The organism is Actinomyces israelii DSM 43320, assembly GCF_000711965.1.
Taxonomy (GTDB): domain Bacteria; phylum Actinomycetota; class Actinomycetes; order Actinomycetales; family Actinomycetaceae; genus Actinomyces; species Actinomyces israelii.
The window spans coordinates 1-56,032 of the sequence record NZ_JONS01000009.1 but is presented as its reverse complement, the minus strand read 5'-3'; the positions used below and the strand labels follow the sequence as shown (position 1 = coordinate 56,032).

Annotated in this window: 55 protein-coding genes and 2 pseudogenes (1 of these 57 cut by a window edge); 43 read left to right on the top strand and 14 right to left on the bottom strand. The window is 72.2% G+C overall.

Annotated features, from left to right (window positions below; translation table 11 throughout):
• Positions 1-128, top strand: partial view of a response regulator transcription factor gene (locus O145_RS04875; protein ID WP_043560445.1) — the final stretch only. Its footprint begins 541 nt before the window's first position; the window shows 128 of its 669 coding nt (coding positions 542-669); its start codon lies beyond the left edge, outside the window; the stop codon is at positions 126-128.
• A gap of 50 nt (positions 129-178) precedes the next feature.
• Here the strand turns inward: O145_RS04875 and O145_RS04870 are convergent, their stop codons facing one another.
• Positions 179-403, bottom strand: a complete 225-nt coding sequence (locus O145_RS04870; protein WP_229118362.1) for a PIN domain-containing protein — start codon at positions 401-403, stop codon at positions 179-181.
• A complete protein-coding gene (locus O145_RS04865) occupies positions 400-639 on the bottom strand; it encodes an AbrB/MazE/SpoVT family DNA-binding domain-containing protein (protein ID WP_043560442.1) in 240 nt (79 codons plus the stop codon). The genes O145_RS04870 and O145_RS04865 overlap by 4 nt, the downstream gene beginning before the upstream one ends.
• 204 nt (positions 640-843) lie before the next feature.
• On the opposite strand from O145_RS04865, the gene O145_RS04860 reads away from it, so the two are divergent.
• The 4 genes from O145_RS04860 (at position 844) to O145_RS04845 (ending at position 4,056) form a co-directional block, all read left to right on the top strand.
• Positions 844-2,106, top strand: coding sequence for an ATP-binding protein (locus O145_RS04860; protein ID WP_229118361.1), 1,263 nt, complete (start codon positions 844-846; stop codon positions 2,104-2,106).
• A 205-nt stretch (positions 2,107-2,311) separates the two neighbouring features.
• Positions 2,312-3,331 carry an aldo/keto reductase gene (locus tag O145_RS04855; protein WP_043560440.1) on the top strand — a complete coding sequence of 340 codons (1,020 nt, stop codon included), beginning with the start codon at positions 2,312-2,314 and terminating at the stop codon, positions 3,329-3,331.
• A gap of 174 nt (positions 3,332-3,505) precedes the next feature.
• Positions 3,506-3,781 (top strand): type II toxin-antitoxin system RelB/DinJ family antitoxin, encoded by a 276-nt coding sequence (locus tag O145_RS04850; RefSeq protein ID WP_043560438.1) that lies wholly within the window; start codon positions 3,506-3,508, stop codon positions 3,779-3,781.
• On the top strand, positions 3,781-4,056 hold the full coding sequence (locus O145_RS04845; RefSeq protein WP_043560436.1) for a type II toxin-antitoxin system YafQ family toxin: 276 nt from the start codon (positions 3,781-3,783) through the stop codon (positions 4,054-4,056). The genes O145_RS04850 and O145_RS04845 overlap by 1 nt, the downstream gene beginning before the upstream one ends.
• A 379-nt stretch (positions 4,057-4,435) precedes the next feature.
• Here the strand turns inward: O145_RS04845 and O145_RS18940 are convergent, their stop codons facing one another.
• Both O145_RS18940 and O145_RS19815 read right to left on the bottom strand, forming a co-directional pair.
• A complete protein-coding gene (locus O145_RS18940; RefSeq protein WP_229118360.1) occupies positions 4,436-4,621 on the bottom strand; it encodes a hypothetical protein in 186 nt (61 codons plus the stop codon).
• Positions 4,622-4,695: 74 nt separating this feature from the next.
• Positions 4,696-4,860, bottom strand: a pseudogene (locus tag O145_RS19815) (aldo/keto reductase); the annotation flags it as partial.
• Positions 4,861-5,386: 526 nt separating this feature from the next.
• Between O145_RS19815 and O145_RS04835 the strand changes: the two are divergent.
• The 3 genes from O145_RS04835 (at position 5,387) to O145_RS18930 (ending at position 9,344) form a co-directional block, all read left to right on the top strand.
• Positions 5,387-6,346: an NAD-dependent epimerase/dehydratase family protein gene (locus tag O145_RS04835; protein ID WP_043560432.1), complete on the top strand. Its 960-nt coding sequence runs from the start codon at positions 5,387-5,389 to the stop codon at positions 6,344-6,346.
• 110 nt (positions 6,347-6,456) lie between these two features.
• Positions 6,457-7,902, top strand: coding sequence for a DHA2 family efflux MFS transporter permease subunit (locus O145_RS04830; RefSeq protein ID WP_229118359.1), 1,446 nt, complete (start codon positions 6,457-6,459; stop codon positions 7,900-7,902).
• Positions 7,903-8,516: 614 nt separating this feature from the next.
• Positions 8,517-9,344, top strand: coding sequence for a GNAT family N-acetyltransferase (locus O145_RS18930; RefSeq protein ID WP_229118358.1), 828 nt, complete (start codon positions 8,517-8,519; stop codon positions 9,342-9,344).
• 42 nt (positions 9,345-9,386) lie between these two features.
• Here the strand turns inward: O145_RS18930 and O145_RS04820 are convergent, their stop codons facing one another.
• The 4 genes from O145_RS04820 to O145_RS04805 all read right to left on the bottom strand — a co-directional run bounded on the left by O145_RS04820 (position 9,387) and on the right by O145_RS04805 (position 14,061).
• A complete protein-coding gene (locus O145_RS04820) occupies positions 9,387-10,229 on the bottom strand; it encodes an oxidoreductase (RefSeq protein ID WP_043560431.1) in 843 nt (280 codons plus the stop codon).
• Between the two features lie 177 nt (positions 10,230-10,406).
• Positions 10,407-11,495: a substrate-binding domain-containing protein gene (locus tag O145_RS04815; protein ID WP_052374696.1), complete on the bottom strand. Its 1,089-nt coding sequence runs from the start codon at positions 11,493-11,495 to the stop codon at positions 10,407-10,409.
• Positions 11,496-11,563: 68 nt separating this feature from the next.
• A complete protein-coding gene (locus O145_RS04810; RefSeq protein ID WP_043560428.1) occupies positions 11,564-12,556 on the bottom strand; it encodes an ABC transporter permease in 993 nt (330 codons plus the stop codon).
• Positions 12,553-14,061, bottom strand: a complete 1,509-nt coding sequence (locus tag O145_RS04805) for a sugar ABC transporter ATP-binding protein (protein ID WP_043560426.1) — start codon at positions 14,059-14,061, stop codon at positions 12,553-12,555. The genes O145_RS04810 and O145_RS04805 overlap by 4 nt, the downstream gene beginning before the upstream one ends.
• A 257-nt stretch (positions 14,062-14,318) precedes the next feature.
• Between O145_RS04805 and O145_RS04800 the strand changes: the two genes are divergently transcribed.
• The 6 genes from O145_RS04800 (at position 14,319) to O145_RS19535 (ending at position 21,680) form a co-directional block, all read left to right on the top strand.
• Positions 14,319-15,461 (top strand): LacI family DNA-binding transcriptional regulator, encoded by a 1,143-nt coding sequence (locus O145_RS04800; protein WP_229118357.1) that lies wholly within the window; start codon positions 14,319-14,321, stop codon positions 15,459-15,461.
• Complete coding sequence (locus tag O145_RS04795) at positions 15,458-16,276, top strand: nucleotidyltransferase domain-containing protein (protein ID WP_084682388.1); 819 nt, start codon at positions 15,458-15,460, stop codon at positions 16,274-16,276. Before O145_RS04800 ends, O145_RS04795 begins: the two co-directional genes overlap by 4 nt.
• Positions 16,277-16,468: 192 nt before the next feature.
• A complete protein-coding gene (locus tag O145_RS04790) occupies positions 16,469-18,862 on the top strand; it encodes a glycoside hydrolase family 3 N-terminal domain-containing protein (RefSeq protein ID WP_043560596.1) in 2,394 nt (797 codons plus the stop codon).
• A 215-nt stretch (positions 18,863-19,077) separates the two neighbouring features.
• Positions 19,078-19,854 carry an SDR family NAD(P)-dependent oxidoreductase gene (locus O145_RS04785; RefSeq protein WP_043560423.1) on the top strand — a complete coding sequence of 259 codons (777 nt, stop codon included), beginning with the start codon at positions 19,078-19,080 and terminating at the stop codon, positions 19,852-19,854.
• A gap of 76 nt (positions 19,855-19,930) precedes the next feature.
• A complete protein-coding gene (locus tag O145_RS04780; RefSeq protein WP_052374695.1) occupies positions 19,931-20,737 on the top strand; it encodes an alpha/beta hydrolase family protein in 807 nt (268 codons plus the stop codon).
• Positions 20,738-20,909: 172 nt separating this feature from the next.
• Positions 20,910-21,680: a carboxymuconolactone decarboxylase family protein gene (locus O145_RS19535; RefSeq protein WP_043560420.1), complete on the top strand. Its 771-nt coding sequence runs from the start codon at positions 20,910-20,912 to the stop codon at positions 21,678-21,680.
• A 57-nt stretch (positions 21,681-21,737) separates the two neighbouring features.
• Here O145_RS19535 and O145_RS04770 read toward each other — a convergent pair whose 3' ends face one another.
• Positions 21,738-22,304: an NAD(P)H-dependent oxidoreductase gene (locus O145_RS04770; RefSeq protein WP_043560418.1), complete on the bottom strand. Its 567-nt coding sequence runs from the start codon at positions 22,302-22,304 to the stop codon at positions 21,738-21,740.
• 147 nt (positions 22,305-22,451) lie between these two features.
• On the opposite strand from O145_RS04770, the gene O145_RS04765 reads away from it, so the two are divergent.
• The 5 genes from O145_RS04765 (at position 22,452) to O145_RS04745 (ending at position 27,797) form a co-directional block, all read left to right on the top strand.
• A complete protein-coding gene (locus tag O145_RS04765) occupies positions 22,452-23,297 on the top strand; it encodes a class I SAM-dependent methyltransferase (RefSeq protein ID WP_043560416.1) in 846 nt (281 codons plus the stop codon).
• Between the two features lie 55 nt (positions 23,298-23,352).
• A complete protein-coding gene (locus O145_RS04760; RefSeq protein ID WP_084682367.1) occupies positions 23,353-23,937 on the top strand; it encodes a methylated-DNA--[protein]-cysteine S-methyltransferase in 585 nt (194 codons plus the stop codon).
• A 686-nt stretch (positions 23,938-24,623) separates the two neighbouring features.
• Entirely contained in the window at positions 24,624-25,499 is an 876-nt protein-coding gene (locus tag O145_RS04755; RefSeq protein ID WP_052374694.1) for an alpha/beta hydrolase family protein, read from the top strand.
• A 62-nt stretch (positions 25,500-25,561) separates the two neighbouring features.
• A complete protein-coding gene (locus tag O145_RS04750; RefSeq protein ID WP_043560412.1) occupies positions 25,562-27,061 on the top strand; it encodes an alpha-amylase in 1,500 nt (499 codons plus the stop codon).
• Positions 27,062-27,212: 151 nt separating this feature from the next.
• On the top strand, positions 27,213-27,797 hold the full coding sequence (locus O145_RS04745; protein ID WP_043560409.1) for a DJ-1 family glyoxalase III: 585 nt from the start codon (positions 27,213-27,215) through the stop codon (positions 27,795-27,797).
• A gap of 86 nt (positions 27,798-27,883) precedes the next feature.
• On the opposite strand, the gene O145_RS04740 is transcribed toward O145_RS04745, so the two are convergent.
• Together O145_RS04740 and O145_RS04735 are read right to left on the bottom strand one after the other, a co-directional pair.
• Positions 27,884-28,249: a hypothetical protein gene (locus tag O145_RS04740; protein WP_052374692.1), complete on the bottom strand. Its 366-nt coding sequence runs from the start codon at positions 28,247-28,249 to the stop codon at positions 27,884-27,886.
• A gap of 23 nt (positions 28,250-28,272) precedes the next feature.
• Positions 28,273-30,369, bottom strand: a complete 2,097-nt coding sequence (locus tag O145_RS04735) for a PspC domain-containing protein (RefSeq protein ID WP_043560407.1) — start codon at positions 30,367-30,369, stop codon at positions 28,273-28,275.
• Positions 30,370-30,769: 400 nt separating this feature from the next.
• On the opposite strand from O145_RS04735, the gene O145_RS04730 reads away from it, so the two are divergent.
• From O145_RS04730 to O145_RS04665, 14 genes are all read left to right on the top strand, one after another.
• Entirely contained in the window at positions 30,770-31,951 is a 1,182-nt protein-coding gene (locus tag O145_RS04730; protein ID WP_411265946.1) for a sensor histidine kinase, read from the top strand.
• Positions 31,944-32,642 (top strand): response regulator, encoded by a 699-nt coding sequence (locus O145_RS04725; RefSeq protein ID WP_052374689.1) that lies wholly within the window; start codon positions 31,944-31,946, stop codon positions 32,640-32,642. Before O145_RS04730 ends, O145_RS04725 begins: the two co-directional genes overlap by 8 nt.
• Positions 32,643-32,751: 109 nt before the next feature.
• Positions 32,752-33,486 carry an L-threonylcarbamoyladenylate synthase gene (locus tag O145_RS04720; RefSeq protein ID WP_411265945.1) on the top strand — a complete coding sequence of 245 codons (735 nt, stop codon included), beginning with the start codon at positions 32,752-32,754 and terminating at the stop codon, positions 33,484-33,486.
• Complete coding sequence (locus tag O145_RS04715; RefSeq protein ID WP_043560402.1) at positions 33,483-34,619, top strand: MraY family glycosyltransferase; 1,137 nt, start codon at positions 33,483-33,485, stop codon at positions 34,617-34,619. Before O145_RS04720 ends, O145_RS04715 begins: the two co-directional genes overlap by 4 nt.
• A complete protein-coding gene (locus tag O145_RS04710; RefSeq protein WP_052374686.1) occupies positions 34,616-35,050 on the top strand; it encodes a hypothetical protein in 435 nt (144 codons plus the stop codon). The genes O145_RS04715 and O145_RS04710 overlap by 4 nt, the downstream gene beginning before the upstream one ends.
• An 86-nt stretch (positions 35,051-35,136) precedes the next feature.
• A complete protein-coding gene (atpB, locus tag O145_RS04705) occupies positions 35,137-35,955 on the top strand; it encodes a F0F1 ATP synthase subunit A (RefSeq protein ID WP_043560401.1) in 819 nt (272 codons plus the stop codon).
• Between the two features lie 60 nt (positions 35,956-36,015).
• On the top strand, positions 36,016-36,228 hold the full coding sequence (gene atpE, locus O145_RS04700; RefSeq protein WP_043560398.1) for an ATP synthase F0 subunit C: 213 nt from the start codon (positions 36,016-36,018) through the stop codon (positions 36,226-36,228).
• A gap of 16 nt (positions 36,229-36,244) precedes the next feature.
• Positions 36,245-36,853: a F0F1 ATP synthase subunit B gene (locus O145_RS04695; protein ID WP_043560397.1), complete on the top strand. Its 609-nt coding sequence runs from the start codon at positions 36,245-36,247 to the stop codon at positions 36,851-36,853.
• Complete coding sequence (locus O145_RS04690; RefSeq protein ID WP_043560395.1) at positions 36,850-37,695, top strand: F0F1 ATP synthase subunit delta; 846 nt, start codon at positions 36,850-36,852, stop codon at positions 37,693-37,695. Before O145_RS04695 ends, O145_RS04690 begins: the two co-directional genes overlap by 4 nt.
• A gap of 31 nt (positions 37,696-37,726) precedes the next feature.
• Positions 37,727-39,358, top strand: coding sequence for a F0F1 ATP synthase subunit alpha (atpA, locus tag O145_RS04685; protein WP_043560394.1), 1,632 nt, complete (start codon positions 37,727-37,729; stop codon positions 39,356-39,358).
• Position 39,359: 1 nt separating this feature from the next.
• Positions 39,360-40,304 carry a F0F1 ATP synthase subunit gamma gene (locus O145_RS04680; RefSeq protein WP_043560392.1) on the top strand — a complete coding sequence of 315 codons (945 nt, stop codon included), beginning with the start codon at positions 39,360-39,362 and terminating at the stop codon, positions 40,302-40,304.
• A gap of 50 nt (positions 40,305-40,354) precedes the next feature.
• Entirely contained in the window at positions 40,355-41,794 is a 1,440-nt protein-coding gene (atpD, locus tag O145_RS04675; RefSeq protein ID WP_043560390.1) for a F0F1 ATP synthase subunit beta, read from the top strand.
• A gap of 1 nt (position 41,795) precedes the next feature.
• Positions 41,796-42,134: a F0F1 ATP synthase subunit delta/epsilon gene (locus O145_RS04670; RefSeq protein WP_043560386.1), complete on the top strand. Its 339-nt coding sequence runs from the start codon at positions 41,796-41,798 to the stop codon at positions 42,132-42,134.
• Positions 42,135-42,145: 11 nt separating this feature from the next.
• The gene (locus O145_RS04665) at positions 42,146-42,553 is read left to right on the top strand and encodes a DUF2550 family protein (protein ID WP_043560385.1); all 408 of its coding nucleotides are present in this window, start codon (positions 42,146-42,148) and stop codon (positions 42,551-42,553) included.
• A 102-nt stretch (positions 42,554-42,655) separates the two neighbouring features.
• Here the strand turns inward: O145_RS04665 and O145_RS04660 are convergent, their stop codons facing one another.
• Together O145_RS04660 and O145_RS04655 are read right to left on the bottom strand one after the other, a co-directional pair.
• A complete protein-coding gene (locus O145_RS04660) occupies positions 42,656-43,900 on the bottom strand; it encodes a DUF418 domain-containing protein (protein WP_052374685.1) in 1,245 nt (414 codons plus the stop codon).
• 239 nt (positions 43,901-44,139) lie between these two features.
• Positions 44,140-44,907, bottom strand: coding sequence for a class I SAM-dependent methyltransferase (locus O145_RS04655; protein WP_052374683.1), 768 nt, complete (start codon positions 44,905-44,907; stop codon positions 44,140-44,142).
• A gap of 84 nt (positions 44,908-44,991) precedes the next feature.
• On the opposite strand from O145_RS04655, the gene nucS reads away from it, so the two are divergent.
• The 8 genes from nucS to O145_RS04615 all read left to right on the top strand — a co-directional run bounded on the left by nucS (position 44,992) and on the right by O145_RS04615 (position 53,780).
• The gene (gene nucS / locus O145_RS04650) at positions 44,992-45,687 is read left to right on the top strand and encodes an endonuclease NucS (RefSeq protein ID WP_043560382.1); all 696 of its coding nucleotides are present in this window, start codon (positions 44,992-44,994) and stop codon (positions 45,685-45,687) included.
• A 164-nt stretch (positions 45,688-45,851) separates the two neighbouring features.
• Positions 45,852-46,985, top strand: coding sequence for an ABC transporter substrate-binding protein (locus tag O145_RS04645; RefSeq protein WP_084682366.1), 1,134 nt, complete (start codon positions 45,852-45,854; stop codon positions 46,983-46,985).
• Entirely contained in the window at positions 46,969-48,072 is a 1,104-nt protein-coding gene (locus O145_RS04640; RefSeq protein ID WP_084682365.1) for a FecCD family ABC transporter permease, read from the top strand. Before O145_RS04645 ends, O145_RS04640 begins: the two co-directional genes overlap by 17 nt.
• A complete protein-coding gene (locus O145_RS04635; RefSeq protein ID WP_084682364.1) occupies positions 48,060-48,890 on the top strand; it encodes an ABC transporter ATP-binding protein in 831 nt (276 codons plus the stop codon). The genes O145_RS04640 and O145_RS04635 overlap by 13 nt, the downstream gene beginning before the upstream one ends.
• Before the next feature lie 61 nt (positions 48,891-48,951).
• Entirely contained in the window at positions 48,952-50,196 is a 1,245-nt protein-coding gene (locus O145_RS04630; protein ID WP_043560380.1) for a DNA glycosylase AlkZ-like family protein, read from the top strand.
• A 329-nt stretch (positions 50,197-50,525) separates the two neighbouring features.
• Entirely contained in the window at positions 50,526-51,572 is a 1,047-nt protein-coding gene (locus tag O145_RS04625; RefSeq protein WP_084682385.1) for an ABC transporter ATP-binding protein, read from the top strand.
• 8 nt (positions 51,573-51,580) lie between these two features.
• Positions 51,581-52,384, top strand: coding sequence for an ABC transporter permease (locus O145_RS04620; RefSeq protein ID WP_043560378.1), 804 nt, complete (start codon positions 51,581-51,583; stop codon positions 52,382-52,384).
• A gap of 154 nt (positions 52,385-52,538) precedes the next feature.
• A complete protein-coding gene (locus O145_RS04615) occupies positions 52,539-53,780 on the top strand; it encodes an N-acetylglucosamine-6-phosphate deacetylase (RefSeq protein WP_043560377.1) in 1,242 nt (413 codons plus the stop codon).
• A gap of 650 nt (positions 53,781-54,430) precedes the next feature.
• Here O145_RS04615 and O145_RS04610 read toward each other — a convergent pair.
• Positions 54,431-54,988, bottom strand: a complete 558-nt coding sequence (locus O145_RS04610; RefSeq protein WP_043560375.1) for a mycothiol transferase — start codon at positions 54,986-54,988, stop codon at positions 54,431-54,433.
• 346 nt (positions 54,989-55,334) lie between these two features.
• Between O145_RS04610 and O145_RS04605 the strand changes: the two genes are divergently transcribed.
• Both O145_RS04605 and O145_RS04600 read left to right on the top strand, forming a co-directional pair.
• Positions 55,335-55,682 carry a helix-turn-helix domain-containing protein gene (locus O145_RS04605; RefSeq protein ID WP_043560373.1) on the top strand — a complete coding sequence of 116 codons (348 nt, stop codon included), beginning with the start codon at positions 55,335-55,337 and terminating at the stop codon, positions 55,680-55,682.
• 102 nt (positions 55,683-55,784) lie between these two features.
• Positions 55,785-56,032: pseudogene (locus O145_RS04600) on the top strand (IS630 family transposase); the annotation flags it as partial.

Genomic DNA, 56,032 nt, shown 5'->3' with positions numbered 1-56,032 from the left:
ACGCGGAGGTGGCGGACCGGCTCTTCATGAGCGTGGGGACGGTGCGCAACCACATCAGCTCCATCCTGGCCAAGCTGGGGCTGAGGAACCGCACCCAGGTCGCGGTGCTGTACTACCGCTCCGCATAGGCCGCCCAGGCCGGCTGACTGAGCGGGGATTCTTCGGTCGGTCGGAGGAGTCAGCGGAGGATCTCGGTGCCGACGCGAGCCGCATCCGCGGGACTCACACGTGCGTCGCCGGGCAGCCGGGTCAGCACCGCGTAGGTCTCCGCCAGCGCGTGCCCGCTGAGGCCGAGCTCGCGTCCTCTCGCCCAGGAGTGCACGGCCCCATGGGCCTGGTGGGAGGCGACGAGCAGAGGGACCGCGACGCTCGTGTCGACCGCGAGCCGAGGCCGATCCGTCATCGGCGCCCGGTGTCCATGAGCGCGAGCACCATATCGTCGGTGACGACGGTGTGCGACCTGGCTACGAGATGCCCGTCCTCGTCCGCCTCCAGCCGAGCGGTGCGTCCCCCCGGGGTCACCTGCACGCCGTTGCCGTAGAGCGAGATATCCGCCTTCGTGCCGGGCAGAAGCCCCAGGGAGTCCCGCAGGCTCTTCGGAAGAAGGATCCGCCCTCCGGAATCGATCGTGACCTGCATGGGAACAGGGTACCAGCCATTTCCCATCCGACTGCGTCCCGCACCTGCTCTCGGGCTCGCCGAGGCCGCAGCGGAGACGGTGGACAATGCGGCGGGCCCCGCTCCTGGCAAGGGGGCGCGGCGCCCAGGAGATGCCACATGACCGGTTGGGGCGACGCCACATGCCGGGTTGACATTGCGCGGCAAGGGTGCGGGGAGGGAACCGTGGAGCAGGAGGGCTATCTGCCGAGAGTCGTGGATCGGCTTGTTGACGACATCCTCGGTTACTCGGGGGGTGTCCTCATCGAGGGCGTCCGCGCCTGCGGCAAGACCATGACCGGACGCCGACACGCCTCCTCCGAGATCGCGCTGGACTCCGGGCTGCCGCAGCTGCGGGCCGCCCTGGACGTCGATCCCTCGCTCCTCCTGGCCGGCGACGTGCCGCGTCTTCTTGACGAGTGGCAGATCGAGCCCTCACTGTGGAACCTCGTGCGCAGGGAGATCGACTCCCGTCGCCACCCGGGACAGTTCATCCTCACGGGATCATCCGTCCCCGCCGAGGATGCCGCGCGGCACTCCGGAGCACACCGGATCTCACGGATCCGAATGCGGCCCATGACCCTGTTCGAGCGCGGTCGCGGGGATGGCAGCGTCTCCTTGGCGGGCTTGTTCAACGGCGAGGCGCCGGCGCCGGTGCTTAACTCCGGCGCCGGTGTACGCGAGGCCCTGGACGACCTGGTGCACGGAGGGTGGCCGGGGGACCTCGACCTGACGACCCCTCAGGCGCAGCGCCGCCTGCGCGACTACGTCGAGGACATTGTCAGTATCGACGTCGGTCGCCTGGACGGTGAACCGCGGCGGGATCCTGTGCGCCTGCGCGCCCTCATGCGCTCTCTCGCCCGGCATGTCGCGACAGAGGCGTCTTTCCGCGCCATCGCCAGGGACGCGGCCGGGCAGTCCCTGAGCGCGGAGACTGCCATCGCCTACGTGGGCGCCCTCAGGCGCCTCTTCGTCATCGAGGAGCAGCCGGCCTGGGCGCCGCACCTGCGGTCCCGTTACGCGGTGCGCACGTCGTCGAAGCTGCACTTCGTCGACCCTGCGCTCGCCGCGGCGGTGACGGCGACATCCTCGGAGCGCCTCCTACAGGACCTGGAGACCGCCGGGCTCTGGTTTAAGTCCCAGGCGGTGCAGCACCTGCGGATCTTCTCCGAGATGTGCGGCGGACGCCTCTACCACTACCGGGACAAGGCGGGGAAGGAGGCGGACGCCATTGTGGAACTGGATGACGGGCGCTGGGCCGCCTTCGAGGTCAAGCTGGGGCAGCGCCAGATCCCGGCGGCGCAGACCTCGCTCGCTGCCTTCGTGGCCGATATCGACACCGCACGGACCCCTCCTCCGGCGTACACCGCCGTCATTACCGCCGACGGACCCGTGATGACGCTCCCTGACGGCGTCGTCACCTTCCCGCTCAAGGCGCTGGGGCCGTGAGCGGGCCGAGACGGCCGCCTGGTCCCAGGTCGTGGCGCGGGCCGGCGGAGGCTCAGGGCGCGGGCCCGGCCGGGCGGTGCGCCTCCTCGCGGCGAAAGGGAGCCGCTGAGGCTGGGCGCCGGCGTCGGACCGCACGCTGGGCGGCCTCCAGGGTGGTTCTGGCAGGGCCTGCCCGGGGGCGGCGCCGGGCACCCATACTGGCGCCATGCAGTACACGACGCTCGGCACCACAGGCATTACGATCCCGCGGCTGTGCATTGGAGGCATGAGCTTCGGCCAGGTCTTCCCGGACTTCCACCAGTGGGTCATCGACCAGCCCTCCACCCAGGCCGTCATCGCCCGCGCGCTCGAGCTCGGCGTCACCTTCATCGACACCGCCAACGTCTACGCCCACGGCACCAGCGAGGAGTACATCGGGCAGTCCCTGAGGAACCTCGGCGTCGCGCGCCAGGACGTGGTGCTGGCCTCCAAGGTCTACTTCAACGAGGGCCATCTGGGCGCCGAGGCCATTGAGCGGGAGATCGCGGGCACGCTCCGGCGCCTGGGCACCGACTACCTCGACCTGTACATTATCCACCGCTTCGACTACTCCACCCCCGTGGAGGAGACCATGGAGGCCCTGGACCGCCTCGTGCGCGACGGCCGCGTGCGGGCCCTGGGCGCCTCCGCCATGTACGCCTACCAGCTGCACAACCTGCAGGTGGTGGCGGACGCCCACGGCTGGACCCGCTTCGCCAGCATGCAGAACCACTACAACCTCCTCTACCGCGAGGACGAGCGGGAGATGATCCCCGTGGTCGAGCAGTACGGCATGTCCCTGACCCCCTACAGCCCGCTCGCCTCCGGGCACCTGACCCGCCCCACCTGGGACTCGCCGTCGGTGCGCTCGACGACGGACGGCACCATGCGCGCCAAGTACGACCGCGACCGCGAGATCGACATGCCCGTCATCGCGCGCGTCGCCGAGGTCGCGGCCAGGCACGAGGTGCCCATGGCCGACGTCGCGCTGGCCTGGCACTGGGCCAGGGGCGTGGCCGCCCCCATCGTCGGCTGCTCGCGGCCGAGCCGCGTCGACGATGCCGTGCGCGCCCTGGAGCTGACCCTCACCGCCGAGGACGTCGCCTACCTGGAGGAGCCCTACGCGCCCCACGAGCTCGTCGGCCCGCTCGCCCGCCCCGGGGAGAAGGCCCTTGCCGGGACGACGGTGCGCACGACGTCCCAGTGAGAGGGCCGGCGGGGCGCCGCTTCACCCCCCAGGACCTGGTCCAGGGCCGCTGACGTCCTGGTGAGGCGGCGTCCCGGGCCGGGCGGTGCCGGGCCCCACGAGCCCGTACCACATCGTGTTACACCATGATACGATGAGCATGCTGATGCAGTGAGGTGTGGGGCGGGAGACCTGATGGCGACTAAGACCCTCAATGTCAAGATCGACGACGACGACAAGCGTTTATTTGTTGAGCTCACTCATCAGATGGGGACGACCCCGTCAAATGCGGTGCGCATGTTCGTGCGCGCGTTCAATGAGTTCAAGGGCTTCCCCTTCGACACGTCCCGTCCATATGTCATGAGTGCCGAGGCCCGGCAGGCCTACGACGAGATTGACGCAGAGATCTCAGCGGGCACCGCCAGACGCTACGGGAGCGTCGCAGACTTGCGCGATGACCTGGACCTGTAGTGCTCGACATCGTCATCTCGAGTAAATGCAGGAAGGACCTCAAGCGGGCTAGAAGACGCGGCCTCGACATGGATGCCTTCTTCGCGGTGGTTGAGATGCTTCGACGTCGCGAGACGCTGCCTGTCCGTTATCGGGATCATGCGCTCACGGTCGACCGGGCTGGAGTGAGGGACTGCCACATCCGGCCCGACTGGGTGCTGATCTACCAGATCAGGGAGACGGAGCTGGTCCTGGTCCTGGTGGAGACTGGAAGTCACGCCGACCTGGGCCTGTGATCGCGCCGGGGTGCGGCGCTCGCCGGGCGGGGCGTGCGGCCCAACGTGAACGTACCTTTCTCCCATCCTTCTGGGGGTAAAGCTCAGAAGGATGGGAGAAAGGTACGTTGGTGTTGGGAAGGTACGTTGACGTTCCGGCTCGACACCGGTCGGCAGGACCCGGCAGCCGCGGCCTGCTGGAACGGCACCCGATTATCCCGATGACTGGCTCCGGGGTGGGAGAAGTGATCATCCCACGCACTTTTAAGCCGGCCAACAGCCCCGGACACGGTGAGAATCGGCGTGATTCCGCGGTTCTGCGGCGCGGGCCGGGCGGCGTGGAGGGCTAAAGGTGCGTGGGGTGATCACTTTGCGGGGCGCGGCGGCGCCCGGCGGGCCGTCAGGCCGGCGTCTCGGGCCGGACCGGACCGCCCAGGGCCCCGGGGACGGCGTCGGGACTGCGAGGCGCCGAGTGGCCTGGCACGCCGACGGACTGGGCATCGCTGCCGCGCCCCTTGGAATCACTCGTCCAGGGGCGTGCGAGCTCCTCGTAAAGGATCGGCCCGTAGCCGTGGGGCGGGCCCATGCGGCCCAGTCGAGGATCTCGCGGACCAGAGTGGCGGAGAAGCTGGACAGGCCGATCGAGCGGACCCTGCCCGCCTCGACCGCCTCCCCCATAGCCCTCCGGCCGGAGACGTACTCGCCGTAGGGCTGGTGGAGGAGCAGCAGGTCGACGTAGTCCGTGCCCAGGCACTCCAGGGTGGCGTCGATGTCCTTGCCGTACTGGGCGTAGGGGGAGCTCTGCAGGAAGAGCTTGGAGGTGATGAAGAGATCCTCGCGCGTGACCTGGCTGTCGGCGACGACCCGGCCGACGGCGACCTCCCGGGCACGCGCTCGCGGGCCGGCCGAGCGTGAGCGCGGCTAAGCTCGACGGTGAGACCTTCCTTCTCCTGAAGGGCATCGGGTTCTGGCGCGAGCTGTGGGACCGGCACTTCCCGCGCTCACAGTTCCTCGTCCAGGAGGACCGCGCGGTCCTTCGAGCAGCTGGCGAGCTCGTCGCTGCCCTACTTCGTCACCGACGCGCCCTCCCACGCGGCGCCGGCGCCCGACCGCACCGTGGTGCCCATCCGCGACGCCATGGCCCACGCGACCTTCCACCTGCTGGCCCGAGCCGACGGCCGCCCGGAGGCAGCCGACGTCTTCGAGTGGGTGCGCGCTCGATGAACGGCGCGGGCCCAGGGGCTTACCCGGATCGCCGCCATTGCTAGCATGGATCCCGAAGGCGGCTCCGCAGCGCGGCGGCAGCGGCGCCGGGCGGGAGCAGCCAGCGCGTTGAGAAGGGACCACAGTCATGAAGGCAGTCGTCATCGGGGCCACCGGGCACATCGGCACCTACCTCGTCCCCCAGCTCGCCGAGGCCGGCTACGAGGTCACCGCCGTCACCCGTGGCGCCTCCCGGCCCTACGAGCACCACCCGGCCTGGGAGGCCGCGCAGCGCCTCTTCGTGGACCGCTCCCAGGCCGGCTTCGCCCGCGCCATCGCCGACGTCGGCGCCGATGTCGTCATCGACCTCGTCGCCTTCACCCCCGAGCAGGTGCGCGCCATGGTCGACGCCCTCGCCGGCGGGCCGCTGCGGCACTACCTCGTCGCCTCCTCCATCTGGGCGGACGGCCGCACCGAGGTCAACCCCGTCACCGAGGACCACCCCCGCCGCGCCCTCGACCAGTACGGCCGCGACAAGACCGCCATCGAGGAGCTCCTCCGCCGGGCCTGGCAGCGCGACGCCCTCCCCGCCACCGTCGTCATGCCCGGCCAGATCTCCGGCCCCGGCTGGGACATCATCAGCCCCCTGGGCAACACCGACCACCGCGTCTTTCAGACGATCGCCGACGGCGGCGAGGTCGTCCTGCCGAACTTCGGTCAGGAGATCCTCCACCACGTCCACGGCTACGACGTCGCCCAGGTCTTCCGGGACGCCGTCGTCCATCGCGAGGCGGCCCTGGGGGAGTGCTTCCACGCCGTCGCCGACGAGGGGCTGACCACCTACGGCTGCGCGCTGGCGGTCGCCCGGGTGCTCGGCGCCGAGCCCCGGATCGGCTTCCTCGGCTGGGAGCGGTGGGCAGGCGAGTGCGGCCTGGGCGAGGACGCCGTTAAGTCCACCTACCTCCACCTGGCCCGCTCCGGCCACTTCTCCAACGAGAAGGCCAGGCGGCTCCTGGGCTACCGGCCCCGCTACACGACCGTCGAGACCGTCGAGGCGGCCGTGCGCAGCTATGTCGAGCGGGGGATCGTCGTCCTCCCGCGGCGCTGAGACCGGGAGCGCATCCGCAGCGGGAGACCGCTGACGGGGCGCCGCGACGGTGCGGGTCCTGCCTGAGACGTCACACGCCGGAGAATTAATCGCCTCATACAATCAGTCTCGTGCCCACCTTCGAACGCAGGCTCGACGCCCGCCTCGTCCTCGCCGTTGTCGCCATCGGCATCATGTCCTTCGCCGGCGTCGTCGTCGAGACCGCCATGAACATCGCCTTCCCGGCCCTCATGGAGGAGTTCGGCGTCTCCACCTCCACCGTCCAGTGGATCACCACCGGCTACCTCCTGGTCCTGGCGGCGATCATGCCGATCTCCTCCTTCCTCAACCGGCGCTTCCGCACCAGGGCCCTCTTCGCCCTCGCTATGGCGGCCTTCCTGGCCGGCACGGTCATGTGCGCCGCGGCCCCGCACTTCACCGTGCTCATCCTCGGCCGCCTCATCCAGGGCGTCGGCACCGGCATCGCCCTGCCCCTGATGTTCAACATGGTCCTCGAACAGGTCCCCTTCGAGAGGCTGGGCACCATGATGGGCGTCGCCACCCTCATCACCGCCATCGCGCCCGCCGTCGGGCCCTCACTCGGCGGCTACCTCATCGGCGCCTTCGGCTGGCGGTCGATCTTCCTCGTCCTGCTGCCCTTCCTCCTCGTCGCCGGCGTCCTGGGCGTCCTCGCCATCCGGCAGGCCACCCGGCCGCAGGCCGACGCCACCTTCAGCCCCCTGCAGTTCCTCGTCATGGCCTCCGGCTTCACCGCCCTCGTCCTGGCCACGAACGCGGCCGGCGAGACGGGGTGGACCAGTCCCCGGGTCCTGGGGCTGCTCGCCCTCGCGCTCGTCCTCATCGCGGCATTCTGCGTCCTGTCGTCCCGCTCCGAGCGCCCTCTCGTCCGCATCCGCATCTTCACCGACCGCACCTACGCCCTCAGCGTCACCTACGTCGTCCTCATCCAGGCGATCGTGCTCGCCCTGGGCTACCTCATCCCCTACTATGCGCAGGTCAGCGCCTCCATGGGCTCATTCGCCGCCGGCTGCCTCCTGCTGCCCGGCTGCATCCTGGGCGCGTGCCTGACCCCCTTCGGCGGCCGCGTCCTCGACCTCCTGGGCCCGGCCCGCCCCATCCTGGTCGGCGCCGCCTGCGGCGTGCTCGCCATGGCCCTGTTCGCCGCCGTCGGCGTGACCGTCCCCGCCGCCTGGCTCGCCCTCATCTACGTCATCATGCCGATCTGCCAGGGGCTGTCGGTCTCCAACTCGATGACCAACGGCCTGCGCGGCTTGCCCGACCGCCTCCAGGCCGACGGCAACGCCGCCTTCAACACCATTCAGCAGCTCGGCGGCGCCGTCGGGACGGCCGTGGCCACCACCGTCGTCAACGCCGCCCAGAGCGCGGACCCCGACGACCTTGTCGCCGCGACCCGCGCCGGCACGCGCACGGGCTTCGTCGTGCTCCTCGCCCTGTCCGTCATCGCCCTCGCCGCCGCGGTGAGCGTCTTCGTCGGCCGTCGCCCGGCGGCGGGCGGCGGCGCCGGGGCGGGCGGCGGCGCCGGGGCGGGCGGCTGACAGGGGCGGGTTCCTCGCCCGGTCCTCGCAGCCCCACTGCCTTCTTCGTCGAGATGCGAGCGCCCGTCGCCGGGCCACCACCAGCCCTCCGGGGCTCTCCGGGGCCCCAGGAGGCCGACCTCGACGGGAAAAAGGTGGCTCCTACGCACTTTTAACACCGGCGCTCGCCCCGCCTTCGCTGCAGAACCGCGGAATCACGCCGATCTCCGCCGCGCTCAAGGCTGCCGAACACCTTAAAAGTGCGTAGGAGCCACCTTTTTGATAGGGCCGCAGCGCATGGCGGGCGTCAGGCCCCGGGCGTCAGGCCTGGGAATCACTCATCTAAGTCATCCACTAGGTCATCCACGCCGATGGGGAGGGTGCGCTCCGGTATCGGCCGCGTCGCAGACTGGTCATGCGCTGGGCGCCCGTTGAGATCGAGCTCGGCAGTCGGCAGATCGAGGCGGCCTCGTCCTTCCCCCGACCTTGCCTGGGGCCGTGACTGCGATCCACCCGCCCCTTGCTGCTGCGGGTCCTGTCCGGCGTGGTTCCCCTGGTGCTCGTCCAGGTGGGCCGCAGCGCCATGATCCTCGCCCACGACGTCTACGGGTAGGCCGGCCACGAACGGCCAGCAGGTGCTGGTCATCGGGCTCATCACCTTGGCGGTGAGCGCCGAGATCATTGTCGATGAGCCCCGTGAGCCGCTCACGGCGACGGCCGCCGCCCTGCTGGCCGGCGGGATTATGATCTGCCTGGTGGCCTCCTGGGGCTTCCTGGCGCTCCTGACCGGGCGCCGCCGCTGGCCGTGGGGCTGGCGCCGTCGTCGCCTGCTGGGCGACCGCCCTGCCCGGCGTGCTCGCCGTGGTGGCCACGGCCGTCTGCCTGGCAGGTATCGGCATGTGGTACACGCGCGATGCGGCTGGCGCCATACGCACAATGGGCGCATGAGAATCCGCCCGAGAATCCGCACGGCCTCGCCCGCCGACCTCGACGCCGTCGCCGAGCTGGAGGCCCTCTGCTTCCCGCCCGCCGAGGCCGCCGACCGCGAGACGATCGCCGCGCGCCTGGCCGCCTACCCCGACCACGTCTGGCTCGCCGTCGAGGACAGCCCCGACACCGACGGCCCCGAGCGGCTGGTCGCCTGCGTCAACGGCATGTGCACCGACCTGCCCGACCTGGCCGACGAGATGTTCTCCCGCGCCGAGCTGCACGAGCCCGACGGCGCCTGGCAGATGATCTTCAGCGTTGCAACCGCTCCCGACCGCCGGGGCCGGGGCCTGGCCGGCGCGCTTGTGCGGCACGCTGTCGAGGACGCCCGCTCCAGCGGCCGCCGCGGGGTCGTGCTCACCGCCAAGGCCGCCCTCGTCGGCTTCTACGCCCACCTCGGCTTCCGCGACGAGGGCGTCTCGCGGGAGTCCACCCACGGCGGCGCCGTCTGGCGCCAGATGCGGCTGATCCTGTAGGTCCGGTAGGCCCGTGAGCCGCGGCGGGAGCCACGCGGCCCCTCAGCCCGCCGCCGCGCCCCGCATGATCCGGTCGAACAGGCGGGCGGGCAGCAGCGCGTGGGCGGCCACGAGCGGCTTGGCCCCCAGGCCGACGAGGTAGCGGGACCGGGGGCGCCTGGCCTCGACGGCCCCGCGGATGGCCCGCACCACCACCTGCGGGTCGCTCATCCGCCTGCTCGCGTACAGCCTGCGCATGTTCGCAGCCACCCTGCCGGCCGCCTTCTCATAGGCGCCGCCCCGGGCGGAGCTCTCCAGGTGGTCGGCGGCAATGGTGCCCCAGTCGGTCCTGATGCCACCGGGCTCGATGAGGACCACGTCGATGCCGAAGTCCGCGACCTCCATGCGCAGGGCGTCGGACAGGGCCTCGACGGCGTACTTCGTGGCGTGGTACCAGCCGCCCATGAAGGTCACGAGACGGCCGCCCATGGAGCTCATGTTGATGATCGTGCCCGAGCGGCGGGCGCGCATGTGCGGCAGGACCGCCCTGGTCAGGGCGGCCAGACCCAGGACGTTGACCTCGATCTGGCGGCGCGCCTCGGTCAGGTCCACGTCCTCGACCGCCCCGAAGGAGCCGTAGCCGGCGTTGTTGACCAGGACGTCGATGCGCCCCTGCTCGGCCATGATCGTCTCGACGACGCCGGTGCAGGCGTCCTGGTCGGTGACGTCGAGCGCGACGGGGGCGACGCCCAGGGCCCGCAGCGGCCGCATCCGCTCCACGCGCCGCGCCCCGGCGTAGACCGTGTGCCCGGCCCTGGCCAGGTCCCTGGCCGCCTGGAAGCCGATGCCGCTGCTCGCGCCGGTGATGAGGACGACCCTGCCCGTCCTTCCCGTTCTCCCAGCCATGGGATCCTCCGTGTCCTGCTCGTGCTCGTGTGCTCGTTCGAGCAGCACGGTAGCCGCTGCGCCCTGCCGCGGGCGGGAGCAGCGCCGGGGGCGCGGGCACGCCGGGCGCATAGGGTGCGCCCACGGCCGACCCGCAAGCCGGCCGCGGGCGCACCCGGCCGCCCGACGCCGCCCCGCTCAGTCGTAGAGCAGGATCGACAGGTCGGCGTCGTCGATGTTGCTCGCGTCGTACCAGTGCGAGCCGGTGTCCACGTCCCCGACCGTCTCGCCGGCGGCTGCCCTCGCGGCGATCTGCACCGCCTGGTAGCCCATCTGGTAGGGGTCCTGGGTGACCGACCCGAGGAAGGCGCCGGAGCGCACCGCATCCTTCTGGGACTTGCCGGCGTCGAAGCCGACGACGAGGAGGTCCTTGTACTCGCCGGTCTCGCGGTCCAGCGCGGTCGCGTCGCTGGTGGCGGAGATGACTCCGTTGACGGTGTCCTGGTTGCCGGCGAACAGGGCGACCAGGCCCTGGGCGCCGAGGATCGAGGCCGCCGCCGACTGGATGTCGGCCTGGCTCGTGGTGGGCGGGACCGTGACGACGATCTTCACCCTGGCGGGCTTGTCCGAGGCCCGGGTCCAGTGCTGCTGACCCGAGACGTCGATGGCGCCCGCGAGCCCGTCGAGCTTGCCCAGCTCGTTCACCAGCGTGTCGATGAAGCCGTCGACCCGCTGGATGATCGAGCCCGAGGTGGAGTCCTGGGCCAGGACGCCGACGACGGCGGGGGAGGCGGCGGTGCCCGCGGCGACGGCCCTGCGGAAGGCCTCGCTGGCCGCGAGGTTGCTGGCCACGTTCCCTCCCGCCAGGGCGTTGTCGGTGGTCGCGGTCGCCAGGACGGCCCCCGAGGCGTCGTCTGGAATGCCGGAGTCGAAGCCGATCACGGGGGTGCCCTGCCGCTTGGCGGCCACGAGGGCGTCCTGGACGGCGTCGGGCTGGCAGGCCGCCAGGGCGATGGCCGAGGGGCGCTGGTTGACGGCGGCGGCGAGCTGCTCGACCTGCTGGGACACGTTGCTCTCCGCGTCGGGCCCGTTGGTCACGAGCTTGACGCCGAGGGACTCCGCGGCCTCCCGGGCGCCCTTGAAGGCCGCCTGGTAGAACTGGTTCTGATAGCTCTTGGAGATGATGATGACGGTCGTGGCGTCGTCGCCCGCGCACGCGGACAGCAGCGTCACAGAGCATGCGGCGCCCAGGGTGGCGAGCGCCGTTCTGCGGGTGATGGGGGCCATGGGCTGGAGATCCTTTCGAGATCCACGGGTGGGGTGGGAGGGGGCGCGGGCCGGCCCCGTCCGGACGGTCATGAGCGGCGGGCCCGCCTGCTGCGGATGACGTCGAGCAGGACCGCGAGGATGACGACGGTCCCGATGAGGAACTGCTGCCACTGGACCGGCAGGCCCATGGAGAGCAGGCCGGTCTTCAGGACGCTGATGACGAAGACGCCGATGATCGTCCCCCACAGGGAGCCGACGCCTCCGGCCAGCGACGTCCCGCCGATGACGCAGGCGGCGATCGCGTACATCTCCTGGCCGTTGCCGGTCTGCGGGGTGATCGCTGAGAAGGTCGCCGCGTAGATGGCCCCGGCGAGCCCGCAGAAGAACCCGTTGAGGACGTAGACCCAGAACTTCCAGCGGGAGACGATGACCCCGGACAGCTCGACGGCCTCCTCGTTGGAGCCCATGGCGTAGGCGTACCGGCCGAGCTTGGTGCGGTTGAGGATGAACCAGGCGATGGCGAAGAACCCGGCGAGCCAGAGCGCCCCGACGGGGAAGGTGCCGGCCTTGTACAGGACGGTCTTGAACCACCCGTCGGAGGAGGTCAGGCTCGGGTAGGTCTGGGTCTGGACCTTCGCGGCGACGGCGCACAGGCCCAGGGAGATGAACTGCATGCCCAGGGTGGCGATGAACGGGGGCAGCCGGAAGAAGCCGACGAGGACTCCGTTGCCGACCCCGAACAGGAGGCCGGTCCCCACGACGACCAGCAGGCAGACGAGGATCGGCAGGTGCCACACGTTGTAGGCGATGCCGCCGACCAGCGCCGCGCCGACCATGACGGTTCCGGCGGACAGGTCGATGCCGGAGGTGATGATGACGAAGGTCATCCCGATGGCGAGGTAGCCGATGTAGTAGGAGGAGTCGAGGATCGACACGAAGGTGCCGGGGGACAGGAAGCGGGTGCCGAAGATGGCGAAGTACACGTAGAGGATGACCAGGGCGGCCAGGGCCATCAGCTGCTGGGTGGCCTGGGGGGAGAGCTTCTTGCCGAGGGGATTCTTCAGGAGGTTGGTCTTCATGCTGCTTCACGTGCTTCCTGAGCTGTCGCCAGCTCCATGATCTTGATCTGTGTGGCCTGCGAGATGTCGAGCTCGCCGGTCTTACGTCCTTCGCACATGACGACGACGCGGTCGGACAGGTGGAGGACCTCGTCCAGGTCGGAGGACACGAGGATGATCGACTTGCCCTCGGCCACCAGGCTGCGCATGAGCCCGTAGATCTCCGAGCGCGCCCCGATGTCGATCCCGCGCGTGGGCTCGTCGAAGATGAAGATGTCGACGTCGTGCAGCAGCCACTTGGCGAGCACGACCTTCTGCTGGTTGCCCCCGGACAGGTTGCGGACGAGCTGGCGGATCGAGGGCGTCTTGATGCGCAGCCTGTCCACGTAGCGCCTGGTGGCCTCGGCCACCTGCCTGCCGAGGACGACCGGCCCCCAGCTGAGCCGGTCGTAGGAGGGCAGGGCCGTGTTGTCGGCGACCGACAGGCCGACGGCGAGCCCGTAGCGCTTGCGGTCCTCGGACAGGTAGGCGATGCCGGCCCTGACGGCGTCCCGCGGGTGGTGGAAGGCGACCCGCTCGCCCTTGACGGTGATGCGCCCGCCCGTCGCCGGGTCGGCGCCGGCGAGGATCCGCATGGTCTCGGTGCGCCCGGCGCCCACGAGCCCTGCGAATCCGAGGATCTCCCCGGCGCGCAGCTCGAAGGAGACGTCGGTGACGTCGGCCGAGCTCAGGCGGTCGGCCTCCAGGACGACGGCGGCGTCGGCGGGAACGGCCGAGGCGCTCTTGGGGGCGTTGACGACCTGCCGCCCGACCATGAGCTCGATGATCTCGTCCATGGTGGTCGAGGCCGTCTCCAGCGTGCCCACGTGGGTTCCGTCCCGCAGCACGGTGATCCGGTCGGAGACGTCCATGATCTCGTGCATGCGGTGGGAGACGTAGACGATGGACACGCCCCGCTCCCGCAGGCCGCGCACGCGCTCGAGGAGCTCGGCGCTCTCGGCCTCCGACAGGGCCGCGGTCGGCTCGTCGAGGATGAGCACCTTGGTCTCCCGGAAGGACAGCGCCCGGGCGATCTCCACGATCTGGGCCTTGCTGACCGTCAGGTCCCGCAGGGGCGTGCGCGGGTCGACGCCGATCTCGTAGTCGTCGATGAGCGCCTGGGCGCGGCGGTTCAGGTCGCGGTCGGAGATCCTCAGCGAGGGGGACTCCCGGCCTATGAAGATGTTCTGCGCGACCGTCAGATCGGCCATCATGTTGAGCTCCTGATGGACGATCGAGATGCCCGCCTCCTGGGCGTCGCGGATGGAACGGAACCGTGCGGGCGCGCCCTCGTACTCGTAGACGCCGGAGAAGGTGGGGTGGATGCCGGTGATGATCTTGACCAGCGTCGACTTCCCGGCGCCGTTCTCGCCGACGAGGGCGTGGACCTCCCCTGGTCGGAGGTCCAGGGAGACTCCTTTGAGAGCCTGCACGCCTGGGAAGGACTTGGCGATGTCCTCCATGTGCAGGCGCGGTTGAACTGTCATGTCTGCTCCATTGCATGGAATTGCCGGAATTGCCGGAATTGCGCGGACCCGTCACGGGGGGCGGGTCCGGGTGGGATATGGGGCCGTCGGGCGGGCTTGCGGCGCCGGGCCCGACGGCGGGGGTGCGGCACGCTCCTCTCCGTTGAAGAACCGCTGAATCACAAGGGTGACAACGATGTCATCGTTGGCGGTGATGAAAACGATAGAATCGATCGCTGCTAGAGTCAAGGGTCTGAACGAGATCCGAGGGGGCCGAGATGGCAGCGACGCCGCTGACGCCACTGACGCCGCCGACGCCGCGGGCTGATGAGCCGAGGCGCCGTCCGACGATGAAGGAGGTCGCGGCGCTGGCGGGCGTGGGCACCAAGACGGTCTCGCGCGTCGTCAACGGCGAGCCGCTGGTCTCCGAGAGCACCTCGCAGCGGGTGTGGGCGGCGGTCCGCGAGCTGGACTACCACGTCGACCTGCGGGCGGGCAGCCTGCGGCGCCCCGGAGGCGCGACGCACACGATCGCGCTGCTGGTCAGCAGCGTCGCCAACCCCTTCGCCGGCGAGGTGCACCGCGGTGTCGAGGACGTGGCCCGGGAGCGCGACGTGGCGGTGATCGCCTCCAGCCTCGACGAGGACCCCGAGCGGGAGGCCCGGGCGATCAGGGACTCCATGAGGCGTCACGTGGACGGGATCATTGTGGACACGGTGTCCTCCGGCGGGAGCGCCCTCGGCTCGATCCTCGACCTCGGCGTGCCGGTCGTCTTCGTGGACCGCGTGCCGCGGGGCGTGGAGGCTGACTGCGTCACGAGCGACACCCGGGAGGCGGCTGCGCGCGCGACCCGGCACATGCTCGCCCACGGCCACCGGCGCCTCGCCCTGCTCACCGAGCCGCTCACGGTGCCCACGGCGGCCGAGCGTCGCCGGGGGTTCCTCGACGCGCTGGGCGAGGGCGGGCTGTCCCGGGACGACGTTGTCTCGGCGACGGGGCTCACCGGCGCGGCCGCCGCCGAGGAGGCCCTGAGCCTCATGCTCCGCTCCGCCGATCCTCCCACGGCGGTCTTCAGCGCTCAGAACCTCGTCACCGAGGGGGCCCTGCACGCGCTGTGGCGGGCCGGGGTCCAGCACGCAGTGGCCCACGTCGGCTTCGACGACATCCCCCTGGCCGACCTCCTCGACCCGGCCCTGACGGTCGTGCGCCAGGACCCGCGCCGGATGGGCCGGCTCGCCGCCGAGCGGCTCTTCCGCAGGCTCCAGGGCTCGCTCGCCCCCGAGCGCCTCGTCGTGCCGACCGAGCTTGTCGTGCGCGGAAGCGGGGAAATCCGGTGGCCGGCCCGGGAGCCGGCCCGGGGCGGGAGCGGGCCGACGGCGCGCGCATCCGCCGGTCCGGACCCGACCCGGTCAGAACCATGAGGCGCCCCGTGCCGTCCACCGACCCGCGGCCCGTCGACCTGCGCGCCGCCGGTGCCGCCGTCGTCGCCCGTGCCGTCTCCCACGAGCTGCGCCGCCTCGAGGAGGCCGAGGGGGTGCGCGTCCTGCTCGCCGTGGAGTCCGGCAGCCGGGCCTGGGGGTTCGAGTCGCCCGACTCCGACTTCGACGTCCGCTTCGTCTACGTCCGCCCCCTCGAGCACTACCTGCGTCTGGAGGGCGCGCGCGACGTCCTGGAGTGGCGGCTCGACGAGGTCCTCGACATCAGCGGCTGGGACCTCGACAAGTCCCTGCGCCTGGTGCGCGGCGCCAACCCGTCGTTCTTCGAGTGGCTCGCCTCCCCGATCGTCTACGCCGAGGACCCCGCCTTCACCGCCGTGAGGGACCTGGCCGCCGACTGCTTCTCGCCGGTCGCCTCCGCCCGCCACTACCTGAGCATGGCCAGGGGGCAGGTGGCCGCGTGCACCGCGGGCACGATCCGCCTCAAGAAGTACCTGTACATCATGCGCGCGCTCCTGGCCGCCCGCTGGGTCGTGGCTGAGCGCGCCCCCGCTCCCATGCTCTTCGGCGACCTGGTGGGCGCCGAGCTCGAGGACTCCATGAGCGGTCTCGTCGAGGAGCTCCTGGCGGCCAAGACCGCCTCGGGCGAGAGCGACGAGCGCCCGCGCGTCCCGGCCTTCGACGCCTGGGTCGCGGGCGCCCTCGCCGAGCTGGAGGACGCCGTCGGCGCCCTCGCGCCCGGGCCCAAGGTGCCCTGGGGGCGCCTCAACGAGGTCTTTCTCGCTATCGTGCGGGGATGATCGCGATATTGACCGGGCGGAAAAATTACGCGATGCTTGGGGCGTCGGCAGATCCACGCGGCCCAGGCGGTCGCGACAACCCGCTGCTGCCCACGACAATCCGCAGCAAGCACAGCAAAGGAGCTCCACGTGCCGCTCAACCAGTATGAGATCGACCACCTCGCCACCGTGCGCGCCAGCGCACCCGAGTCCATGGTGCTGCTCCGCTCCGACGGCTCCTTCCCCCTGCCCGGGGCGGGCCGGCTCGCCCTCTACGGCTCCGGCGCCCGCCGCACCGTCAAGGGCGGCACCGGGTCCGGCGACGTCAACTCCCGCCACGTCGTCACCATCGAGGAGGGCCTGGAGAAGGCCGGCTTCACCCTGACCACCAAGGCGTGGCTGGACGCCTACGACGCTGTCCGCGAGCGCGCCCACGCCGACTTCATCGCCGACATCAAGGCCCGCGCCAGTGCCGCCGGCGTGCCCGCCCTCGTCTACGGCATGGGCGCCGTCATGCCCGAGCCCGAGCACGACCTGCCGCTCGACGCCGAGGGCGTCGGGGGCGAGACCGCCGCCGTCTACGTGCTCGCCCGCGTCTCCGGGGAGGGCAACGACCGGCGCCCCGAGCATGGCGACGTGCTCCTGACCGACGCCGAGGTCCGCGACATCCTCGCCCTGGACGAGCGCTACGAGCGGTTCCTCCTGGTCCTCAACGTCGGCGGCGTGGTGGACCTGACACCGGTGAAGGACGTGAGGAACATCCTCCTGCTCTCCCAGCTGGGCGCCGCCGTCGGCGACTCCTTCGCCGACGTCCTGCTTGGGGCGGCCTACCCCTCCGGCCGGCTGTCCACCACCTGGGCCGCCTGGGGGGACTACCCCGCGGTCGGCGACTTCGGCGACCCCGACGACACCCACTACCGGGAGGGCGTCTACGTCGGCTACCGCTACTTCGACTCCACCGGGACGGCCCCGCTGTTCCCCTTCGGCTTCGGCCTGGGCTACACGGGCTTCGCGCTCGGCGAGCCGGCCGTCGACCTGGACGGCTCCCGGGCGAGCGTGCGGGTCCGGGTGACCAACACCGGCGAGCGCGCGGGCAGGGAGGTCGTCCAGGTCTACGTCTCCGTCCCGCCCGGCGGCCTCGACCAGCCCTACCAGGCGCTCGCGGGCTTCAGCAAGTCCGCCGAGCTCGCCCCCGGCGAGCACCAGGACGTCGTCGTCTCCTTCGACCTGGCCGACCTGGCCTCCTACGACGAGGCGCGCGCCGCCACCGTCCTGGAGGCCGGCGACTACGTGGTGCGCGTGGGCGTCTCCAGCCGCGACACCGCCCCCGCCGCCGTCATCGGCCTGGCCCGCACTACCGTCGTGCGCGAGCTGCACGACGTCCTGGGCGAGGCGGGCTTCACCGACTGGAGGCCGGCCGACCCCGCCGCCGTCGAGGTGCCGGGCGGCGTCCCGCGCCTGGCGGTCGAGCCCGCCGCCCTGCGCCGGGCCGACCGCTGCGAGCCGGTCGACCTGGCCGAGGCCCTGGGCTTCGTCGAGGGGCTGTCCGACGACGAGCTGTCCTACGTGGTGCTCGGCGACTACCGGGACGGGGCCGAGTCCCAGTCCATTATCGGGGCGGCCGCCCAGACCCTGGTGGGCGCCGCCGGGCAGACCACCACCCGCCTCGAGGGCCTGCCCAGCCTCGTCATGTCCGACGGCCCGGCGGGCCTGCGCATCGCGCCGCGGGTCGGCGTCGACGACGAGGGCGCCTTCGCGCTGGACTCCGCCCTGCCGGCGGACTTCGCCGAGCTCATGGACGACGAGTCGCAGAAGATGCTCGGGGCCATGATGGGGACTCCCGATCGGCCGCGCACGCCCGAGCGCACCATTGAGCAGTACGCCACCGCCATCCCCATCGGCACCGCTGTCGCCCAGTCCTGGAACCCCGACCTGGCCGAGGCCCTCGGCGACCTCGTGGGCGCGGAGATGGACCGCTTCGGAGCGCACCTGTGGCTCGCCCCGGCCTTCAACCTGCAGCGCTCCATCCTGTGCGGGCGCAATTTCGAGTACCTCTCGGAGGACCCGCTGCTGGCCGGGCGCGTGGCCGCCGGCATCACCCGTGGCGTCCAGAGGCACCCGGGGCGCGGGGTGACCGTCAAGCACTTCGCCCTCAACAACCAGGAGACGAACCGCCTGAACTCGTGCAGCCACGTCTCCAAGCGGGCCGCCCGCGACCTGTACCTGCGCAGCTTCGAGATCGTGGTCCGTCAGGCCCGGCCCCACGCCGTCATGACCTCCTACAACCTCCTCAACGGCGTGCACACCTCCGAGTCGGCCGAGCTGCTGGAGACCGTCCTGCGCCGGGAGTGGGGCTTCGAGGGCCTGGTCATGACCGACTGGGTCGTGGACGGCATGGCCCGCACGGACCTGAAGCACCCGCGCGCCACGGCCGCCGCCACCGTCAAGGCCGGCAACGAGCTGTTCATGCCCGGCTGCGAGGCCGACCGCCAGGACGTCCTGGCGGCCCTGGCCGGTGAGAACGCGCGGGTCTCACTGACCCGCTCCGAGCTGGAGGAGCAGGCCGCGCGCGTGGTGCGCATGGTCTGGGCGCTCGCCGGGCGCTGAGCCGGGGCCGGACGACGATGCCCCGCCGGGCGCTGGGCGGGCGATCCCGCCGCGAGGGGAGGTTCTTGGTCCCTTGAGAAGCCCCGGCGGGCCCGGCATGGTTCTCGTGGGCCCGCGCGGGGCGGCGCACGCCGGCGCGGCCCCGCGCAGGACGCGCGGCGAACGTGCGAAGGGCAAGTGAAGAGCTCCCAGAGGGCTTCAGAGAGGACACCGTCATGAGCAGCAGTTTTGACCTCAGCGGAAAGGTCGCCGTCGTCGTCGGGGCGAGCTCGGGGCTCGGCGCCGACGCCGCCCGCGCCTACGCCGAGCACGGCGCCGACGTCGCGCTGCTCGCCCGGCGCCAGGAGCGCCTGGAGGCCCTGAAGGAGGAGATCGAGGCCACCGGGCGCCGCGCCGTCGCCGTGCGCTGCGACGTCACCGACGAGGACAGCTGCCGGGCCGCCGTCCAGGAGGTCATTGACGCCTACGGGCGCATCGACATCCTCCTGAACAACGCGGGGGTGGCCGTGCGCGGCGGCGTCGACACGCTCACCGACGCCGAGTGGGACCGCTCCTTCGACACCAACGTCAAGGGCGTCTTCCACGTCAGCAAGTACGTCGTGCCCCGCATGCGCGAGCGCGGCTACGGCAAGATCGTCAACATCGCCTCGGTCAACGCCGTGATCGCCGACAAGCAGGACGTGTTCATCCGCCACGCCTACAACGCCTCCAAGGCCGCGGTCCTGGGACTGACCCGGGGCATGGCCTGCTCCTACGCCCGCTACGGCATCACCGTCAACGCCATCGGCCCGGGCCTGTTCGAGTCCGAGATGACCGCGGACACCCTGTTCAAGAGCGAGGAGTTCCTGGCCGCCTACAACGCCCTGAACCCGGCCGGCCGCCCGGGCGGGCGGGGCGAGCTCAACGGGACGATCCTCTACCTCTCCTCCGACGCCTCCAGCTACGTCCAGGGACAGCTCATCCTCGTCGACGGCGGAGCGACCCTCGTGTGAGGCCCGCGCGGCAGCAGGGCCGCCACGCCGGTGCGCCGGCGGCGCCCTGCCGTCGCGCGTGGGTGACACTGAGCACATGACATCTCGCGCACGCAGCCACAGGCTCCAGGTCCTGGACGCGGGGGAGCCGCTGGACGGAGTCCTCGGCCTTCCCTCCGGCCCTCCCCCGGATCCGCCCGCGGGCCACGCAGACGGGCGGGTGCCCCTGGCCATCTGCTGCGACGGCGTCGCCGCCTCCCTGGCCGCCACCAACGACGTCGCCGACCATCTCAACCAGGTGGGCCTGGCAACCTTCCGCTTCACCTTCCGCGGCCGCTGGCCGGGCGGGGACATGACCGGCGTGTCCCTCCTGACCGAGGTCGCCGATCTCGACGCCGTCGTCGACGCGGCCCGGGCCGGGGCGGCCTCGGGGCAGGGGCCATGGGCCGCCATCGACGCCGAGCGCCTCGTCCTGCTCGGCCAGTCCCAGGGCGGCGCCGTCGCCCTGCTCACCGCGGCGCGGCGCCCCAGGCTGTTCGCCGCCGTCGTCGCCTGGCACCCGGCCCTGAGCATCGTCGACGACCTGCACCGCGGGCTCGGCTCCCTCGACAAGGTCGGCGAGACCTTCTCCTGGATGGGGCAGACGCTCGGGCGCCGCTATGCCGCCGACGTGTGGGACCTCGACATCTACGCCGAGCTCGCGGGCTACACGGGTCCCGCCCTCATCGTCCACGGCACCGCCGACAGCCTCGTCCCGGTCTCCTACGGGCGCCGCGCCGCGCAGGTCCTCCCGCACGCGCGCTTCGCGCCCATCCCCGGCGCCGGCCACGGCTTCCAGCGGGAGGAGCTGGAGGCGGCGCTCGCGGTCACCGACGACCACCTGCGCCGGGTCGGCGTGCTGTGAGCCCCGGCGGCCCGTGAGCCCCGGTGAGTCCGGCGCTCCAGCCAGGCTCTCCCAGGGCCTGTCGGGGGCGCGGCACGGGTGCCATGCTTTGTGACAGCTCGGGAGAGCCGGCCGGAAGGCTCCGCGGCTCCCCGTGAGTCCAGTGAGCCCAGAACCTGAGGAGAGATCCACCATGGCCCTGACCCCCGAGGCGCGCCAGACCTTCGCCCGACTGTTCGGCGCCGAGCCGGAGCCCCACCCCACTGACCCCGAGCTCTACGAGATCCTCCAGAACCAGATCTTCGGCGAGGTCTTCGCCACCGGGGTCCTCACCGACGGCGAGCGCGAGCTGCTCACCGTGACCGTGCTGGCCGCCATGCAGACGCTCCCGCAGCTCGCCGCGCACGTGAGGGCGGCCCTGAACGTCGGCGTCGCGCCGCTGGAGGTGCGCGAGGCGATCTACCAGTGCGCGCCCTACATCGGCTACCCCAAGGCCCTCAACGCCGCCGCCACCGCCAACGAGGTCCTCACGGCCGCGGGCGTGGGCCTGCCCCTGCCCGACGCCGCCACCGTCGCCCACGAGCAGCGGGAGGCCGCGGGCGCCGCCATCCAGGCCCCGCTGTACGGCGACGAGGTCAAGGCGGTCTTCTCGGCGCTGCCCGAGCCCTTCGACAGGGTCGTCCCGCACCTGCTGACCTCGGGCGCCTTCGGCGACATGGAGACCCGCGACGGCCTGGACGTCGCTACGCGCGAGCTCGTCAGCCTGGTCGCTGTCGCCGCCCTCGGGGCGGCCGCCCAGCTGCGGCCCCATGTCGCGGGGGCCATCAGGGCCGGCAACACCAGGCAGAAGGTCGCCGCGGCGCTGGTGCAGGTCCTGCCCTACATCGGCGGCCCCTACGCCCTGTCGGGCCTGGTCCTCGTGGCGGGCTACGACGAGAGCGCCTCCTCGGAGGCCTACCGCTGAGGCCGCTGAGGCCCCGCGCCCGGGCCTCGGTCTCGCCGCCCGGGCCCGCCGCTCTGCTTACTCGAAGGCGCCGAGCCGCGGGTGGTCGGGGGCGGCGAGCCAGGCGGCGTAGTCCTGCGCCCGCTCGGCGAGCTCCTCATCGGTCAGGCTCATTGCGCCGGGGGTGAGGAAGGGCACGGCGAAGCGGGTGCCGATCAGGTCGCTCGTCGCCTGGAAGGGGCGCAGCAGCTCGTGCAGCTCGTAGTGGACCGAGCCGGTGTGCGTGTAGCCGGCGGCCGGCCCGCCGGGGGAGACCGCCAGCGCCAGCTCCTTGCCGTGCAGGGCGGTGCCCGCCGGCCCGTAGGCCCAGCCGTAGGTGAGGACGTCGTCCTCCCACTGCTTGACCAGGGCCGGCGAGGAGTACCAGTACATGGGGAACTGCAGGACGATGCGGTCGGAGCCCTCCATCGCAGAGTGCTCGGCGGCAATGTCGATGCGGAAGTCCGGGTAGAGCGCGTACAGGTCGCGCACCTGGACCGGGCGCTCGGGCGTCCCGGCGCCGCGGGCCGCCTGCGCGAGGCGGGCATTGACCCGGGAGGCGTCCAGGTGGGGGTGGAACAGGAAGACGGTGGTGGTGCGGGCCATGCGAGATCTCCTTCACGTCGGGTCTGCGAACAGCCCCGAGGCTAAGGGCCGCCGGCGCCCGCGGAACAGGCCCTGGCAGAACCAGGCTCGGTCGGGCTCGTGCTGACGGCCCTGGCGGCCCCGCCGCGGGCGCACCATCATGACCCCATGACTGCTGTGAGTGCATTGGCGGCGGGCGCGCGCGAGCGGGTGGACCTGGCCGGCGCCAGCCAGACCCTGCTGCTGCCCCTCCACGCCAGGGCCGAGCACACCCTCTCCTCCCGCCCGCGCTTCGAGGACTGGGCCGCCGTCGACCTCGTCTCCCGGCTCGACTACGACTTCTCGGAGGCGGCACGCGACCGCCTCATGTCCGACGGCGTGATCCTGCGCACCCTCACGCTCGATCCCCTCGTCTCGGGGTTCATCTCCACCCACCCCGACGCCGTCGTCGTCAATGTCGCCTGTGGCCTGGACACCCGATTCCACCGTCTCGACAACGGACGCATCACCTGGTTCGACCTCGACCTGCCGGACGTCATCGCCCTGCGCCGGCAGCTGCTGGGGGAGGGCGAGCGCCGGCACCTGATCGCCGCCTCCGCCCTCGATCCGGACTGGCCCGAGCAGGTGGAGGCGGCCGGTGACGTCCTGGTGGTCGTCGAGGGCCTGACCATGTACCTCACCGAGGACCAGGTGCGCGGGCTCATGGGCATTATCGCCGGGAGCCTCCCCGGGGCGACGGTCCTGGTCGAGGTCATGCCGCGCCTGTTCCAGAGATACGGCCGGGAGCGCTCGGTCGTCGCCACCGGCGCGCGCTTCACCTACGGGTGCTCGGGCGCCGAGGAGTTCCGCCGGACGGTCGCCCCCGGGTTCGCGCTGCTCCACGACGTCCTCCTCACCGATGTCATCGGGCGCATGCACCCCTGGCTGACGCCGCTGCTGGGGCTGGCGCCGGCGCGCCGCCTCTCCCAGCGCATCCTGGTCCTGCGGGCCGCGCCCGCCACGCGCCGCCGGTGAGAGGCCGCCGCGGCGCAGGGCCCTTGAGAGAGGGCCTTTCTGAGAGACTGCCCTCATGCGTCATGTCCGCCATACCGCCATGCTCGCCTACGACTCGCCGCTGGGGCCCATGACCCTGGCCGCCGAGCTCGGCGAGGGCCTGCCCGACGACGGGGCGCTCGTCGGGGCCTGGTTCGACGGCCAGCGCCACGACCGGGCCGGGCTGGACGGCGCCGGTGCCGCCGTCGATCCAGGAGGCGGCGAGCCGGCGGTCCTCGGGCGGACCCGGGCCTGGCTCGACCGGTACTTCGCCGGGGAGGACCCGGGGGAGCCGCCCGCGCTCGCCCCCCGGGGCACCGGCTTCCAGCAGCGCGTGTGGGTCCGCCTGCGCGCCATCCCGCGCGGGGAGACCCGCACCTACGGGCAGATCGCCGACGCCGTCGAGGCCGAGATCGGCCACCGCTGCTCGGCCCGCGCCGTCGGGGGAGCCGTGGGGCGCAACCCGATCAGCGTCATCGTCCCCTGCCACCGAGTGGTGGGCGCCGACGGGTCCCTGACCGGCTACGCGGGCGGCACCGACCGCAAGATGCGGATGCTGCGCCTGGAGGGCGCCCGCCTGCCCGACCTCGGCGCCCCGCAGGACGGCCTGCCCGGGCTGTGAGCCCGCGCGCGGCGTGCGCGTGCCGAGCGGGCTGCGGCGCGCAGCGGTTCCGGCGGTCTCGGCCCTGGCGCGATCGGGTTGTGACCGATACTTCTGCTCCGGGTGCACCGGCCCCGCCGACCCGCCCGACCGGCTCTCGGCGGCACTGACGATCGCGACGAGGCGGCAGGCGTCCGGCGGGCCGTCGGGGACCTGACCCCGTGGTCATTGACCCGAGTGACATCTGGATGTTCGGTCCCCGGGGCGCGCGGGTCTGCGGAGGGGGTTGCACATGGGAGAGGAGGGCTCTGCCGGAATGGGTGCCGGTTTTCCGCATGATTCCGCGGTTCTTCGCCATCCGTCAAGACGAGTTGACACGCTCCCACGTGCAGGCAGGGGGGTCTGTGCACATGGGAGCGTGTCAACTCGTCTTGACGATCCAGGCAGAATCCCGGAATTTCAACGAAAGCCGATGCCCTTCTCGTCCGGTCGCCCCGCTCCCATGTGCGCCCCTCCGGGACTGGGCCGTTGGGCACCCGACTGGGCGCGCCTGCGTGATGGACAGGGCCGTTATCCCGGCCCGCACCGGTCCGGTTCCGACGGTATGCGCGTTATGCACGTACCGAGCGGGCCGCGGCGCCCTCCCGTAGGCTGTTGCGGTCCGTCGACGGCCTGCTGCCGTCGTCGGGCGCAGAAGGGAGCAGCGCATGTACAGGGACGCGGGCGGCGTCGAGCGGGACGGGGCCGCGACGATGAGCGACGTCCTTACGCGCGAGCTCAGCACGCCGGTGGCCGGCGGCGCCAATGCGGGCGGCATGGACTCAGCGGACTCGCCCGGCCCGCTGGTTCACTCACTGGTCTACGTGCCCCGCGCGGCCGCCGCCGGGAGGGTGCGCGCGCCGCTGGTGGTGTGCTGCCACGGCCTGGGGGAGTCCGGGCTGCGCGTGGCCGGCATCGCCCAGCGGTTCGCGGCCGCCGGGGCGGTGGCCGTCGTCCCCTCCTTCCGCGGCGGCGGGGCGCCCACCGCCGGGCCCACGACCGGCATGTCGGTGCTCACCGAGATCGCCGACCTGGAGGCGGTGCTGGACGCGGCGGGCGCCTGGCCCTTCGTCGACACCGGCCGGACGGGACTGTTCGGACGCAGCCAGGGCGGGCTCGTCGCGGCGCTGACGGCCTCCCGGCGGCCGACGCAGGTCGGCGCCCTCGTCCTGTGGTACCCGGCGCTGCGCCTGCCGGAGTCGATGCGCGCCCGCTTCGGCCCCGCCTCCGCCGCGCCGCGGACCTTCACCCACCGCGTTGAGGGGCGCGACATCGCCCTCGGGAGCCGCTACGCCGCCGACGCCCGGGGTCTGGACGTCGACGCCGAGCTGGTGCGGCTGCGCATCCCGGTGCTGCTGGTCCACGGCGAGCGGGACGCCGACGTGCCCATCTCGGTCTCCGAGGACGCGGCGCGCCTGCTGCCGGACGCCCGCCTCGTGCGGGTGCCCGGCGCAGCCCACGGCTTCGGCGACGAGCGGCTGGCCGACGCCGTCGCGCGCACCGAGTCCTTCCTGACCTGGTGCGAGATTCTGGAGGGCGCCTGAGCCCGCGGCGGTCCCGCCGGCTCCCAGGCGGCTCCCGGGCTCGCCTGGCACCGTGGCTGCACGTGAGCGACGAACCGATCAACCCCCTGCTGCTCCAGGCCTTCGCCTGGGACCTGCCCGCCGACTGCGCCCACTGGAGGCTCCTGGCCGACAACGCCTCCCTGCTGGCCGACTGCGGCGTCACCTCCGCCTGGCTCCCGCCCGCCTACAAGGGCCGGGCCGGGGCCGAGGACGTCGGCTACGGCGTCTACGACACCTACGACCTGGGCGAGTTCGACCAGAAGGGCTCCGTGGCCACCAAGTACGGCACGAAGGACGACTACCTCGCCGCCGTCGGGGCTCTCCACGCCGCCGGCATCGCGGTCGTGGCCGACATCGTCCTCAACCACCGCATGGGGGCCGACTCCACCGAGGTCGTGCGCGCCACCCCCATGGACCCCGCGGACCGGCGCCGCCCCATCGGGCCGGCCGAGGAGATCACCGCCTGGACCCGCTTCACCTTCCCCGGGCGCGCCGAGGCACACTCGGACTTCACCTGGGACTGGACCTGCTTCCACGGCACCGACTGGGACGAGTCCCGCCGCCTGGCCGGGGTGTGGCTCTTCGAGGGCAAGCAGTGGAACGACCACGTCACCGACGAGCTCGGCAACTACGACTACCTCATGGGCGCCGACGTCCACGCCACCGACCCCCGGGTCGCCGCCGAGCTGGACCGGTGGGGCCGGTGGTACGTGGAGGCCACCGGCGTGGACGGGCTGCGCCTGGACGCCCTCAAGCACGTGGGCGCGGACTTCTTCGCCCGGTGGCTGCCCGGGCTGCGCCGGGCCACCGGACGCGACCTGCCCGCCGTCGGCGAGTACTGGTCGCGCGACGTCGCCGAGCTGGAGCGCTACCTGGAGGCCGTCCCCTCCACGAGCCTGTTCGACGTGCCCCTCCACTTCCGCCTCCACGCGGCCTCGACCTCCAACGGCGACATGGACCTGTCCCGCCTCTTCGAGGGCACCCTGGTGGGGGCCGACCCCGCCCGTGCCGTCACCTTCGTGGAGAACCACGACACCCAGCCCGGCCAGTCGCTGGCCTCCACCGTCCTGCCGTGGTTCAAGCCCTCCGCCTACGCACTGATCCTCCTGCGCGAGGCGGGAACCCCCTGCGTCTTCTGGGGCGACCTGTTCGGCACCCCCGAGACAGGCGACCTGCCGGCCGTCACCGAGCTGCCGCTGCTGATGACCATGCGCCGCGCGCTCGCGCACGGCCCCCAGCACGACGCCCTCGACGAGCCGGACGTCGTCGGCTTCGCGCGCGAGGGGGATGCCGCCCACCCCGGCTCGGGCCTGGCGGTGGTGCTGTCCGACCGCCGGGCGGGCTCCAAGCGGCTCGACGTCGGCGCCCGCCATGCGGGACGGCGGTGGGTCTGCGTCCTGGGCGGCCACGAGCCGGTCACCGTCGGCGAGGACGGGGCGGTGGAGCTGGCCGTGTCCGACGGCGGGCTGAGCGTGTACGCCCCCGAGTCGGCCCGGCCGCTTCTCGACGACGCCGAGTACCGCCTGCTGAGGCAGCGCTGAGGGCGGCCCCGGGGCGGCCGGGGATGCTGGCGCCGGGCCTTCCCGATCGCCTCCGGCCGGGACTATGGTCGGGGACGAGCGGCGTGCCCGCCGTGCACATGATCGTCCACCGCTACTCATCGCCATCCGTCATCCGCATTGAGGAGGAACCGTGCCCACACCGGACAAGCTGGCCACCGACGCCAGGGTCGCTGTGCTCATCGCCAACGGGCTGGAGGAGGTCGAGGCCCTGGCCGTCGTCGACGTGCTCTACCGCGCCGGGATCGCCGTCGACATGCTCGCCGTGGGAGACGACCTGTCGGTCACCAGCTCCCACCGCGTCACCTTCCGCTGCGACGCCCTCCTGGCCGACGTCGACCTGACCGACTACGCCCTCGTCTTCCTGCCCGGCGGCGTCCCCGGCACCCCCAACCTCAAGAGCACCCGGGCCGTGACCGACGAGGTGACCCGCCGCCTGGAGGCCGGCCTGCCCCTGGCCGCCATCTGCGCCGCCCCCTCCATCCCCGCCGAGCTGGGACTGCTGGCCGGCCGCCGCGCCACAGCCAACCCGGCCTTCCTCCGCGTCCTGGAGGACAACGGCGCCGAGACCAGCGAGGACAGTGTCGTGATCGACGGCAACCTGCTCACCAGCCGCGGCATGGGCACCGCCATCGACCTGGGCCTGAAGATCGTCCGCCTCCTGCTCGACGACGCCGCCGTCGAGGCGGTCAGGAAGGGTATCGTCTACCGGCGCTGAGTGCGGCCCGAACCGGCGCTGGGCGCAGCGTCAGGGGCCGGACCCGCCAGCGGGTCCGGCCCCTGTCCTGCTCGCCCCCGCCGGGCTCAAGAGCGCGTGGAGCGGCCTCGCGAGTGGGGGAGCAGCGCCGCCACCAGGACGAGGACGCCGGTGCCGGCCAGCAGCACGATCCCCGTGGTGACCAGATCGATGTGCAGACCCACTCCGAAGGCGATGAGCAGCCCGCCCAGCGCCGTCAGGATCAGGCCCCAGGTCAGCGTGCTCCTGCGGATCGGCCTGCGCTTGTCGTGCGGCTGCGGTTCGCGCCCCAGGGAGCCGGCCGTCCAGACCGCGTCCGGGTCGGACGGCGCCTCGGGGGATCGGTCGGCGAGGCCCGCGGGGGCCCTGTCAGGGCTGCCAGGGCTGTTCAGGCTGCTCGCGCCCTCGGTGCTGTTGATGCTGTCGGTGCTCATGGTTCTCTCCTTCAGATGGCGGGTCAGTGCGTCGGGGTGGGTGAGGGCGCATCGGTGGGCCGGGCCGACGTCGTGGGGGACGGCGTCGCTGTGGGCGCCGAGCCGCGGGCCCTCTCCTCCCGGTCCCACGCGGTGGTCAGGCAGCCCTCGTAGGCGGAGCGCTGCCGGCCGGACAGCTCCGAGAGGTCTCGCCAGCTCGCCCAAGGGCGGTCGTCATCGTCGTCATCGTCGTTATTGTCAAGAACCTGGTCGAGGCAGCTGTCGGCGGTGTCCGAGCTGACGGCCGGGTGAGTCATGCCGGCCACAGGCAGCTCGTCGTGGTAGCCGTTGTCGTCGGTCCAGGAGTCCACGACCCAGGTGGCGGTCTCCGTCGAGCCGCTCCAGCGCGTCTGGGAGGAGGACTCCTCGATCTGGATCGCGCCGGTGCCGATCTCGGCGTCGACGTCGATCCGCCCGCGGCCGTCCTGGGCGGCCGGCGAGGTGACTCCGGCGCGCTCGTCGCTCAGGCGCCACCACGAACGGGACGAGGACAGCTCCTCCCCGGTGACCGTGTAGCCCCTGTCGGGGCCGGGCCGCCAGTGGCGGGGCCCGGCGTTCCAGCGGTCGGCGTCCGCGGCGGTGCCGTCCGCGTCCCACGTCGAGGCCAGATCGGTCGTGAGCACTCCGAGACCGGCCCGTCCGTCCACGTGGACCGGCTGGCCCTCGCGGGTCTTGACCAGGACGCGCCCGGCGCCGACGGTCAGGTGCACGGCGGCGGTCCTGTCACTGCTCGCCTCCTGCGTGACCTGACGCAGGTCGAGGGTCACCGAGCCGGCCGCGTAGGCGCCCAGGTCGATGGTGCCGTCGGAGGCGACCGGGTAGGCCGTCGTACCGGGATTGAGATCGGCGTCGGTGAGCGCAATGGTGACGGGGTGCTTGGGAGTGGGGCCGTTCATGGCCTGCGGGGGCATGAGGGACCCGAGGAAGACCAGGGGCAGGGTCGCGAAGAGGGCCGGCCAGCCGATACCGGTCATCCAGCCGCCGCGCCGGCCCCGCAGCGCCGAGACCACGACGCCGCCGCCCAGCAGCGCGATCAGGCCGCCGCTCGTGAAGAAGACCGCCTGGAAGGCGCTGATGGTGTCGGTCGTGCGTCCCAGGCCCGCGAGCGCCAGGCCGATGAGGGCCAGCCCGATCACCAGGAGGCTCACCGTCCGGCCGGGGCCGGGGACGGGCGGGCGCGGCGGCGGCACGGGCCGGGGAGGCGTCCCCGGCCCCATTCCCGCAGGGGGCGCTCCCGCAGGCGTGGTGTGCGCTGCCCGTGCAGCGTGCGCCCCCTCCGCCCACGCGGCCTGCTGCCGGCCCGGATGCGCCGGGCCGGGTCCGGCCGCGGGGCCCGGTCGGCCGAGCCGGCCGGGATGCGGCTGCGGGCCGTACGTCGGCCGCGAGCGCAGCGACCGGACGAGCCAGATGATCGCCCCGACGAACAGGCCGGTCCAGAACAGCGGCCAGAGGACGACCCCGATGATCGGCGCGGGCCCGAAGAAGTAGTGCCAGCCGCCCGGGAACCAGAAGAGGGCCGAGCCGTGGTCCACGGAGGCCAGGCCGGCCAGGAAGACGACGACTGACCCGGCCAGGCCGGCGCTCATGTCGCCCGCCAGGGCCTGCTGGAGGTGGACCCGCCCGTCGGACTCCTCCGGCAGGAGCGCCCAGGCCAGGCCGTAGAGAACCAGGCCGAGGCCGGTGAAGACCGACAGGACGAACCAGATGCAGCGCACGAGCGTGACGTCCACGCCGAGGCGCCGCGCCACCCCGCCCGCGACTCCGCCGAGCCACCGCTGATCGGTGCGCACCAGGCCGGAGCGCCGGATGGAGTCGAAGAAGCCGGAGGCCGCCCCGCGCCGCGGCGGCGGGTAGGCCCACTGGCCGGCGCCCGCGGCGTAGCCGCCGGGAGGAGCCCCGGCAGGGCCCGCTCCGCCCTCGGGGGTGCCGCCGGGTGTCGGGTCTTGTGCGGGCCGGGGAGTCGGGCCGCCGGTGCCGGGCGCGGCGGGAGCCGCGGGAGTCGACTGGGACGGATCGTTCTCGGGCGGTGCCGTCCCGGAGTCGTCATGAGGGTCGTCAGGGGGGATGTCGGAGTTGCTCATGGCTCCATGGTCGCCGTCGGACCCGGCCCCTGACGATCGGGAAAGACCCTGAGACGTCCCCCGATTCCGCTCGCCTCCGCCCTGATTCCTCCCCGCGGCGGACTCGGGGCCCCGCCTGGCGTGCCACGATAGGACCATGACGACCACAGCCCGGGAACAGCCTGCAGGCCGGCCGTCAGCGCAGCCCGTTGCCGGCCCCCCGCCGCCTTGGCTCCCGACCCTTCTGTCGTCTCTGTCGTCCCTGTCATCTCTGTCGTCTCTGCGCTTCAGCGACGCCGCTCCGCGGCCGCTGCCGCTGCGGCGTCCTCCCCGTCATCCGGCCTCCTCGGCCCCCGCCCGGTTCGGGGCGCCCCCCGCGGGCGGGCCCTCGCGGCAGCGACCCGCCCGCGTCCTGGCGGGCGTGTGCGCCGGTGTCGCCATCCACCTCGGCGCGCCCGTGGCGGTCGTGCGGGTCATCGCCGTCGTGACGGCCCTGGCGGGAGGCGCCGGCCCCCTGCTGTACGTGCTGCTGTGGCTCACCGTCCCGACCGGCGACCCGTGGGCCGAGGCGGCCGGTGCCGTGCCCGCCGGCCGCGCCCGGCTCGCCCACCGTCCGGCCGAGCTCTTCTCGGTCTCCAGCCGTCTGCGCTCCGTCCTCGGCGGAGGGGCCCTCCTGCTCGCCGCCGCTCTGCTCGCCCTGTGGCGCGCCGGGGTCTTCTCCTCCGTGGGCTGGGTCGAGTCCTCCATCAGCTGGGCCGGGCCGCTGGCCGTCACCGGGGCCGGGGCCGCGCTCGCATGGTCCCAGGTCGATGCCGTCACCGGGCCCGGACGCGATATCGGCGCCCGCCTGCGCATGGCCGGGGGCGTCGCCCTGGCGGCCGTCGGTATCCTCATGTGGATGAGCCGCGGCACCGCTCCGGCCGACCTGCTCGCGGGCGCCCTGACCGGCGCCGCCCTGGTGGTGGGCATCGGGCTCGTCCTGGCCCCGCTGTGGCTGCGCACCAACCGGGCCCTGGCCGATACCCGCGCCGCCGAGGTCCGCGAGGCTGAGCGCGCCGACATCGCCGCCCACCTGCACGACTCGGTCCTCCAGACCCTCACTCTCATCCGCAAGCGCGCCGACGAGCCCGCCGCCGTCGCCCGCCTCGCCCGATCCCAGGAGCGCGAGCTGCGCGCCTGGCTCTACACCGACCGGCCCGAGGCGGGCACCTCGGTGGCCGACGCCATGCGCGACCTGGTCGGGGAGGTTGAGGACCGCTACGGCGTGGAGGTCGAGCTGGTGGTGGTGGGCGACCGCGTCCCGGACCGCGCCACCGAGGTCATCGTCGCCGCCGCGCGCGAGGCCCTGTCCAACGCCGTGCGCCACGGCGCCCCGCCGGTGTCCGTCTACGCCGAGCTCAGCGACAGGCGGATGGAGGTCTTCGTGCGTGACCGCGGCCCCGGCTTCGACCTCGACGCCGTGGCCCCCGACCGCCACGGCGTGCGCGAGTCCATTATCGCCCGCATGGACCGCCACGGCGGCACCGGCGCCGTGCGCCGCCTCGCCCAGGGCACCGAGGTCAGCCTCTCCCTTCCCACCCCTCCCAAGGAGCATCATGACTGAGCCCGCCAGGCCCGCCGATCCCACCGCCCCCTCCGCGCCCCTGCGCGTCCTGGTCGTCGACGACCACGCCCTGGTGCGCGCCGGGGTGCGCTCCGAGCTCTCCGCCCACGCCGCCGACCTCGACGTCGTCGGGGAGGCCGACGACGTCGAGGGCGCCGTCGCCGCCGTGCACGCGCTGGCCCCCGACGTCGTCCTGCTCGACGTGCACCTGCCGGGCGGCGACGGCGGGGGAGGGGCCGAGGTGGTGGTCTCCTGCCAGGACGTGCCGGCCACGCGCTTCCTGGCCCTGAGCGTGTCCGACGCGGCCGACGACGTCGTCGGCGTCATCCGCGCCGGGGCGCGCGGCTACGTCACCAAGGCGATCTCGGCGGCCGACCTGGCCCAGGCGGTGCGGCGCGTGGCCGCCGGGGACGCCGCCTTCTCCCCGCGCCTGGCCGGCTTCGTGCTCGACGCCTTCGGCGCGGGAGCCGGAGAGGTGGCCGTGGCGGACTGCGAGCTCGACCGCCTGTCGGCCCGGGAGCGGGAGGTCATGCGGCTCATCGCCCGCGGCTACACCTACCGGGAGTGCGCCTCCGAGCTGTTCATCAGCATTAAGACGGTGGAGACCCATGTCTCGGCGGTGCTGCGCAAGCTGCAGCTGTCCAACCGCAACGAGCTCACCCGCTGGGCCGCCGCCCGCCACCTCGTGTGACCCCGGCGGCAATGCGGCAGCCGTTGCGCCCGCCACCTAGACGCGGGCGCAACGCCGTCCTCGCGTCCCGCCGGGCCCCGCTCGGCAGATCCGTGGGAGGATGGCCGCCGTGACGGAGCAGCCAGATCACGATACCCGCGCAACGCAGGCGGCCCGGACGCGCCGGCGCCCGGCGCCGCCCCCGGCGGTGGAGCGCGCCACCGCGCACGTGCGCAGCGGCGGCCTGCTCGTCCTGCCCACCGACACCGTCTACGGCATCGGCGCCCTGGCCCGCGACGCCGGCGCCGTCGCCCGGCTCCTGGCGGCCAAGGGGCGCGGGCGCCGGATGCCCCCGCCGGTCCTGGTCGCCGGCGTCGACCAGCTCGACGGCGTCGTCGCCGGCACCCCGCCCGCTGCCCGCGCCCTGATCGAGGCCTGCTGGCCCGGAGCGCTCACCCTGGTGCTGGACGCGGCCCCCCGCCTGAGCTGGGACCTGGGCGAGACCGGCGGCACCATCGCGGTGCGCATGCCCGACCACCCGCTGACCCTGGCGCTGCTGCGGGCCACCGGGCCCATGGCCGTCACCAGCGCCAACCGCACCGGCCGGCCCCCGGCCACCGACGCCGCCTCCGCCCGCGCCGCCTTCCCCTCCGGCGGCGACGGCCCGGGGGACATCGTCGTGCTCGACGGCGGCCCCACGCCCGGCCCCGTGCCCTCCACGATCGTGTCGCTGGCCGCCAACCGCGCCGAGGCGCCGGTGGTGCTGCGCGACGGGGTCCTCTCGCGCGCCGCCCTGGCCGCCGTGCTGCGCGCCGCGGGGGCGGCGGCGCCGGCCGGTGCGGCGGACGGGGAGCGCGGGGCATGAGGGTCTACCTGCTGGTCCTCCTGGTCGCGGCGGCGGTCACCTACATGGCCGTCCCGATCGTGCGGCACGTCGCGCTGGTGTCCAACGCCCTGACCCCGGTGCGCGCCCGCGACGTCCACTCCACCCCGATCCCCCGGCTCGGGGGCGTGGCCATGTTCGCGGGCTTCGCCTCCGCCGTGACGGTGGCCTCCCAGGTGCCCTACCTGGCCGGAGTCATCGACTCATCCGCGTGGGCGGTCGTGCTGGGGGCGGGCATGGTGTGCCTGCTGGGGGTCGTCGACGACCTGTGGGAGCTGGACTGGTGGGCCAAGCTCTCCGGGCAGATCCTGGCGGCCGGCGTCATGGCCTGGCGGGGGGTCCAGCTCATCACCTTCCCGGTGGGCGGGGTCACCCTGGGGTCCTCGCGGCTGAGCCTGGTCTCCACCATCGTGGTGGTGCTAGCGGTCATCAACGCGGTTAACTTCGTCGACGGGCTCGACGGCCTGGCGGCCGGCATCATCGGCATCGGCGCCAGCGCCTTCTTCCTCTACGTCTACGTGCTCACCCGCACCACCCAGCCCGCCTCCTACACGTCCCTGGCCGCCACCGTGATCGCCGCCCTGATCGGGATCTGCGTGGGCTTCCTGCCCCACAACTTCCACCCGGCCACCATCTTCATGGGCGACTCCGGCTCCATGCAGCTGGGGCTGATCTCGGCGGCCGGGACCATTATCGTCACCGGCCAGATCGATCCGCTGTCCATCGAGGGCACGACGGCCGTGCCCGTGTTCCTGCCGGTGCTCATCCCCCTGGCGGTGCTGCTGCTGCCCCTGACCGACATGGTGATGGCGATCACGCGGCGCACCTGGGCCGGGCACAGCCCCTTCCATCCCGACCGCATGCACATGCACCACCGGCTGCTGGCCGCCGGCCACTCGCACCGTCGGGCCGTGCTGGTGATGTACGTGTGGGCGGCCCTCATCTCCTTCTCCTGTGCCGCCATGGCCTTCTTCCCGCTGCCCGCCGTCCTGGCGGGCGCCGGCGTCGGCGTGGTCGTGGCGCTGGTGATCACCGCCGACATGATGCCGGGCCTGCGCCAGTCCTGGGCGCGGCGCCTGGGCGCCCGGCACGTCAGGAGAGGACCTCGTCGATGAGTCCGGTGAGTACTGCGCGCACGCACCAGGAGGTCTTCCGGCGCGCCGCCGCTCGCACGGGAGCGGTCGGCGGGGCGCTGGCGGCCATCGGCCTGCTCGCCGGGCTCCTGGCGGGCGGGCGGGCCTGGAACGGTGCCGTCTGGGGCGCGGGCGCGGGCGCGCTCCTGACCGCGATCACGGCCGCCGCCCTGGCCGTGCCCTGGGACCGTTTCCCGCTGCTCGCCTCCAGTGGCGTCATGGCGTCCTTCGCCGGCAAGGTCGTGGTCATGGTCGGCGTGGTGGTGCTGGCGGGGCCGCACAGGTCCGCCATGTCTCCGGCGTGGTTCCTGGTCACGCTGGCGGCGGTGCTGGTGGGCGTCACCGCCACTGAAATCGTCTCTCTGGCCAATGGACGGGCTCTAACGGTCGAATCTGAGACGCAGGGCGAGTAAGGTGTTGCTCGGCGTCCCGCAGTTCGGTGCCCGTTCCAGGCGGAGCTGCCTACGACGCCCCGACTCGTCCCGAAGGAGGCCTGGCAATGACGAGCGCGACTCTGGCCGCCGGACTGGCGGCGGTCGCCCTGCCCGCTGAGGGCGGTTTCGAGCCGCCGTCCCTGAACGACTTCTTCCCGACGGCCTTCCTGCTCGCGGGGACACCGTTCGCCGTCAACCGCATTATGATGGTGCGGCTCATTATGACCGGCGTCCTCGTGCTCTTCTTCGCCGTGGGCGCCGCCCGCGCCAGGGTCGTGCCGGGCCGCTTCCAGAACGTGTGCGAGATGCTCCTCGACTTCGCCCGCGTCAATATCGCCGAGGAGATTATCGGCAAGCGTCGGGCCCAGCCCTACGTGCCCATTATCACCACGATCTTCCTGGGGGTGCTCTTCCTCAATATCTCCGGCGTCATCCCCGGCCTCAACATCGCCGCCACCAGTGTGATCGGCATGCCGATCATCTTCGCCGCGGTGGCCTACATCGCCTTCTTCTACGCCGGCATCAAGAACCACGGCATCGGCGGGTTCCTGCGCAGCGCCGTGCTGCCCTCGGGGGTGCCGAAGGTCCTGTGGATCCTCATCATCCCCATCGAGTTCCTGTCCAACCTCATTATGCGTCCGGTGACCCTGACCATCCGGCTCCTGGCCAACATGGTCTCCGGGCACTTCCTGCTCGCCCTGTGCTACGCCGCCACGAGCGCCCTGTTCTTCACCGCCGCCGGCGCCCTCAAGGGCCTGGGCGTGGTGACCTTCGGGGTCGCCCTGGCCTTCGTCCTGTTCGAGGTCTTCGTCGCCTCCCTCCAGGCCTACATCTTCGCCCTGCTCACCGCCGTCTACATCGAGTCCTCGATCAATACGCACTAGACCCCGAGAACAAGCCCCCGGGCCCGCCCGGACACCCGATCCCCAAGGAGAGAACCAACTATGGTAAGTGGAAGCATTGCGACCATTGGTTACGGCCTGGCCACCCTCGGCCCCGGCATCGGCATCGGCCTGGTCGTGGCCAAGACCCAGGAGGGCACCGCCCGCCAGCCCGAGGTCGCCGGCGCCCTGCGCACGAACATGTTCATCGGCGCCGCCCTTATCGAGGCCCTCGGTCTGCTCGGCTTCGCCGCGGGCTTCGCCTTCACCTCCTGAGCGCGGGCGGTCCTGTATGACCCCCGTACTCACTCCACTGCATCCGGCGCTGGTCGCCGCTCCCGCGGCGGGCGGCGAGGGCAGCCACAACCTGCTGCTGCCCGAGCCCCCCGACCTGCTGTGGGGCACGGTCGCCTTCCTCATTATCGCGATCGTGCTCATCAGGTACGCCCTGCCCCGCTTCACCACGGTCCTCGACGAGCGCACCCGCCGCATCCAGGAGGGCCTTGAGCTCGCCGAGAAGGCCAAGGGGGACCATGCCGACGCCGAGCTCAGGGCCTCCCGCCTGCTCGAGGACGCCCGCCGCGAGGCCGCCAAGATCCGCGAGGACGCCCAGGCCGAGGCCAAGGAGATCATCGCCACGGCACGCGAGGCCGCCCAGGGCGAGGCCGGCAAGGCCATGGACGCCGCCGAGCGCCAGATCCAGGCGGACAAGCAGGCCGCCCAGATCAGCCTGCGCACCGACGTCGGGCTCCTGGCCTCCTCCCTGGCCGAGAGGATCGTCGGCGAGCACCTGAAGGACACCGAGCTGTCCGCGCGGGTCATCGACCGCTTCCTCGACGAGCTCGAGGCGGCGCCCGCCGGTGAGCGGCGCGCCACCACCGGGGACGGAGCGGTCCGGTGAGAACCGGGACCGCCGCCAGCCGCGCCTCCGCTGCCGAGGCCTGGGCTCCCGTCCTGGCCTCGGCGGGCGTGCAGGGTCAGGAGCTCGGCGAGGAGATCCTGACCCTTGCGCACGAGGTCGCCGCCAACCCGCTGCGCGGACCGCTGACCGACCCCGGTCGTGAGCCCGACGACAAGGCGGTGCTGGCGGCCCGCCTGTTCGCGGGACGGATGGACGAGCGCGTCGTCGCCCTCATCCAGGCCCTCGTCCGCGGGCGCTGGTCGCGGCCCGTCGACCTCATCACCGCCCTGCACGACCTGGGCGTCCAGGCCATCCTCGCCGGAGCGCGCGCCGGCGGCACCCTCGAGGACGTCGAGCAGGAGCTCTTCGCCGTCCGGCGGGTCCTGGCCGACAGCCGGGAGATCCGCGTCGCCCTCGAGCCCTCACGGCGCATCAGCAAGGAGGAGCGCGTCCGCCTGGCCCGCCGCCTGTTCGCCTCGCGCATCTCCGGGCCGGCGATGAGCCTGGTCGTCTGGTGCGTGCGGCACCAGCCGGAGATCGCCGTCGGCGGGGTGCCCTACAACCTGCGCCGGGTCACCGAGCTGGCCGCCGACCTGCAGAACCGCACCATTGCCGACGTCGTCACCGCCATCCCGATGACGAGGGCCCAGGAGGCGCGCCTGCGCGCCATCCTCGCCGGCCGCATCGGCACCGACATCGAGCTCAACACGACGGTGGACCCCTCGGTCATCGGCGGGGTCAGGGTCTCCGTGCGCGACCTCGTCATGGACTCCACCGTCCGCAGCAACGTCGCCGCACTGCGCACCCGGCTCACGGGCCGAGCCCATCCACAGACTTCCTGAGCACACTGAGCACACAGCAAGGAGACGACAGATGGTAGAGTTGACCATCAGGCCGGAGGACGTCCGTTCGGCCCTGGACGAGTTCGTCGCGTCCTACAAGCCCGCGCAGGTCGCGGCGGAGGAGGTCGGTTACGTCGTCTTCGCCGCCGACGGCATCGCCCACGTCGAGGGGCTGCCCGGTGTCATGGCCAACGAGCTCCTCGCCTTCGAGGACGGCACGGCCGGCCTGGCGATGAACCTCGACGAGCGCGAGATCGGCGTCGTCGTCCTGGGAGACTTCGCGGGCATCGACGAGGGCCAGACCGTGCGGCGCACCGGGGAGGTCCTGTCCGTGCCCGTCGGGGACGGCTACCTCGGCCGCGTCGTCGACCCCCTGGGCCGCCCCATCGACGGCCTGGGCGAGATCCGCACCGAGGGGCGGCGCGCCCTGGAGCTCCAGGCGCCCGGCGTCATGTCCCGCAAGTCGGTCCACGAGCCGCTGCAGACCGGGCTGAAAGCCATCGACTCCATGATCCCCATCGGCCGCGGCCAGCGCCAGCTCATTATCGGTGACCGCAAGACCGGCAAGACCGCCATCGCGCTGGACACGATCCTCAACCAGAGGGCCGTGTGGGAGACCGGCGACCCCGCCCAGCAGGTGCGCTGCATCTACGTGGCCACCGGCCAGAAGGGCTCGACCATCGCCTCGGTGCGCTCCGTCCTGGAGGAGCGCGGCGCCCTGGAGTACACCACGATCGTCGCCTCCCCGGCCTCCGACCCCGCCGGGTTCAAGTACCTGTCCCCGTACACCGGCAGCGCCATCGGGCAGCACTGGATGTACTCCGGCAAGCACGTGCTCATCATCTTCGACGACCTGTCCAAGCAGGCCGAGGCCTACCGCGCCGTCTCCCTGCTCCTGCGCCGGCCGCCGGGCCGCGAGGCCTATCCGGGCGACGTCTTCTACCTGCACTCCCGCCTCCTGGAGCGCTGCGCCAAGGTGTCCGACGACCTGGGCGCCGGGTCGATGACCGGCCTGCCGATCATCGAGACGAAGGCCAACGACGTCTCCGCCTACATCCCCACCAACGTCATCTCCATCACCGACGGGCAGATCTTCCTCCAGTCCGACCTGTTCAACTCCGACCAGCGGCCGGCCGTCGATGTCGGCATCTCGGTGTCCCGCGTCGGCGGCGCCGCCCAGGTCAAGGCCATGAAGAAGGTCGCCGGCACGCTCAAGATCACCCTGGCGCAGTACCGCTCCATGCAGGCCTTCGCCATGTTCGCCTCCGACCTGGACGCCGCCACCCGCCAGCAGCTGACCCGCGGCGCGCGCCTCATGGAGCTGCTCAAGCAGCCGCAGTTCACGCCCTACCCGGTCGAGGAGCAGGTCGCCAGCGTGTGGACCGGGACCAACGGCTACCTCGACGACCTCGACGTCGCCGACGTCCTGCCCTTCGAGGCCGCCCTCCTGGACCACCTGCGCCGCAACACCGAGATCCTGGGCGCCATCCGGGACAGCGGCGTCCTCGACGAGGAGACCGAGAAGGCGCTGCGCGCCGCGGTGGAGTCCTTCCGCAGCACCTACCTGGCCGGGGGCAAGATGCTGTCCGGCGAGGTCGCCGCCGCGGAGGAGGAGGTCCCCGCGGAGCACACGACCGAGCAGATCGTCCTCAAGAGGGGCTGACGTGGCAGGCAACCAGCGCGTCTACAAGCAGCGCATCCGATCCACCCAGACCCTCCAGAAGGTGTTCCGGGCCATGGAGCTCATCGCCTCCTCCCGGATCGGTGCCGCACGCCGCAACGCGCAGGAGGCGAGTCCCTACGACCACGCCCTGTCCGAGGCCGTGGCCGCCGTGGGCACCTACACGCACCTGGACCACCCGGTCGTCCAGGAGCGCAGAGACACCAACCGGGTCGCCGTCCTGGTCGTCACCTCCGACCGCGGCATGGCCGGCGCCTACTCGGCGACGATCCTGCGCGAGTCCGAGCGGCTCATCGACCAGCTCATTGAGAACGGCAAGGAGCCGGTGATCTTCACCTTCGGGCGGCGCGCCCACTCCTACTTCACCTTCCGCGAGCGGACGGTGGAGTACTCCTGGATCGGGGAGTCCGACCGCCCCTCCGACGCCGCCATCGACGAGGTCGCGACCGTGCTCCTGGACTACTTCCTCACCTCGGCCTCGGCCGGGGGAGTGGGCGAGGTCCACATCGTCTTCACCCGCTACGTCTCCATGGTCGCCCAGGTCCCCGAGGTGCGCCGCATGCTGCCGCTGACCGTCGTCGACGTCGATGGGCCCGGCGAGCTCAACCGGGAGGACATCGCCGCCACGCAGCCGCGGGTCCACCCCGAGGCGACGGGGGCCGAGCCCCTGTACGACTTCGAGCCCTCCACCTCCGAGGTCCTCGACGGCCTGCTCACCCGCTACGTCCGCTCGCGCATCCGCAACGCCCTGCTCCAGGCGGCCGCCTCCGAGCTCGCCAGCCGCCAGCAGGCCATGCACACCGCCACGGACAACGCCGAGGACCTCATCAACACCTACACCCGCCTGGCCAACGCGGCGCGCCAGGGCGACATCACCCAGGAGATCACGGAGATCGTCTCGGGTGCCGACGCCCTGGGAGCCGAGTAGGCGGGACCACAGACCCCAGCTCTGGCAGAACGGACACGGAAGAACGCATCATGGCTGACACCACCACTCCCGGTACCGGGCGCGTCACCCGGATCATCGGCGCTGTCGTCGACGTCGAGTTCCCGCCGGACGCGATTCCGGCGATGTACAACGCCCTCAAGGTGACCATCCAGGCGACCGGCGAGGGCGAGGAGCCGCACGAGATCACCCTCGAGGTCGCCCAGCACCTGGGCGACAACGTCGTGCGCACGATCTCCCTGAAGCCCACCGACGGCCTCGTGCGCGGCTCGGTGGTGCGCGACACCGGCGCCCCCATCTCGGTGCCCGTCGGCGACATCACCAAGGGCCACGTCTTCAACGTCACCGGCGAGATCCTCAACCTCGGCCCCGGCGAGCACCTGGAGATCTCCGAGCGCTGGCCCATCCACCGTCAGCCCCCGGCCTTCGACCAGCTGGAGTCCAAGGAGCAGATGTTCGAGACCGGCATCAAGGTCATCGACCTGCTCACCCCCTACGTCCAGGGCGGCAAGATCGGCCTGTTCGGGGGCGCCGGCGTGGGCAAGACGGTCCTCATCCAGGAGATGATCCAGCGCGTGGCCCTCGACCACGACGGCGTGTCCGTCTTCGCCGGCGTGGGCGAGCGCACCCGCGAGGGCAACGACCTCATTGTGGAGATGGGCGAGGCCGGCGTCTTCGACAAGACCGCCCTGGTGTTCGGCCAGATGGACGAGCCGCCGGGCACGCGCCTGAGGGTGGCCCTGTCCGCCCTGACCATGGCCGAGTACTTCCGCGACGTCCAGCACCAGGACGTGCTGCTGTTCATCGACAACATCTTCCGCTTCACCCAGGCCGGCTCGGAGGTCTCCACGCTGCTGGGCCGCATGCCCTCGGCCGTGGGCTACCAGCCCAACCTGGCCGACGAGATGGGCCTGCTCCAGGAGCGCATCACCTCGGCCGGCGGCCACTCCATCACCTCCCTGCAGGCCATCTACGTGCCCGCCGACGACTACACCGACCCGGCCCCGGCCACGACCTTCGCCCACCTGGACGCCACCACCGAGCTGTCCCGCGAGGTGGCCGCGCGCGGCATCTACCCCGCCGTGGACCCGCTGGCCTCCACCTCGCGCCTGCTGGCCCCGCAGTACGTGGGCCGGGAGCACTACGAGGTCGCCACCCGCGTGAAGTCGATCCTCCAGAAGAACAAGGAGCTCCAGGACATTATCGCGATCCTGGGCATCGACGAGCTCTCCGAGGAGGACAAGGTCACCGTCGGCCGGGCGCGGCGCATCGAGCAGTTCCTCTCCCAGAACATGTACATGGCGGAGAAGTTCACCGGCGTGCCCGGCTCAACGGTGCCCGTGGCCGAGACGGTCGAGGCGTTCAAGCGCATCGCGGACGGCGACTACGACCACCTGCCCGAGCAGGTCTTCTTCAATATCGGCGGCATCGACGACCTGGAGCGTCGCGCAGCCGAGAGCACGGCGGCCTGACATGGCTGGGCCGCTGAGTGTGGAGGTCGTCTCCCGCTTCGGCGGGGAGGCCTGGAGCGGGCAGGCCAGGCAGGTCACGGTTCCGCTGGTGGACGGCGAGCTCGGGGTCCTGCCGGGGCGTCAGCCGATCCTGGCGATCGTGGGTCGTGGTACTGTGCGAATCACCTCCCTGGACGACGGGCCCGTCGAGGTCCCGGTTGCCGGCGGTTTCTGCTCGGTGGACCACGACACCGTCACCGTGGCGGCCGATGTCGCCGGGGAGGAGGCGAGGGACACCGGGGCCGACGACGCGCCGGCCGAGGACATAGGTGTTCCCGATATCCCGGATATCGAGGACTGAGGAGCGCATCCATGGGACATTCGGTCTGGACGGCGGTGGGCGCGGCGGCGCTCGTCGTGCTCGTCCTGACCGGGGTCTTCATTGTCCGACTGCGCTACCTGGCCGGGCGCGTGGGATCCTTCGAGTGCGCCCTGCGACGGCCCGGGCGCACCCGCTGGACCAGCGGCATCGCCACCTTCGGCGGGGACTCGGTGGACTGGACGCGACTGATCTCGCTGTCGGTGCGGCCCCGCTACCATTTCGAGCGCGCCGACATCGAGCTCGGCAGGGTCCGCCACCGGGGAGCGGGCGGGCGCGTCGTCGATGTCGAGTGCACCTACCGCGGCGAGCACTTCGACCTGGCCATGATCGAGGACTCGCACTCGGCGATGGTGGCCTGGCTCGAGGCCGCCGCCCCGACGCAGCCGAGGTTCCTCTGAGCCCGCCTCGGCACCGACGGCGTGGCGGCCCGTGCGACTGCGGGCCGCTGAGCGGGGCGGAGCGGACTGGTTTCGGGGCGGTCGGCGGTCGGCCGGTCCGGGTCACGGCCGGGCGCGGGTCGCGCGCACGGAGATGACGTGGACGAGGTGCTCCAGCGGACCGCGGGCGAAGACGGCGAACCAGGCCATGGCGAAGGCGACGAACCCGATCGACATGGCGCCCCAGGCCAGGTTGCTCTTCGAGCTCAGGGCATCGGTCCAGATGAGGAGCGCCCAGGCGGCGAGCACGTGCCCGCAGTAGACGGTCAGCGACATCGACCCCACGGCCGCCAGCGGGGCGATCAGCCGGCGCAGACGGCGGGAGAGAAGCTGAAGAAGAGCGAAGGCGACCATGGCCGTGCCGCCGGGGCCCACCGCCTCGAAGGGCGTGTCCGTGTGCGGGCCCGCGGTGGCCAGGGACTCGAGGGAGAAGGATGCGGACGCGCCGACGGCCCCCTTCCCGCCGCCGGCGTCGATGCCTTCGCCGTCCCCGGGCGCGGTCTCGATCGGGTCGGCGGAGGGCGCCGGCCCCGCCGCCGGCTCCGGCGTCGTGCCCGTGCCGAACCCGGCGGCGTCGGGCCCGACCGACGAGCCGGCCCGCCCACTGCGGCCGACCGCCGGATCGAGGCGGCCCGGCCCGGTGGAGCACTGGGCGGGTTCGGCGGGGGAGACCAGGTGATAGGGATCGGGGCCGTCCGGGGCCGCGACGCTGCTGGCGGCCCAGCCGCCGCCGTAGCCGACGACGGCGCACAGCACGCCGACCGCGGCCAGGCGCCACAGGTTGCGCGAGCGCGACCAGTCCAGGCGGGACAGGCCCAGCCCCAGGAAGATGTAGGCCATCCACAGCGCGCCGGGGTACAGCCCGGTGATGAGGAAGGAGATGACGGCGATATTGCCGTCCGTCAGGAACGGCTGGGCGGTCATCCCCAGAGAGTCCAGCACGACGGGAAGGCCGATCTTGATCACAGGGCCGACTGCCGCGGTGACGGCCGCCAGGACGAACAGGCTCTGGGGGCGCCACGCGAGGAAGGGCAGGGCCAGGGCGAGCCAGGCGGCGTAGTAGCCCAGGATGACTCCTACCGGTGGGCCGAGCACCGCCAGGCACGTGCCCAGCACCAGCAGCAGTGCGCAGCGCACGAGGATCCGCAGGCGGGTGCGTACCAGGGCCTCGCCGGTGTGGGGGCGCGTGCGCCCGGACATGATGCCCAGCGAGAACCCGGCGATGACGGCGAAGAGGACCGCGGAGCGGCCGTGCGCCTGATTGAGCACGCCGGACAGGGACGTCAGCCCGCAGGTCGTGAAACCCACGTGCGCCGCCATCATCCCGAGCAGCGCCAGCCCGCGGGCGGCGTCGAGCCCGCCGAGGCGGTCGGGCCCGGCTGTCCCGGTCAGGTAGGCGCCGGGGCAGGGGCCACCCGTAGCGCACCGCCTCCGAGTGCGGCGGCGGGGTGGTATCGGAAGTCGCAGAAGTCACGGGGGATATGATGAGCATGCCCGGGGGGTTTGCGCCATCGCCGGCCGCCCCGGGAGGTCGGACGCGGCCCGTCTCACAGCCGCCGGAAGGAGTGGAGGAGCAGGTCGTCCCTGGCGGGGCCCGGCTCGCACAGCGCGCCGGCGGCCCGCTCGCGCAGGTGGTCCGGCGTGAGGACCCGCCAGGACAGGTGGGCGGTGCGCGTCTCCAGGACGGCGCCGTCGGCGGTCGAGATCGTCCAGCGCATGGTCCAGGCCATCGCTCCGCCCTCCGGGTCGGCCCGGCCCTCGGTGCGGTAGCGCAGATCGCCGACCGCCGTCGTCCCGAAGTCGGTCCAGGGCACGGGTGCGGGCTCCAGCGGCCCCTGAAGGGCGATGACGACGGCGCCGCCCGGCACCAGGCGCTCGCGCACGAGCCCCCAGAAGCGGTCCTCGGCGGCCTCGTCGAGGTGCCCGAGCATGTTGAGGGCGGTCACGGCGCCCAGGCGGTCGGGCAGGAGGGGCTCGACGTCGTCCAGGGCGCCGCCCAGGACGGTTGTGCGCTCCGCCAGCCCGGGCACGGCGCAGACGGTCGCCATGAGCCCCGCCCGCATGGCCGCGCTCGGCTCGACGGCGTAGAGCGGTCCGCTCCCGAGCCGCGCCAGGTAGGGCAGGGCGCCGCCGGTTCCCGAGCCGAGGTCGAGGACGGGGGAGTCTGCCGCGGCCTCGGGCGCGCCGTCGAGCGGGCCGGGGCGCGGTCCGGCGAGCAGCTCCGCGAGGGCGGCCCCCATGGCCTCGGTCTGGGGAGCCGCCACCGTCGGGTAGATGTCGGCGGCGACGGAGTAGATGTCGGCGGTCCGGCTCATGGGTGCTCCTTGCTGCCGGCCGCCGCGGGAAGCTCGGCGGCCGGCGTGTCGTCGGGCTCCGAGACTACCGGCTAGGGTGGTCGCGTGCGTGTCGTCATTGCCAGCTGCTCCGTCGACTACTCCGGGCGCCTGGACGCCCACCTGCCCCGGGCCACCCGCCTCATTATGGTCAAGGCGGACGGGTCGGTCCTGGTCCACTCCGACGGCGGCTCCTACAAGCCGCTGAACTGGATGAGCCCGCCCGCCCGGCTCAGCGAGGCGGAGCCCGATGAGGAGGACCGCGAGGCCGGCGTCGTCTCCCGCTGGGAGGTGCGCGCCGCCAAGACCGACGACCGGCTCATCATCCGCGTCTTCGAGGTCCTCTCGGACACCAGCGCGGACCTCGGCGTGGACCCGGGCCTGACCAAGGACGGCGTCGAGGCCCACCTCCAGGAGCTCCTCGCCGAGCAGATCGAGGTCCTGGGGCCCGGCTGGCGGCTCGTGCGACGCGAGTACCCCACCGCCATCGGCCCGGTGGACATAATGGCCAGGGACGCCGACGGCGGCTCGGTGGCCGTCGAGCTCAAGCGCGTGGGCGGCATCGACGGCGTCGAGCAGCTGAGCCGCTACCTCGAGCTGCTCAACCGCGACCCGGTCCTGGCGCCGGTGAGCGGGGTGTTCGCCGCCCAGACCATCAAGCCGCAGGCCCGGGTGCTGGCCGAGGACCGCGGCATCCGCTGCGTGGTGCTGGACTACGACGCCATGCGCGGCATGGACGACCCCGGCTCCCGCCTCTTCTGATCCCTGCTGGGCCGGTGGCCCGGCGAGTATTCAGCCCCGGGCGGCGGGATCGTCGTAATGGGCCGAGAACTCGGTGGGATCGCAAGGGTGAAAAGCCATCATTCCTGATGATTCTCCCGTTACCATTGGTTTGATCTTCAACCGTTCTTCCCAGGAGGATCACCATGCGTTCTCCCGTGCTGCGCTTGGCCGCCGTCGTCCTGGCCATCGGGTCCCTTGTTCTTCCCGGCTGCGGTACGAGCAGCCCCGGTGATGTCGCGAGCGCCGACAGTACTGCAAGCCACCCCTCAACCCGCACGATCGAGGACTCCCTCGGCACTATCACGGTGCCGTGGGAGGCTCAGCGGATCGCTACAACGGCTCCCGCTCAGACCACTGCGGTGCTCCTGCTCGGCGGCGTCGACAAGCTCGTCGCCATTGAGGACTCGACCGGGAAGAACGCGTGGATCCAGTCCAAGTACCCGCAGCTCGCCGACCTGCCCGTCGTCTTCTCGAACAACACCACGAATGTCGAGGAGCTGCTCAACGCCGAGCCCGACCTGGTCGCCTACGCCTCCCGGTACGGCGAGGACACCCGCAAGCAGCTCGAGGAGCTCGGCATCGCCTGCATCGGCGGCGTCGCCGTCGAGGACGAGGACTTCCTCAACCGCGTACGCGACAACCAGGTCCACTACGGCGAGGCCATCGGCGGCGCCCAGATGGAGAGCGCGACCAGCTACGGAACCGAGTTCGACGACATCCGCGCCGGCATCGAGGCCAAGACCAAGGACCTGCCCAAGGACAAGAAGCCCACCGTCGTCCAGCTCTCCGGTAACGGGGAGGCCCTCCAGGCCAACAACGGCTCGGCCATTGGCCAGCAGCTCATCACCATGGCCGGGGGCGTCAACGCCGCGGAAGGTGCCACGGGTGAGTCGAAGGGCCCATCGGGGCAGACCGCTATCGAGTCGGAGCAGCTCCTGGAGTGGGACCCGAGCATCCTTCTGGTGGACTCTCCGGAGATCCGCACCATGATCCAGTCCGACCAGGCTTTCTCCGAGCTGCAAGCCGTGAAGAGCAACAAGATCTTCGTCATCCCCCGCGGCGCCATGGCCTGGGCCTACAACGGTCCCGAGGAGTACCTCGCCATGCAGTTCTTCGCCAAGGCGATCCAGCCCGAGCTCTTCGCCGACATCGACATGGAGACGGCTGCCCGGAGCTTCTACTCCACCTACTTCGGCTTCGAGCTGACCGACGACGACATGCGCACCCTGTTCACCCTTGCCGATGGCGCGACGGTCGAGGATGTCTTCAAGCGCTGATCGGGCGGGAGCCGGCGTCGACCGCGCCGGTCGCCGCGGGCAGGCGCCGGGCCGGGCCGGGCGCCGGAGCCGCACCCTTCCTTTCAGCGTTGTCCTGGCGTCCTGCATCGCGGTGCTGCTCGCCTCCATCCTCGCGTCCTTCGTGATCGGCCGTTACTCGATACCTCCCTGGGAGGCTGTGCGCATCCTGGCCTCCAAGGTCCTTCCGGTCGAGCAGACCTGGGGCGCGCTCGACGCCAAGGTCGTCTGGACGATCCGCTGGCCGAGAGTCCTCATGGCGGTGCTCGTCGGAGCGGCGCTGTCCTGCTCGGGCGCGGCCTACCAGGGGGTCTTCCGCAACCCCCTGGTCTCCCCGGACATCCTGGGGGTCTCCGCGGCCGCCTCCTTCGGCGCCGCCGTGGGGATCCTGGCGCGTGACGCGCACTCGCCGCTGGTGCAGGTTCTCGCCTTCTCCTTCGGCCTGGGAGGAGTCGCCATCGCCTACTGGCTCGCCCGGGTCCGCGGTACCATCCCCAACGTCATGCTGATCCTGGCGGGGGTCGTCGTCGCCTCCCTGTTCAACGCGGGGGTCTCCATCACCAAGTACCTCGCGGACCCCTATGACGACCTCCCCGCCATCACATTCTGGCTCATGGGGTCGCTGGTCGGAATGCGCTGGGAGAACCTGGCCTTCGCGGCGCCGGTCATCCTCATTGGAGCGGCAGGGCTCATGGCCGCTGCGTGGCGACTCAACCTGCTCACCATGGGCGACGACGAGGCGCGCTCCCTGGGCGTCAACACGCAGCGGCTCAAGACCATCGCGATCGTCTGCGCGACGGCCATGACCGCCACCGCCGTGTCCCAGTGCGGGGCGATCGGGTGGATCGGGCTCGTCATCCCCCATATGGCGCGGATGCTCGTCGGTCCGGACCATCGGAAGCTCCTGCCGACGGCGGCCGTCCTCGGCAGCACCTTCCTCTTGCTCATTGACGATCTCACCCGTTCGGCCTCCGAGACCTCTCTGCCGCTGTCGATCCCCATCGCGCTGATCGGCGCCCCCTTCTTCGCGCTCCTGCTGCGCCGCACGAAAGCGGAATGGGTCCAGTGACCAGCGCCTCCTCCTCCGGCGCCCCGGTGGTCAGTGCCGAGCATGTGGCCTTCGGGTACGTGCCCGGGCGCCTCGTCCTGAAGGACGTGAGCTTCGAGCTCGCAGCGGGCGAGGTCCTCATGGTGCTGGGCGCGAACGGCTGCGGGAAGTCCACCCTGATGCGCCTCCTGCTCGGCCAGGCGAGACCAGAGGCCGGCCGCATCCGGCTCCTCGGCCGGGACGTGTCCGCGATGAGCCCGCGGGATCTTGCGCGCAGAGCCGCCATGGTCTTTCAGGACCACTCCGCGCCCTTCCCCTTCACCGTCGAGGACGTGGTCGCCATGGGGCGCACCCCGCATCTCGGGCCCCTTGGGAACCCCAGCCGCGAGGACCGGGCCATCTGCGCCGAGGCTCTTGATGCCGTCGGCCTGTCCCACCTGGTGGCCGAGGCCTACACGCGCCTGTCGGGGGGTGAGCGGCAGATGGTCCTTATCGCCCGGGCCCTGGCCCAGGGCACCGAGCTGGTCATGATGGATGAGCCGACGAGTCACCTGGACTACAGGAACTCCGCGATGGTGATCACGATGGCGCACCGGCTCGCTGCCCAGCAGGGCAAGGCGGTCATTATGATCACGCACAGCCCTGACCAGGCTCTCTACTTCCCATCGAAAGCGGCGCTTATGCGCGATGGGGGGTTCCTCGCCTATGGGGCCGGTCATGAGGTCCTCACGGAGGCCAACCTCTCCGAGGTCTACGGAATGAGGATCCAGCTGGTGCGCAGTGTCGACAAGGCCGGTCGCGAGTCCGTCATGTGTCGTCCGGTGCTCGACGAGCTGTGAAGGGCGTCTGGCCTCGGGCCGGCCTGTAGGGTGGGGCGGTCCCCGCCGCAAGGAGTCGTCCATGAGCCAGAGACCCGCGAGGTCCGGTGTCCCCCTGCCCCGGGAGGTCTCGCTGCTGCGGATCGTCGCCCACGGGCTGGTCGGGGTCACCGCCGCGCCGACGCCCGTGGAGGCCGTGCGCCGTCAGCTCGCCGTCCAGGGCCAGCAGGTCTCCGCGGTGCCGCACGCCCTGGTCGTGCGCTCCCGCGGCGCCGTGGGCAGTGACGTGGGGGCTGCTTTCGCGCGCGGCGACCTGGTGCGCTCCTGGCCCATGCGCGGCACCGTCCACATCACCGCCGCCGCGGACCACCACTGGCTGCGCGTGGCCCTCATGCACCGCATGGACGCCTGGACGCGGCGCAGTGAGGCCGAGCACGGCGTCGACGAGGCCCTGTGCGGGCGCGCCGCCGAGGTCGCCCTGAGCGTGATCGGGCGGCGCGGGCCGCTGCCGCGGGCCGAGCTGCTGGCTGCCTGGCAGGAGGCCGGGCTCATGGAGGCCTTCCGCGGCGAGAACGTCTCGGCCTACCGGCGCCGCCATCTTCTTGTGCGCCTGCAGCGCGACGGGGTCCTGGTCCAGGGGCCGCGCCGCGGCAACGAGCACCTGGTGGTCGACGCCGGCCCCCTGCCCGACGCCGACAGCGGGCCGGCCGGGCCCGGGGTCGGGCGGGGCGGCCCGGGCCACGCGGCGGCCCTGGCCGAGATCGCCCGCCGCTACGCCACCAGCCACGGGCCCGTCAGCGCCGACGACCTGGCCCGCTGGACCACCCTGCCCAAGCGGGAGGCCGCCGGGGCGCTGGAGGACGCCCTGGAGGAGACCGGCGGGGAGGGCTACGACGCCGATGCCGAGGCGGCCCGGGTGCCCCTGGTGCGCGCCGTCGCCGAGGGCGGCCTGCGGGGACGGCTGCGCGTCCTGGGCGCGGGGGAGCCGGCGCCGCGCACGGGCGCGCTCTACATGCGCGCCGATCTGCCCGATCTGCTCGACGCCGGCCGCAGGCGGGCCCTGGCAGCCCGCTTCCTCCCGTCCTTCGACGAGCTCCATGTGGGCTACAAGGACCGCAGCTGCCTGACCGGCGCCTCCGGCGAGCGGCTCATCTGCCCGGCCTCCAACGGCATGTTCCGCCCTCTCCTGGTCGACCGGGGACGCGTGGTGGGCGTGCGGCCCGTGGGGGAGGGCCTGCTGTGGCTGGGCGGGACCGCGCCCTCGGCCAGGGCGGAGCGCGACGTGGCCCGGGCGGTGAGGACCGTCGAGAAGCGCCTGGCGCAGTAGGAGCGCAGCAGGGGCGCACCCCCGGCGTGACCGGCACGAGGCCTCCCGCCCGCCATAGTCTGCTGATACTCCGTGCTGCCCCGGTGCGCCCGGCACGAGCCCCTGCGGGACCGGACCGCGCTCCGTCGCCAACGGCGTCGGGGAGCTCGGGTCGCGCTCGCGCGTGCGCGGCCGGAGTGACCCAGATGCGCGGACCGCCTCGGCTGTACGGACCGCCTCGGTCTCTTCTGCGAATGAGTTTGCAACCCGAATCAGAAGAGGTACTCTTGCTCCGGCAGTTTGTTATACAAACTGGTTTGTTTCTGCGAAAGGGTGAGGCTGTGGACGACATGCTGAAGCGGGATCGAGAGCGGGGAGCGCCGTCGACGGGCGGCAGCAGAATCGGTGACGTCGCCTCCGCCGCGCGGCGTGTGATGGAGTGGGAGGGGGCGTCCAAGCGGTACCCGGGCGCAGAGGCGCCCGCCCTGGACGACGTGTCCTTCTCGGTAGCCCCCGGCGAGATCGTCGTCCTCGTGGGCCCCAACGGCTCGGGCAAGACCACCGCCATGGAGATGGTCTCCGGCCTGCGCTCGCCCACCGCGGGCGAGGTCCGCGTCGCCGGCCGGCGGGTGCGGCCGTCGGGGGAGCAGCGGATGGTCATCGGCGTCCAGCTCCAGGAGGCGGGCCTGCCTCAGCGGCTCAAGGTCAAGGAGGCCATCAGTGCCGCCGCGTGCCTGTACGACGACCCCGGGCCGGTGGCCGAGATCGTCGCACAGCTCGGTCTGGATGCCTACGTGGACTCTCCGGTCGGCTCCCTGTCGGGCGGATGGGCCAGGCGGCTGGACGTCGTCCTGGCCTGCATCGGGCGTCCCCGCGCCCTGGTCCTCGATGAGCCGACCAGCGGGATCGACCCGGTCGCGCGCGCCGAGCTGTGGGAGTTCCTCCGGCGCCGACGCCATGAGGGCGTCGCGGTCCTGGCCTCGACGCACGACCTGAGCGAGGCGGAGGCCTACGCCGACAGGCTGCTGGTGCTCAACCGGGGCCGGCTCGTGCTCCAGGGACCGGTCGAGGATGTGCTGGGACTCGCCGGCGGCCGGTGGAGACTGCGCCTCATCGGGGTCGCCCCCGACGTCGACGCCTGGGCGCGGCGCCACGACGTCGAACTCATTGGAACCGGGGACACCCGCCTCCTGGTGGGCTCCAGGGACGAGGTCGTGCGGGTCGGCGAGCGGGTCGAGGCGGCCCGCGAGCGCGGCGGGCTGGGGTGCCAGGACGTGCTGCGCGGACCGATCCGCCTGGAGGACGTCTTCACCTACGCGGTGACGGTCGGCGCGGCCAGTGCGGTCGGTACCGCTGGGGCCGCCGCGACCAGTGCAGAGGGGAGGGCGGCACGATGAGCCGCTCCATGAACCGGAACGAGCGGACGCGGACGGCGGTATCCGATCGCGCCCGCCCCGCGCCCTGGTGGCGGATCCTGCCCGTGTGGGCGCGTCAGGAGCTCGTCCTGCTCCTGCGCGAGCCCGTCGCGGTGTTCTTCTCCCTGGCGTTCCCGGTGATCATGTACGTCTTCATCGGCATCCCCTACGGCTCCACCGAGATCGGCCCCGGAGTGCACTTCATCGACGCCATGTTCTCCGCTCTTGTCCTCACCGTGGTGGCCAACCTCCTGCTCATGGGCCTGCCGATCTACCTCGCCGAGCTGCGCAGCCACGGCGTGGACCGCCGCTACGCCGTCGTGCCTCTGCCGAGCCGGCTGTTCGCCGCGGCCGTCCTGATCTCCACCCTGGTCCTGGCGGCCGGCGCCTTGACGATCATCATCCTGGTGGTCGGGCTGCACGACGGCCTGCGGGCGAGCCTGTGGAGCCCCGTCTACCTCCTGCTCCTGCTCGGCTCGGTCCTGTGGCTGTCGGCGCTGGGCTTCCTCATCGGGACGCTGCGCGTCTCCGCCCGCGTCACCCAGGCCCTGTCCGCCGCGGTCTTCTTCATCATGTTCTTCGGCTCGGGCGGGGCCGTGCCCCTGGACGCCCTGCCCGAGGTCCTCCAGAAGGTCCTGGAGTGGAACCCGCTCAAGCAGTGGCTCGACGTCATGATCGGCGTCTACACGGGCACCGGGGTGAGCCGTGTCGAGTGGCTGCGGCTGCTTCTGGCCCTGCCTGTGACCGGGATCTGCACCCTGGGCGGCCTGCGGCTGTGGAGACGAAGGAGCTGATGAGCGTGCCGTCCCAGCTGGCCTGGGCCGGTGCCGGCCGGCTGTCGCGCGCGCCGGGGGAGCCGCGAGAAGCCGAGCGAAGAGGCCGTGAGCCGAGGCCGTCGAGGTCGGTGACCTCGGCGGATGTCAGATGTCTGGGGCTACACTGCGGGGCATGAGCAGTGTTGCCGAGGCCCTGCGCGGGCGAGTCGTCACCCCCACCGCCCTCATCGAGGACGGCCTGGTCGTCGTCGCCGAGAGGCACATTGCGTGGGTGGGGGCCGCGGCCGAGGCCGGGCGGGCCGGCTGGGACGACCTGCTGGCCGGCGCCGTCGTCGCCCCCGAGGGCGGATACCTGCTGCCCGGCCTCGTCGACGTCCACTGCCACGGCGGCGGCGGGGAGTCCTTCCCCAACGCCGAGACCGCGGACCAGGCCATGGTCTCGGTGCTGGAGCACCGCCGCCACGGCACCACGAGCCTGGTCGCCTCCTGCGTGACCGCGGCCGCCGACGTCCTGAGGGCCCGCACGCGCGTCCTGGCCGACCTGTGCGACGCGGGCGAGCTCGCCGGCATCCACTTCGAGGGCCCCTTCGTCTCGGTCGAGCGCTGCGGGGCCCAGGACCCCACCTACATCATCGACCCCGACGCGGCACTGACCCGCGAGCTCATCGAGCTCGGCCGCGGGCACGTCGTCACCATGACGATCGCCCCGGAGAAGCCCGGCATCACCGGCGACGACGGCGTCGTGGCCGCGCTGGTCGACGGCGGCGCCCTGCCCTCCTTCGGGCACACCGACTCCGAGGCGGCCCCCGTGCGCGCCGGCCTGGCCGACGCCTCGGCCCGCATCGCGGCGCGCCTGCGGGCCGGCCGGCCGGTGCGCTCGGCCCGCCCTACCGCCACCCACCTGTTCAACGGCATGCGGCCCATGCACCATCGCGCCCCCGGGCCCGTCCCCGAGCTCCTCGCCGCCGCCCGGCGGGGCGAGTGCGTCGTGGAGATGATCGGCGACGGCGTCCACCTGGCCCCGGCGATCGTCCTCGACGTGTTCGAGACCCTCGGGCGGGAGAGCGTGGTCCTGGTGACCGACGCCATGGCGGCCGCCGGCATGCCCGACGGCGACTACGTGCTCGGGCCCGCCGCGGTCACGGTGGCCGACGGGGTCGCCCGCCTGACCGAGGGCGGCGCGATCGCCGGGGGCACCGCGCACCTCATCGACGTCGTGCGCACCACCTGGCGCGGCGGGGTCGACCTGGTCGATGCCGTCTACGCCGCGTCCTGCCAGGGCGCCGAGATCCTGGGCGACCGCTCGATCGGGGCCCTGGAGCCCGGCAGGTGGGCGGACCTGGTGGTTACCGACGCCGAGCTCGCGCCCGTGCGCGTCCTGCGCCGCGGCGAGGCCGTGGCCTCCTCCCTCTGACGCCGAGATCGGTCGTATTCCGCGTCGAGATCGGTCGAGTTCCGCGTCGAGATCGGTTCGCTTCCGGCTCGAGAGCCCCCTGTGACGACGCGCAGGCGGGCGATCCGCTCGCCCGGTGCGGGTCGGCGGTGTCCGTTCCGGCCGGGGCGATCAGCTCCTCGAAGTCGGCCTCCGGGTGGCCCGCCGTGTCCGAGAGGGAGAAGTAGCGGTCCGCGGCCGGGCGCACCGCTGGCTGGGAGAGCCATCATCCTGCGCAACCTTGAAGCGGTCGACGCCCTCGGGCCCCGCTGTCCCCGTCCTCCGCGCGGGTTGCAGGCCACGTCGGTCGGGCTGTCGTCACTCGGCGCCGGTGACCACCAGGCTCTCGGCGCGCAGGAGGTCGTAGGCCCCGGTGATGGATGGTGGCCGGGGCGACGGCGAAGGCCGATGCGAGGGCGCGCACGGAGACGAGGCGGCCGCCCAGGCGCGGCTCGAATCGGGCGGGTGCCCTCGATGACGCCGTTGCGGATCTGCTGGTAGATCGGGACGGGAGAGCAGGGGGCGTGATGCCCATATGTCCATGACGGTACGCTCCCCTTCGCATCTCTGCCGTCCCTGTATGGGCGGATAGCGGCACAGATGGGATGGCGGTGCGGGTGTCGCGGGGCGCCTCAGCCCTCCAGGCCGAGCAGGCGGCGGGAGTAGACGGCCTGGCCGGAGTGCTGGGCGGCGTCGTCGATGATCGAGGCCAGGCGCGAGCCACGGGTGACCGGCGGCTGCCAGGAGCGGTCGATGATCTCGGCGAGGGCCGCCGGCTTCAGACTGGTCAGGTAGTCGCGGATGAGCGCGTAGGCGGCGTCGAGGTAGTCGGTGAGGACGGCAAGGCTGCTCACGCGCACCAGGGCGGCCTGCTCGGGCGTGTGGCGCCAGTCTTCGGTGTCGTCGGGCAGCGGCAGGGCGAAGCGCTCCCTGAAGCCGGCCGAGGTCCACAGCGGCTCGACGGCGGCAAGGGCCGAGACCTGCAGGTCGATCTCCCGGGCCGCGTGCCAGGCGAGCCAGGTCAGGGAGTCGATGCGCGGCGCCGTCTCCGGGGTGGGGCGCGTGTTGGCCTGCTCGAGGGTGACGCCGTCCAGGGCGCGGTCGAAGCGCTCGCGGGAGCGGTCCAGAGAGGCGGTCAGGAGGTCCGCGTAGGGGGCGGAGTCTGCGGGGCGGCCGGTGTTATCGCTCATGCCCTCACCGTATGCCGCTTGTGCTGGTGCGGGTAGGGCCCCGCCCGGGCCGTGTGCGCGCACCGTCCGCGCCGCGAGGTCCCGCTCGATGCGGGCCACCAGTTCCCCGTCGGCCACCACCTGACTCAGATGCTCGGCCGTGTCGTAGGAGTAGCCCAGCACCCACCCCGTCCCGACGACACACCAGACGCCCGGCAGCCCATGCGCTCGCCCCGAAGAACACCTTCGCGGCCCTCACCGCCATATCTTGTGAGTTATGACTGGAATTAAACAAAATGGCATTCCGGGGCAGCCGCTGCGGGATTCCTGGTTGGCGCCTGCGGAGCACCTCGTATAAGATAGCCTCATGCAGATCGACATGACGAACGAGGAACGGGACATCCTCATCAGGTGGAAGAAGCGCTCGGACACCTACAGGCTGGTGAGAATGAAGGCGGAGGCGATTGTGTACGCTGCCCGCGGCGTCGGCCTGGATATTATCGCGGAGATGGTCGAGCGGGCCGAGGGGACGATACGCGAGTGGCTGTCGGAATGGCGGCAGACCAGGATGGGCTCCGTGGTAACCGGTCACGCCGTGGGCGAGAACGCGGCAAAGCTCAAGCGGGCGCAGAAGAAGGAGCTGGAGGAGATTCTCAGCCGACCGCCATCGGAGGCAGGAGTCAAGGCCGGTTTCTGGGACGTCCCGGCCCCTTGAGGACGTCGTGTCCATCAAGTTCGGAGTCGAGTACAGGTCCGAGTCCTCCTACCGGCTGCTCATGCACTTTCTGGGCATGAGCCTCTGCTCCCCGACCCGTTCGTGGGGCGCCGCGAGGAGAAGGCCATCGCCAGGCGGATGGCCGAGATCCGGCGCCAGGTCAACGATCTGCTCCAGGACGGATGGGAGGTATACACCGTCGACGAGGTCCGCCTCGAGCACGAGGCCGAGACGAGGCGCATGTGGCTTCCCAAGGGAAAGAGAACAAAGCTGTACGTGGACCGTAAGAAGGCGAGCCAGTCGTTCTTCGGGGCACTGAGCCTGACGACCAAGAAAATGAAGATCTACCC

Bases quoted from the DNA above. Each gene is read 5' to 3' on its own strand.
- atpB (WP_043560401.1), top strand. From the start codon at position 35,137: ATGACGAGCGCGACTCTGGCCGCCGGACTGGCGGCGGTCGCCCTGCCC.
- O145_RS04800 (WP_229118357.1), top strand. From the start codon at position 14,319: ATGGCAGCGACGCCGCTGACGCCACTGACGCCGCCGACGCCGCGGGCT.
- O145_RS18940 (WP_229118360.1), bottom strand. From the start codon at position 4,621: ATGGGCCCGCCCCACGGCTACGGGCCGATCCTTTACGAGGAGCTCGCA.
- O145_RS04835 (WP_043560432.1), top strand. From the start codon at position 5,387: ATGAAGGCAGTCGTCATCGGGGCCACCGGGCACATCGGCACCTACCTC.
- O145_RS04765 (WP_043560416.1), top strand. From the start codon at position 22,452: ATGACTGCTGTGAGTGCATTGGCGGCGGGCGCGCGCGAGCGGGTGGAC.
- O145_RS04665 (WP_043560385.1), top strand. From the start codon at position 42,146: ATGGGACATTCGGTCTGGACGGCGGTGGGCGCGGCGGCGCTCGTCGTG.
- O145_RS04865 (WP_043560442.1), bottom strand. From the start codon at position 639: ATGCAGGTCACGATCGATTCCGGAGGGCGGATCCTTCTTCCGAAGAGC.
- atpD (WP_043560390.1), top strand. From the start codon at position 40,355: ATGGCTGACACCACCACTCCCGGTACCGGGCGCGTCACCCGGATCATC.
- O145_RS04870 (WP_229118362.1), bottom strand. From the start codon at position 403: ATGACGGATCGGCCTCGGCTCGCGGTCGACACGAGCGTCGCGGTCCCT.
- O145_RS04810 (WP_043560428.1), bottom strand. From the start codon at position 12,556: ATGAAGACCAACCTCCTGAAGAATCCCCTCGGCAAGAAGCTCTCCCCC.
- O145_RS04855 (WP_043560440.1), top strand. From the start codon at position 2,312: ATGCAGTACACGACGCTCGGCACCACAGGCATTACGATCCCGCGGCTG.
- O145_RS04615 (WP_043560377.1), top strand. From the start codon at position 52,539: ATGAGCAGTGTTGCCGAGGCCCTGCGCGGGCGAGTCGTCACCCCCACC.
- O145_RS04790 (WP_043560596.1), top strand. From the start codon at position 16,469: ATGGTGCTGCTCCGCTCCGACGGCTCCTTCCCCCTGCCCGGGGCGGGC.
- O145_RS04645 (WP_084682366.1), top strand. From the start codon at position 45,852: ATGCGTTCTCCCGTGCTGCGCTTGGCCGCCGTCGTCCTGGCCATCGGG.
- O145_RS04815 (WP_052374696.1), bottom strand. From the start codon at position 11,495: ATGGCCCCCATCACCCGCAGAACGGCGCTCGCCACCCTGGGCGCCGCA.
- atpA (WP_043560394.1), top strand. From the start codon at position 37,727: ATGGTAGAGTTGACCATCAGGCCGGAGGACGTCCGTTCGGCCCTGGAC.
- O145_RS04640 (WP_084682365.1), top strand. From the start codon at position 46,969: ATGTCTTCAAGCGCTGATCGGGCGGGAGCCGGCGTCGACCGCGCCGGT.
- O145_RS04605 (WP_043560373.1), top strand. From the start codon at position 55,335: ATGCAGATCGACATGACGAACGAGGAACGGGACATCCTCATCAGGTGG.
- O145_RS04715 (WP_043560402.1), top strand. From the start codon at position 33,483: ATGAGGGTCTACCTGCTGGTCCTCCTGGTCGCGGCGGCGGTCACCTAC.
- O145_RS04760 (WP_084682367.1), top strand. From the start codon at position 23,353: ATGCGTCATGTCCGCCATACCGCCATGCTCGCCTACGACTCGCCGCTG.
- O145_RS04770 (WP_043560418.1), bottom strand. From the start codon at position 22,304: ATGGCCCGCACCACCACCGTCTTCCTGTTCCACCCCCACCTGGACGCC.
- O145_RS04710 (WP_052374686.1), top strand. From the start codon at position 34,616: ATGAGTCCGGTGAGTACTGCGCGCACGCACCAGGAGGTCTTCCGGCGC.
- O145_RS04610 (WP_043560375.1), bottom strand. From the start codon at position 54,988: ATGAGCGATAACACCGGCCGCCCCGCAGACTCCGCCCCCTACGCGGAC.
- O145_RS04655 (WP_052374683.1), bottom strand. From the start codon at position 44,907: ATGAGCCGGACCGCCGACATCTACTCCGTCGCCGCCGACATCTACCCG.
- O145_RS04670 (WP_043560386.1), top strand. From the start codon at position 41,796: ATGGCTGGGCCGCTGAGTGTGGAGGTCGTCTCCCGCTTCGGCGGGGAG.
- O145_RS04850 (WP_043560438.1), top strand. From the start codon at position 3,506: ATGGCGACTAAGACCCTCAATGTCAAGATCGACGACGACGACAAGCGT.
- O145_RS19535 (WP_043560420.1), top strand. From the start codon at position 20,910: ATGGCCCTGACCCCCGAGGCGCGCCAGACCTTCGCCCGACTGTTCGGC.
- O145_RS04805 (WP_043560426.1), bottom strand. From the start codon at position 14,061: ATGACAGTTCAACCGCGCCTGCACATGGAGGACATCGCCAAGTCCTTC.
- O145_RS04735 (WP_043560407.1), bottom strand. From the start codon at position 30,369: ATGAGCAACTCCGACATCCCCCCTGACGACCCTCATGACGACTCCGGG.
- O145_RS04695 (WP_043560397.1), top strand. From the start codon at position 36,245: ATGACCCCCGTACTCACTCCACTGCATCCGGCGCTGGTCGCCGCTCCC.
- O145_RS04780 (WP_052374695.1), top strand. From the start codon at position 19,931: ATGACATCTCGCGCACGCAGCCACAGGCTCCAGGTCCTGGACGCGGGG.
- O145_RS04820 (WP_043560431.1), bottom strand. From the start codon at position 10,229: ATGGCTGGGAGAACGGGAAGGACGGGCAGGGTCGTCCTCATCACCGGC.
- O145_RS04635 (WP_084682364.1), top strand. From the start codon at position 48,060: ATGGGTCCAGTGACCAGCGCCTCCTCCTCCGGCGCCCCGGTGGTCAGT.
- O145_RS04625 (WP_084682385.1), top strand. From the start codon at position 50,526: ATGCTGAAGCGGGATCGAGAGCGGGGAGCGCCGTCGACGGGCGGCAGC.
- O145_RS04755 (WP_052374694.1), top strand. From the start codon at position 24,624: ATGTACAGGGACGCGGGCGGCGTCGAGCGGGACGGGGCCGCGACGATG.
- atpE (WP_043560398.1), top strand. From the start codon at position 36,016: ATGGTAAGTGGAAGCATTGCGACCATTGGTTACGGCCTGGCCACCCTC.
- O145_RS04725 (WP_052374689.1), top strand. From the start codon at position 31,944: ATGACTGAGCCCGCCAGGCCCGCCGATCCCACCGCCCCCTCCGCGCCC.
- O145_RS04620 (WP_043560378.1), top strand. From the start codon at position 51,581: ATGAACCGGAACGAGCGGACGCGGACGGCGGTATCCGATCGCGCCCGC.
- O145_RS04785 (WP_043560423.1), top strand. From the start codon at position 19,078: ATGAGCAGCAGTTTTGACCTCAGCGGAAAGGTCGCCGTCGTCGTCGGG.
- O145_RS04795 (WP_084682388.1), top strand. From the start codon at position 15,458: ATGAGGCGCCCCGTGCCGTCCACCGACCCGCGGCCCGTCGACCTGCGC.
- O145_RS04630 (WP_043560380.1), top strand. From the start codon at position 48,952: ATGAGCCAGAGACCCGCGAGGTCCGGTGTCCCCCTGCCCCGGGAGGTC.
- O145_RS04740 (WP_052374692.1), bottom strand. From the start codon at position 28,249: ATGAGCACCGACAGCATCAACAGCACCGAGGGCGCGAGCAGCCTGAAC.